The organism is Azospirillum tabaci (assembly GCF_014596085.1).
Lineage (GTDB): Bacteria > Pseudomonadota > Alphaproteobacteria > Azospirillales > Azospirillaceae > Azospirillum > Azospirillum tabaci.
On sequence record NZ_JACCJY010000002.1, the window covers coordinates 168,103 to 222,380 of the forward strand.

The window sequence follows — 54,278 nt, forward strand, 5'->3', positions numbered from 1 at the left end:
GCTCTGCCCGGCCTGGGCGGCGACGATGGGCTGGCTGTGGTTCCACCCCTCGATGCTGACCACCGTGGCGGTGGCGCCGGTCGGCGAGAAGCGCAGCGTGTCGCCGACGCGCAGGCGCCCGCTCTCGATGCGGCCCGCCAGGATGCGGCGGTCGTCGGGCTTGTAGACGTCCTGCAGCGGGAAGCGCAGCGGCAGTTCGGTCGGCGCCTGCTGCGGGCGGAAGGCGTCGAGCGCCTCCACCACGGTCGGTCCCTCGTACCAGGGCGCCTTATCGGAGCGGGTGACGATGTTGTCGCCGTGGCGGGCCGCGATCGGGATCACCGTGGAGGTGTGCAGGCCGAGTTCCGCCAGATAGGCGCGGATCTCCTGAGACACCGCCTCGAACCGGTACTGGTCGAAGTCGACGCGATCCATCTTGTTGACGGCGACGGCCACCTGGCGCACGCCCAGCAGATGCAGCAGGAAGGCGTGGCGCCGCGACTGCTCCAGCGCGCCTTCGGCGGCGTCGATCACCAGCAGGGCGGCGTCGGCCTGCGAGGCGCCGGTCACCATGTTCTTCAGGAACTCGGTGTGGCCCGGCGCGTCGATGATGACGTAGGGGCGCTGCTCCGTCTTGAAGTGGATCTGCGTGGTGTCGATGGTGATGCCCTGGTCGCGCTCGGCCTGGAGCGCGTCCATCACGAAGGCCCATTCGAAGGGCATGCCGCGCTTGCGGCTCATCTCGTGGACCTGCTCCACCTTGCCGTCGGGCAGGCTGCCGGTGTCGTTCAGCAGGCGCCCGATCAGCGTCGACTTGCCGTGGTCGACATGGCCGACGATGACGATGCGGAGCTGGCCGTTCAGTTCGTTCCGGATGTCCATGGTCCCAATCCCCGCTTCTTACATGTAGCCCGAGCTGCGCAGGCGCTCGAAGCTGTCCTCGGCCTCGTTGTCCATGGCGCGGCCGGCGCGCTCCGGAATGCGGGTCACGACCAGTTCGGCGATGATCTCGTCGATGGTGCCGGCGGTGCTGTCCACCGGGAAGGTGATGTTCTTCTCACCCAGCGAGCGGTAGCGCTTGCCGTCCTTGGCGAAGTACAGCGGGACGATGGGAATCCCCTCGCGCTTGGAATAGCGCCAGATGTCCAGCTCGGTCCAATGCAGCAGCGGGTGGATGCGGACGTGGGTGCCTTCGTCGAAGCGGGTCTTGTAATGGTCCCAGAACTCCGCCGGCTGGTCCTTCACGTCCCAGTCGCCTTCCAGCGAACGGGGGGAGAAGACGCGCTCCTTGGCGCGCGTCGCCTGCTCGTCGCGGCGGATGCCGACCATGATGCCCTGGTACTTGCCGGTGCGGAGCAGGTTCTTCAGCCCCTCCGTCTTGCGGGCGGCGGCGCGCGTCAGCGGCGGCAGGGTCTGGTCCATGTCCGCTTCCGGCGGGCACTGCTCCACCCGCAGGTCGAGGTCCCACTCCCCGGCGATGCGGTCGCGGAAGTCGTAGACCTCCTGCAATTCCATCGCGGTGTCGAGCTGGACCACCGGGAACGGAACGCGCCCGAAGAACGCCTTGCGGCAGAGCCAGAGCAGGACGTTGCTGTCCTTTCCGATCGACCACAGCAGAGCCAGCTTGTCGATGCGGTTGTAGGCCTCGCGAAGGATGTAGATGCTCTGGCTCTCAAGGTAGTCGAGATCGGCGGTCATTGTGCGGTTCCGGTTTTCTTGAAGGTGTGTATGCCGCATTCGGTCTTGGCGGTTCCGGCCCAGCGGCCCGACCGCGGGTCCGCACCGGGAGCGACACGCTCGGTGCAGGTGAAGCAGCCGATGGACAGGAAGCCGTCGGCCTCAAGCGGGTGGCGCGGCAGGTTGCGCCGGGTGAATTCCTGCTCGATCCGCTCGCGGTCCCAATGGGCGAGTGGGTTGATCTTGATGCGCCCCGTGCCCTCCTCCCCCTCGAACAGGGAAAGGGCGGCGCGCGTGGTGGCCTGGAAGCGCTTGCGTCCGGTCACCCAGGCATCGAAACCCTCCAGCGCGCGGTCCAGCGGAACCGTCTTGCGCAGATGGCAACAGGCGTCGGGCGAGCGCGTGAACAGCAGGCCGTCGGGGTCCTCCCCGGCCAGATCCGCGTCGGTCGGGCCGATCGTGCGAACGCCGGTCAGGCCGAGCGCGGCGATCAGCTTGTCGCGGTAGCGCAGAGTCTCGCCGAACAACTTTCCTGTGTTGACGAAAAGCACCGGGAAGGACGGGTCGGCCTCCGCTGCCAGGGCGAGCAGAACCGCGGATTCCGTTCCGAAGGATGAAACCACGGCGACGCGGCCGTTGAATTCATCACGCAGAAGGGCGTTCAGAAGCACCGCTCCGTCCAGCCGCCCATACCGTTCGGTCAGGTCAGCCACGCGGTCGAGTTTCACAGCATGTGCAAGTCCATCGAGCATGGCCTATTTGCCTATCCACGAAGTGGAGTATTTGTTCTGAATTGCACATTAACACCAGTTTCACGTCGTTGCAACGCATATACATTGTCTACTTGTATTATAGGTTTAAGGGAGTTTGTGAAATCTGTTGATTGCACCCTGCCATCGCGCTTAAATGCGCCCATGACGTCTATTCACGATAGCTTCGGTGTGCATTCCGGGTGGCGGCGGTGATCCCGATCACTCTCGACCCCACGCATGTGCGGATTGCGCTGGTCGGCCAGGGACCGCTGGCGAAGCGCCGTCTTGCGCAATTGCTGGACGGTGGTGCGGCACCGGCGGTCTATTCCCCGGCACCGGATGAGGAGTTGGCCACTCTTGCGGGAACCGCGCTTCGCCGTGCCCTGCCCTCCCTTGCCGAATTGGACAAAGTCCAAGTGTTGTTCGTGGTCGGGGTCGACGACCCCGCCGCGGAAACGCTGGCCCGTCAGGCGCGGTCGCGGAACATCCTAGTGAATGTCGAGGATGTGATCCCGCTGTGTGATTTCCACGCGCCGTCTGTGATACGCCGCGGCGACCTTCTGATGACCGTGTCCACCGGGGGCAGGAGCCCGGCCCTGGCGCAGGTTCTCCGCGAACGGCTGGAGACGCTGTTCCCTGCCGTCTGGGCGGACCGGCTGGCGGAACTCGCCGCGCTCCGCGACCGCCTGCGCGCCGCGGGCGCCAAGGGACCCGAGGTGCTGCGCGCCTGCCGGGATCTGATCGCCGCCAAAGGATGGCTGCCATGATCGCATCGTCTCTTCTGTCCCGCCTGCCCGCCTTCGAGCCGGGCAGCGTCTGGCTGGCCGGGGCCGGTCCCGGCGATCCGGGCCTGCTGACCCTGCTGGCCGCCAAGGCGCTGGGCGAGGCCGACGCCATCGTCCATGACGCCCTGGTCGGCGGCGGCATCCTGGAGGCCGCCAACCCCGACGCCCTGCTGGTGGACATGGGCAAGCGCGCCGGCCATCCGTCCCCCAAGCAGGAGGCGATCAACGAACGGCTGGTGGAACTGGCGCGGGAAGGCCGGCGGGTGCTGCGGCTGAAGGGCGGCGACCCCTTCGTCTTCGGGCGCGGCGGCGAGGAATGCCTAGCGCTGGCCGAGGCCGAGATCCCCTTCCGCGTGGTGCCCGGCGTGACCGCGGGGATCGGCGGGCTGGCCTACGCCGGCATCCCGGTGACCCACCGCGGCTTCGGCACCACCGCGACCTTCGTCACCGGCCACGACAAGGCCGGCGGTCTGCCCGCCGATCTGGACTGGGACGTGCTGGCGCGGATGCCCGGCGCGCTGGTCTTCTACATGGCGCTTGGGACCATCGGGACCATCGCCGAGCGCCTCGAAGCCGCCGGCAAGCCGCCGATGACCCCGGTCGCCATCGTGTCGAGCGCCAGCACCGAGGCGCAGAGCGTCATCGAGACCAATCTTGCCCATTGCGCGCGGGACGTCGTGCGGCTACAGGCCAAGCGCCCCGCGATCGTCGTGGTCGGCGAGGTCGTGCGGCTGCGCGCCCTGATCGGCGCGTGGCAGCAGACCACCGGCCAGAATCCGTTCCATAGGGGCCTGTCCCCCATCGCCGTGTCGGCGTGAGCGTACGTGTTAGGAGTTGAAGGCATGGCGTTGAACGATAAGTCCAGGAACGAGGCGGTGCTGAAGGCCATCACCGCCAACCGCCTGCGTGACGGCGAGGTGATCTTCCTCGCCCCCGGCCCCGATCTTGGCTGGGTGGAGCGTCTGGACGACGCCGCCCTGTTCGAGGACGCGACCACCGCCGAAACGGTTCTGGCCGCCGCCAAGGCCAAGGCCGAGGGCGAGCAGTTCGCCGTGGACGTCTACGCCTTCGACCTGCGCGTCACGGACGGGCAGCGGGTGCCGGTCAAGACGCGGGAGCGCATCCGGGCGCTCGGCCCCACCGTCCGCATCGATCTCGGCAAGCAGGCTGCGGCCTGAACCGGGCGGCCACTCTTTTGACAAGGGCGAGTTCCATGAACCACATCGCGCCCGGCCGCAACGCCGGGGTCTACAGCTACGACGACATCGACCGCCGCTTCGTCGCGGAGCGCGTGGAGCAATTCCGCGCCCAGGTCGAGCGCCGCCTGTCCGGCGAGCTGACGGAGGAGGAGTTCAAGCCCCTGCGGCTGATGAACGGCCTCTACCTCCAGCTCCACGCCTACATGCTGCGCATCGCCGTTCCCTACGGCGTCCTGACCTCGCGGCAGCTCCGCAAGCTGGCCGAGATCGGGCGCAAGTACGACAAGGGCTACGGCCATTTCACCACCCGCCAGAATCTCCAGTTCAACTGGATCAAGCTGGAGGACACCCCGGCGATCCTGCACGAGCTGGCCGAGGTGGACATGCACGCGCTGCAGACCAGCGGCAATTGCGTGCGCAACGTGACCACCGACCAGTTCGTCGGCGCGGCGCGGGACGAGGTGGTGGACGGGCGCGTCTACGCGGAGATCCTGCGGCAGTGGACGACCCTGCACCCCGAATTCACCTTCCTGCCGCGCAAGTTCAAGATCGCCATCATGGGGTCGGACGCCGACCGCGCGGCCATCCGCATCCATGACGTCGGTGTCTTCGCCAAGCGCAACGAGCGGGGCGAGGTCGGCTTCACCTTCTACGTCGGCGGCGGTCTGGGCCGGTCGCCCTTCGTCGGCAAGCTGGTCCGCGACTGGGTGCCGGAGGAGGACTTCGTCGCCTATCTCGAAGCCATCCTGCGCGTCTACAACCAGTATGGCCGGCGCGACAACATCTACAAGGCGCGCATCAAGATCCTCGTCCACGAACTGGGCCAGGAGAAGTTCACCCAGGAGGTGGAGGAGGAGTTCGCCCGCCTGCGCGGACCGAAATACCGCCTCGCGCCGGAAATCGTCGACGAGATCCGCCGCCGCTTCGGCGGCCCGGCCTTCGAGACGCTGACCGACGAGCCGGAGTCCTTCCAGGCCGCCAAGGCCGCGAACCCGGACTTCGCCCGCTGGGTGGCGGTCAACGTGCTGGCCCACAAGGTCCCCGGCTACGCCGCCGCCACCATCTCCCTGAAGCCCGCCGGCGGCATCCCCGGCGACGCCACGTCGGAGCAGATGGAGCTGGTCGCCGATCTGGCCGACGCGCACAGCTTCGGTGAACTCCGCGTCAGCCATGCCCAGAACCTCGTGCTGGCCCATGTCCGGCAGGACGAACTGTTCACGCTGTGGACGGCGCTGGAGGCCAACGGGCTGGGCACGCCGAACGCCGGGTTGATCGGCGACATCATCGCCTGCCCCGGCCTCGACTACTGCGCGCTGGCCAACGCCCGCTCGATCCCGCTGGCCCAGGCCATCTCAGCCCGCTTCGCCGACCCGGCGCGGCAGCAGGCCATCGGCGAGCTGGGCATCAAGATCAGCGGCTGCATCAACGCCTGCGGCCACCACCATGTCGGCGCCATCGGCATCCTGGGCGTGGATAAGAAAGGCGAGGAGTTTTACCAGATCACCGTCGGCGGCGACCCGACCCTGACCACGGCGATCGGCGACATTCTCGGCCCGGCGGTGACCGCCGACGAGACGGTGGACGCCATCGAAGCCATCGTCGAGGTCTATCTGTCCAATCGGCACGACGGGGAACGCTTCATCGACACGCTGAAGCGCGTCGGCCATGGCCCGTTCAAGGAGAGAGTCTATGCCGCTCATTAAGGACGGCCGCATCGTCGAGGACGAGTGGGTTGCGGTCGCCGACGGCGAGCCGGTTCCCGCCGACCGCCCCGCCATCATCACCTTCGAGCGCTGGCAGGCGGAGCGCGCGAGCTTCGACGGGCGCAACGCGGCGCTCGGCGTCCGGGTCAAGAGCGGGACCCTGGCCCCGGCCATCGCATCGGACCTGGACCGCTTCGCCCTGGTGGCGATCGAGTTCCCGAAGTTCCGCGACGGCCGCGGCTTCTCCACCGCCCGCGAGCTGCGGGAACGCTACGGTTACGAAGGCGAGATCCGGGCGGTCGGGCACGTCATCCCCGATCAGTACCGCTTCCTCCTGCGCACCGGCTTCACCTCCGCCGAGGCGCCGGAGAACACCAACCCGGAGAGCTGGGCACACGCCCTGACGGAGATCACCGTCGCCTTCCAGCCGTCGCTGGACGACCCGCAGCCGCTGTCGCTCCTGCGCCGCCGCCTGGGGTCCTGACGCACATCGCGCCGCGCCCGCGCCCCAACCATGGGAGCGGGCGCCGTGCGGCTCAGATCCCGTTGAACGCCCAGAACAGGCCTGCCGCCACGGCGACGGCAACCACCACGACAATCCCGGCCACGGATCGCCGCAACCGGGCCTCGCGCCGCTCGACCTCCTGGCGCTTTCTCAGCAGATACTGCTGCTCGGGTCCGAGAAAGGCTCCCGAATCGCCCTCCAGGGACAGGGCGCGCTTCGCCACGCTCCGGCCGCGCGTCACGGGGGCCGTCCGGACTGGTGGCCGCGCCGCCCGCCCTTCCAGAACCATCGATTCGCCCGCCAGAGAGCGTCCCGCCCCCGGACGGCCCCGTCCCGCCTTCCTGGATGCCTTGCGTCTTTTGCTCGCCATGCTTCTCACCTTACCGTGGCCGGCGAAGCATAGCGGCCCCGTCCCGCTTATCCACCCCTTGATGACGGCGGGCCAGCAAGGTCACACCATGCACTTCCCTGCTTCCGCCGAAACATCGAGCAATTGAGGAGAATTCGCGAGAGCCACCTTTTAGTTCCCGGAAAATCGAACGGGAAACTGGAAAAAATCCCTACAACACCGCCCACAAGCACCAGCAAAATCCGTACTATGCGGCATCGCGCCGATGCAGCCAGGATTTTCGCATGTCCCACGACGTTCCGCTCATTTCCATGATCGCCATCGCATTCGGGTTGGCCTTCATCTTCGGATACCTCGCTGATCGCATTCGCTTGCCTCCCCTCGTCGGTTATCTGGTCGCCGGTATCATCATCGGTCCCTTCACGCCGGGCTTCGTCGCCGACGGTGCCCTGGCCGCCCAGTTGGCCGAGATCGGCGTCATTCTTCTGATGTTCGGAGTCGGTCTTCATTTCTCGCCTTCGGACCTGCTGGCGGTCCGGAAAATCGCCATACCCGGCGCCGTCGGCCAGATCGGCCTCGCCACCGCGCTGGGAGTCGGGTTGGCCTGGCTGTGGGGTTGGAGTCTCGGCGCCGGCCTCGTGCTGGGCCTCAGCCTGTCGGTGGCGAGCACGGTCGTGCTGCTGAAGGCCCTGGAAGAGCGCGACATGCTGAACACCGCCGAAGGCCGCGTGGCGGTCGGCTGGCTGATCGTCGAGGACCTCGCGATGGTCCTGGCGCTCGTGCTGCTGCCGGCCCTGGCGGAGGTCCTGGGCGGCCACGCACCGGGCGCCGCCGCGGGGCACGGCGCCGGACCGGACGGGCCGATCTGGCTGACGCTGGCCCTGACGCTGGGCAAGGTGGCGGCCTTCTCCGTTCTGGCGATCGTGCTCGGCCCGCGGGTCGTCCCGGTGATCCTGACCAAAGTGGCGCGCACCGGCTCGCGCGAGCTGTTCACCCTGTCGGTTCTCGCCATCGCACTCGGCGTCGCCTACGGCTCGGCGGTGCTGTTCGGCGTGTCCTTCGCACTGGGCGCCTTCTTCGCCGGTGTGGTGCTGAACGAGTCGCGCTTCAGCCACAAGGCGGCCACCGATTCGATGCCGTTGCAGGATGCTTTCGCCGTTCTGTTCTTCGTATCGGTCGGCATGCTGTTCGACCCGTCGATCCTGCTGCGCGATCCGCTGGCGGTCATCGCCGTGGTGGCCCTGATCGTCGTGGGCAAGTCGCTGATCGCCTTCGGCATCGTGATTCTGCTGCGCTTTCCGGTGGGCATGGGATTGGCGGTGTCGGCCAGCCTCGCGCAGATCGGCGAATTCTCCTTCATCCTCGTCGGGCTGGGCCTGTCGCTCGGCCTGTTGCCGGACGAAGGGCGGGACCTCGTGCTGGCCGGCGCGCTGTTGTCGATCACATTGAACCCGGCGGTCTTCGCCGGCGTCGCTGCGCTGCGCAAGCATCTCCAGGCCAAGCGAACCGCCGGTGTGCCGCCCTATGGCTGGGAACAGTTCGAGCAGCTCCAGAGCAGCCTCGCCAATGCTCGCCACCAGGCGGAGGAGCGCGAGAAGGAGCATGATCTGCAGATCCAGGCGCTGGCCAAGACCTTCCCGGTGCTGTCGCTGCTGGACGCGCACGAGCAGGAGCGGCTGATGATGCTGTTCCGGCCCAAGTCGGCGGTTCCCGGCGAGCGGATCATCCGCAAGGGCGATCGCGCCAACGCCATGTACTTCATCTCGTCCGGCGCCGTGGAGGTGCTCATGGAAGGCCAGACCATCCGCCTGGACGCCGGCACGATGTTCGGCGAGATGGCCCTGCTGAGCGGCCAGCGGCGCAACGCCGACGTCGCCGCGGTCGACTACTGCCAGCTTCAGGTGCTGGAGCGGCGCGATTTCAACCAGTTCACCGCCCGCCATCCGGCGCTGCGCACGGCCCTGATCGACATGGCCGCGCAGCGGCGCAAGATGAACCAGCAGGACGCCGCCACCACCGACGCCATAGCGGCGTCGGAGACCGCTGCCTGAACGTCGGCAGACGCGGTCCCTTATGGAACAGCCGCCGGCCTCTCCAGCAGAGGCCCGGCGGTGTCCGCGAGCCGGCCGGACGACAAAAGCAAAAGAAAAGGCCTTGGAGCCGATCAGCTCCAAGGCCTTTTCATCTTCCGGAACATTGGTCGGAGCGACAGGATTTGAACCTGCGACCCCCAGACCCCCAGTCTGATGCGCTACCAGGCTGCGCTACGCTCCGTTCGACGGACCGCCCTTCGTTCCGGAAGGGAGCGGGACTATAGCCGGGACCTTGGTCCAACGCAAGCGCTACAGTTCACTTTTTTTCACACTTCTCGAATTTCTTTCCCCTCGCCCACAATGAGCAGAAGGCGCGCCTCCTTCAACTCGTCGAGAGCCTGGGCGATGGCCTGCCGAATGGTGTCTGACATGCTATCCAGCGCCACGATCGGCGCGGTCTCCTCCATGGCGGCCAAGGCCACAGGCGCCTCGTCCGGAGCGGTCTCAAGGACATCCGGTTCATCCGGCGCGCCCTCCTCCCTCCTCCGGGCGTCCGGATCGTCGTCCACCTTCCCGTCCTTCAGCAGGCGCTGGACACCCTTGATCGTGTAGCCCTCGCCATACAGCAGGTTCTGAATCTGCCGCAGCAGATCCACGTCTTCCGGTCGGTAGTAGCGCCGCCCTCCGCCGCGCTTGAGCGGACGGAGCTGCGGGAACTTGCCTTCCCAGAAGCGCAGCACATGCTGCGGCACGTCCAGGTCGGACGACACCTCGCTGATCGTTCGGAACGCCGTGGCGGACTTCGTGGTGCCGCGCGCCTTCATATCCGGGAGACCTTTCCGGGAAACCTACGTTGTCGGCCGGTCCGTGCGGCGGATCAGGAAACCGCCTTCACGCGCTGCGCCTCGGCTTCCTCCGCCTCCACGACCTCGTTGATGCGGTTCTTCAGGACGTGGCTCGCCCGGAAGACCAGGACGCGCCTGGGCAGGATCGGCACCTCTTCGCCGGTCTTCGGGTTGCGGCCGACCCGCTGCCCCTTCTGCCGGATCTGGAAACTGCCGAAGGACGAGATCTTGACCATCTCGCCGCGGGCCAGGGCGTCGGAGATCTCCTCCAGGACGCTTTCGACCAGATCGGCGGATTCGTTGCGCGACAGGCCGACCTCTTGGTAGACCGCTTCGCTGAGCTGCGCGCGGGTGACGGTGTTCTGTGACATGGTTCGCTTCCCCCCCGAAACCATAGGGGAAAAACCGTAATCCGGGGAAAGAACCCGGTCAATTCAAAAGCTTGGATCGCGTCGTTGTGAGCAGCGCAGCAAACGCAGCCCTCGGGGGAAGCAAAGCGGGTGCGCCGCTTACCAGCGCACCATCGCGGCGCCCCAGGTCAGGCCGCCGCCGATGGCCTCCATGAGGATCAGGTCGCCGCGCTTCACGCGGCCGTCGTGCACCGCCTCGCACAGCGCGAGCGGGATCGACGCGGCGGAGGTGTTGCCGTGGCGGTCCACCGTCAGCACGACCTTGTCGGTCGGCAGTTTCAGCTTGCGGGCGATGCCGTCGATGATCCGCTGGTTGGCCTGGTGCGGCACCAGCCAGTCCACCGCCGACGGTTCCAGACCGTTGGCGGCCAGAGCCTCCTCGACGACGGAGGACAGCTTGCTGACGGCGTGGCGGAACACGTCCTGGCCGTTCATCCGCACATGGCCCGCTGTGCCGGTGGTGGACGGGCCGCCATCGACGTAGAGCAGACCGTACTGGGCGCCGTCCGAGTGCAGGTGGGTGGACAGCACGCCGCGGTCCGCCGGGGTCCCGGCGGCGTCGTAGCCTTCCATCACCACGGCCCCGGCGCCGTCGCCGAACAGGACGCAGGTGGTGCGGTCCTTCCAGTCGAGCAGGCGGGAGAAGGTCTCCGCGCCGATGACCAGAGCGCGGTTGGCCTGCCCGATGCGGATGAAGTTGTCGGCGATCGACATCGCGTAGACGAAACCGGCGCACACCGCCTGGATGTCCAGCGCGAAGCCCTTGGTCCCCAGCGCCGCCTGCACCTTCGTCGCGGTGGCCGGGAAGGTGTTGTCCGGAGTCGTCGTCGCCAGCACGATGCAGTCGATGCTGGTGGCGTCCACCCCGGCATGCTCCAGGGCGCGGGTCGCCGCGGCGATGGCGAGGTCGGAGGTCAGTTCCCCGTCAGCGGCGATATGCCGCGACTTGATGCCGGTGCGCTGGACGATCCACTCGTCCGAGGTGTCCACACGGGCTTCGAGGTCGCGATTCGTCACGACGTTGGCCGGGAGGTAGGAACCGCAGCCGAGAATCCGGGAACGCTTGACCATGATGTTAGACCGCCGCCGCCTTCGTGTCGGGAAGAGGCTTGGCGTCGCCGAGACGCTGCATCTCTTCCTTGATTCGGTCGTTGAAACCGTTTGCCGCCAGATTGTAGGCCACACCGATGGCGTTGGCGAACCCAATGGCGTCGGTGCCCCCGTGGCTCTTCACGCAGACGCCGCGCAGGCCCAGGAACATGGCGCCGTTGTAGCGGCGCGGATCGGTGCGCTGCTTCAACCGCTTGAAAGCCCCGCGGGCCAGCAGATAACCAAGACGCGCCGTCCAGGAGGACTGGAACGTCCGGCGCAGGAACTCCGTGAAGAGCTTCGCCGTGCCTTCGGCGGTCTTCAGCGCGACGTTGCCGGTGAAGCCATCGGTGACGATCACGTCCACCGTGCCGGTGGCGATGTCGTTGCCCTCGACGAATCCGTGGAAACGCCCCGGCAGCGGCATCTCGCGCAAGCGGGTTGCGGCGGCGCGCACCACCTCGTTCCCCTTCACCTCTTCCGAACCGATGTTCAGCACGCCGATGGTCGGCTCGGACAGGTTCAGCGCGGTGCGCGCGAAGACCGCGCCCATCACGGCGAACTGCACGAGGTTCTCGGGCTGGCATTCGGTGTTGGCGCCGAGGTCGAGCATGACGCTCTCCCCCCGCAGGGTCGGGAAGAAGGAGGCGATGGCCGGGCGGTCGATCCCGGGAATCGTCTTCAACACGAACTTGGCCATGGCCATGAGCGCGCCGGTGTTGCCGGCGGACACCACGCAGGCGGCTTGCCCGCCCGCCACCGAATCGATGGCGAGACGCATGCTCGACTGGCGTCCGGCGCGCAGCGCGACCGACGGCTTGGCGTCGCCGGCCACGGCGTCCGGGGTGTGGCGCACCTCGGCCACCGCTCTCAAAGCGGGCCGCTGCGCGAGCAGCGGCTCGATGCGGGCGGTGTCCCCGAACAGCAGGTAATGCACCTGCGGGTGACGCTCGCGGGCGATATCCGCCCCGGCGATCACCATGTCGGGTCCTTTGTCACCGCCCATGGCATCAAGGGCAATGGTCAGGCGCTGGCTCACCGCGGACAGGCTCCCTGGCTAGGACGTAGGGCGGCCAACCAAACCGCCATCAGGCCGCCGGAGCGCTCTGAACCACTTCGCGCTGGTCGTAGTGACCGCAAGAGCCGCAGACATGGTGCGGGCGCTTCAGCTCGCCGCAGTTCGAGCACTCGGCGTAGGACGAGGTCGGGAGAGCGTGGTGCGAGCGACGCATGTTGCGGCGCGACTTGGAGGTCTTCTTCTTCGGAACAGCCATGGCCGTAAACTCTCTTCATTGTAAAAGGCGGCCCGAAGAGGGGCCGCCTGACGCGAGCGGCATTCAATACGGCAATTGCCCCCGAAGGGCAAGCCCGTTCCGCCCTCAATTCTGTCGTTTCAGACGTTCCAGCGCGGCGAACGGGTTCGGCTTCTCCGGATCGGCGCCGGCATCATCATCGGCGGGGGCCATGCCCTCCTCCTCCTCTTCGCCTTCGCTGTATCCGTCGAACGCCACGCCTTCTGCATGAGGATAGGGGTCGAGCGCCAGGGACAAATGCTGGGCGGTCAATTCGCCGATGTCGATGCGCCCGTTGGTCATCGCCTCCGGAATGTCCTCCTCGGCGATGTTCGGATCGATCTCGATCTCGTCGTCCTCGCCGGGGACCATCGACTCCGGCGCGAACAGCGCGCCAAATCGCTCGGAAATCTGGGCGGGCACCGGTTCCAACGTGATGACGCAGGTCTGCACCACGTCGGCCTCCAGTTCTCCTTCCACCCGCACCATCTGCCCGCCGCGCACGGAGCGCAGGCGGACCCTGGCGGTCAGCCGTCCGATTCCCTCCAGCTCGAACCGCTCGGCCAGCGCCTCGCGCTCGGCCTCCGTCGCCTCGATGGTTTCGACCAGGTCCCCGTCGCGATGGACGGCGTCGGCGCGGACAATGCGCGAGAATTCCGGCGCGGGGCCGGCGGAGAGCGGGGGCGTGTTGCGCATGTCAGGCAATTCCTTGTCACAGCACCCGTTCTGAAGCGGGCGCCTTCGTCACAATGTCAGATGAATCCGGACGCCGGGAAAGGCAAGTCCATTTGGCAAGTCCAATGGAAGAGAGACTCGATGGATGCGATCAGTCCGTCCCGGCGTCGGGCGGCGGACCGAAGCGGACCTCTCCAGCCATGAGCGACTCCAGCGGCTGCGCCTCCAGCCCGGCGGCCTCGCGCCGGACGTAGGCCGCCATGACGGCCAGCCGTTGCGGCGGCACTTCCGATACGGTGCCATAGACGTTGTTGTCCAGCGCGACCTCCAGCGCCTGCCCGCCTTCGTCGGCGAGCGCGCGGTCGTAGACCTCGATCCGGCCGGCGATGCCGCGGGCCATGGTCTTGATGCGCCGCCCGACTCCGCTGTCGCCAACCCCCTGCTCCATCAGCGACTTCTCAAAATGGTCGATCATCGCCTCGAAGAGCAGGCGCGAACGGTCCGCGGCGGCGGCCCCCTGCCCCTTCAGGCGGCGCATGACCAAGAAGACGTGAAGCACCACCATGTCGAAGCGCCCGTCCAGCGTGTCGGGAACGCCAAGGTCACGGTAGAAGGCCGGCAAGCGGGCCTGCGCCACGATCGTGAGATAGAAATCGGCGACGGCGCGGGCTTCACGCCGGCGCCGGAACAGGCGGTCAAGCACGGTTTCTCTCTCGCTCGGAGTTTCGTTGACAGGACAAACCGCGCGGTGCGATTGTCCCGGCATTGCGGGCGGAGTCCGGCCTGCCGCAAGGGTCCGGCGGTCCGCCCGCGCCATCATAGCCTGAGCACCATGACGAGATCGATTCCTTCGGCGCTGTGCGCCTTCGCCTTTCTGGGTCTCGCCGTCTCCGCGTGCTCGCCCACCGTGGCGACCCGCGGCAACATGGCGGATCCCGACCGCATCGCCGAGATCAAGGCCGGCCAGTCGCGGCGGGAGGATGTGGCGGACATCCTCGGCACGCCGACCTCCGTGGGAACCTTCGACCAGAATGTCTGGTACTACATCGGCCAGAAGACGGAGAAGGTCGCCTTCTTCCAGCCGAGCGTGATGGAGCGCCGCGTCGTCGTCGTCCATTTCGACGACGCGGGCGTGGTGACGGAGATGAAGCAGCTCGACGCCAGCGACGGCCAGCAGATCGACATCGTCGACCGCAGCACCCCGACGGCCGGCCGCGAGTTGAGCTTCCTCGAACAGATGCTCGGCAACGTCGGGCGCTTCTCCGCCAAGGACTCGCGCAACCGCGGCCCCGGCCGCTGACGCCGACAGAAACGCTGAGACACGAAAAGCCCCGCTTCTGCGGGGCTTTTCTTTTGGTGCCGATTCGGATCAGCCGATCCCCTGTCAACCAATCTGGGCGAGGATCGCCAGCAGCAGGATCGCCACGATGTTGGTGATCTTGATCATCGGGTTGACCGCCGGGCCGGCGGTGTCCTTGTACGGATCGCCGACGGTGTCGCCGGTCACCGCCGCCTTGTGCGCGTCGGAGCCCTTGCCGCCGTGGTTCCCCTCCTCGATGAACTTCTTGGCGTTGTCCCAGGCGCCGCCGCCCGAGGTCATCGAGATGGCGACGAAGATCCCCGTCACGATGGTGCCCAGCAGCATGGCGCCCAAGGCGGCGAAGGCCTGCGCCTGACCGGCGATGGCGGCGATGACGATGTAAAGGACCACCGGCGCCAACACCGGCAGCAGCGACGGAATGACCATCTCCTTGATCGCGGCGCGGGTCAGCATGTCGACGGCGCGGCCATAGTCGGGCTTCGCGGTGCCCTCCATGATGCCGCTGATTTCGCGGAACTGGCGGCGCACCTCCACCACCACCGAACCGGCGGCGCGCCCGACCGCGGTCATGCCCATCGCCCCGAACAGGTAGGGCAGCAGGCCGCCGATCAGCAACCCGACGACCACATAGGGATCGTCCAGCCGGAACTCGACCGCCACGTTCGGGAAATAGTGCTTCAGATCCTGCACATAGGCGGCGAACAGCACCAGAGCGGCGAGACCGGCGGAGCCGATGGCGTAGCCCTTGGTCACCGCCTTGGTGGTGTTGCCGACCGCGTCCAGAGCGTCGGTCGTGACGCGGATGTCCTTCGGCATGTCCGCCATTTCGGCGATGCCGCCGGCGTTGTCGGTCACCGGACCGTAGGCGTCCAGCGCCACCACCATGCCGGCCAGCGCCAGCATCGTGGTCGCGGCGATGCCGATTCCGAAGATGCCGGCCTGCCCGTAGGCGATGATGATGCCGACGCAGATGACCAGGACGGGAAGCGCCGTCGCCTCCATCGACACGGCCAGCCCCTGGATCACGTTGGTGCCGTGCCCGGTCTCCGACGAGCGGGCGACGCTGCGCACCGGGCGGAAGGCGGTGGAGGTGTAATATTCGGTGATCCACACCAGCAGGCCGGTCACGCCCAGCCCGACCAGGGACGAGACGAACAGGCTGCCGCCGGTCACATAGCCGCCGCCGTTCAGGGGGATGGGCCGGGTGAAGCCGAACATGATCGCGGTCACGATCAGAATCAGGACCAGCGAGATGCCGGCGGTCGCCGCCAATCCCTTGTAGAGGGCGGCCATGATGTTGTTGTTGCTGCCCAGCTTCACGAAGAAGGTGCCGGCGACGGAGGCGGCGATGCAGACCGCGCCGATGACCAGCGGGTAGACGAGCAGCAGGCGGATCACCTCACCCGAAAAGAAAATCGCCGCCAGCAGCATGGTGGCGACGATGGTGACGGCGTAGGTTTCGAAGAGGTCGGCGGCCATACCGGCGCAGTCGCCGACATTGTCGCCCACATTGTCGGCGATCACCGCGGGGTTGCGGGGATCGTCCTCCGGAATGCCGGCCTCGACCTTGCCCACCAGATCGGCGCCGACGTCGGCCCCCTTGGTGAAGATGCCGCCGCCCAGCCGCGCGAAGATGGAGATCAGCGAGGCGCCGAAGCTGAGGGCGACCAGGGCCTCAAGCACCGCGCGGACCTCGATCGGGTCGGTCACGCGGTAGATCATCGTCAGGATGCCGTAATAGACTCCCACCCCCAGCAGACCCAGCCCGACCACCAGCATGCCGGTGATCGCCCCCGCCTTGAAGGCGATGTCCAGCGCCGGGGCCAAGCCCTGGGTCGCCGCCTGGGCCGTGCGCACGTTGGCCCGCACCGACACGTTCATCCCGACATAGCCGGCGGCCCCCGACAGGACCGATCCGATCAGGAAGCCGATGGCCACATGCAGGCCGAGGAACGCGCCGAGGATGATGAGAAGCACCACGCCGGCGATGGCGATGGTGGTGTACTGGCGATTCAGATAGGCTCGGGCGCCCTCCTGCACGGCCGCAGCGATTTCCTGCATGCGGTCGGAACCGGCGGAGGCCGCCATGACTTGTCTGCCCGCGTAGTACCCATACGCCAGCGCCAACAGGCCGCTGGCGATGATGATGACGAACGCTGCTGCCATCGGTTCCCCCAAATTCTTATGGTTTCGGGCCCGATTACCGCCTTGTCGTGAAAACGACCCGTACAAACGAAGGTGGATGACGGGCGAGTTGTTCACGAAAAGGATGCCGAAGAGAATGGCACAATGCAACAGCCGCCACGTCCGAATAGGCGCGGCGATTTGGCCGAGGCGCTCCTGACTTTCGGATAGGCTTTTTTAAGAACGGTTACAAATTGCGCTGTGTAACCACCTGAACAAGAACATTTTGCACCACACCCTCCCCCACCACTTTCGCGGCGGCGGCGGCGAGTTTTTCTTTTACGGCAATGATGTTGACCAAGTTGCCCGTCATCACCGACCGGTCGTCCACGGCGGCGTAGAGGGCCGACAGGCAGCGGTCATAGACGAGCGGCTGGCGGGCTTGGACATAGGGAACCTTGTCGAGAATCACCTCCAGCGTGACGACCACGGTCACGAACTGCTCGACCTTCTGCGTGCCGATGGCCGGAACGACAAAGGGAGCCATGCGGACGAAACCGGTGGGCGGCTTGGGCGGCGGCTCCTCCTTCTTGGGGGCCGACTCCTCATGCTCGACGAAATACTTGTTGTAGATCATCCAGCCGCCGAAGCCCGCACCGCCCAGCAGCAGCAGGCCCAAAACCAGCACTATGACGGCCTTGATCACGCCCATCCTTTCCCGGAAACGGAATGGATCGAGCCTAGCGCCGCCCTGCTTTCGATTGCGTTAAGCGGAGTCGCGCTTCGGGGATGCTCTCAGAAATGGTCCCAGCCGCGAGTCGGCAGGTCGAGAACCCGCCCCTGCGGATCGGTCGCCGTGACGTCTCCCGCCAGCCCGTCCACGAGACGGCCGATGGCGGTCACCGGCACCCCCGTCTCCGCCGACAGGGCGGCGAGAGCCGGCGCGGCGTCCTCCGCCGCGGTGAAAAGCAACTCGTAATCGTCGCCACCGGTCAGAGCCACGGCGAAGCGCACCGGATCGTCCCCGATCACCAACCTTGCGGCGGCTGAGAGAGGCACTTGCCCCGACTCCAGAATCGCGGCGCAGCCCGACTCCTCGCACAGATGGCCAAGGTCCGCGACCAAACCGTCCGACACGTCCAGGCAGCCGGTCGCCAGCCCGACCAGACGCGGCCCCAGTGTAGTCCGCGGATCGGGCCTCCGCAGCCGCCGCAGCAGCACGGCGCGCGCCGAGTCGTCGGCCACCTCCAGCGTTCCGTAGGCGATCCGCAGGCCGAGCGCCGCGTCGCCGATGGTGCCCGTGACGTACACGCGGTCGCCGGGCCGCCCGCCCCAGCGCGGCACCGCTCCGCCCTTCGGCACCAGACCGAAGGCCGTCACCGACAGGGTGATGGGGCCGGAGGTCGAAACCGAGTCGCCGCCGGCCAGGGCGATTCCGAAACGGGCCTGATCCTCGCCCAGACCAGCGGCGAAACCGGCCAGCCAGTCCTCACCCACCGTCTTCGGCAGGGCGGTGACCAGCGTGTAGGCGTAGGGGGCCGCCCCCATGGCGGCGAGGTCCGACAGGTTGGTGCGCAGCAGCTTCGCGGCGATGTCGCCGGGCGCGTCCTCGGGAAAGAAGTGGACGCCCGCCACCATGGCGTCCGTGGTGACGACCAGTTCCTGGTCCGGTGGAACGCCGAACACGGCGGCGTCGTCGGCAAGCCCGCGGGCGCCCGGAAAACCGGACGCCAACGGCCTGAAATAACGGTCGATCCGCCCGAACTCGCCGAGCGGCTTACCGGTCTTTGCCCTAGCGGTCTTTGGGTTGGTCACGGCTGGGGTCCGGCTGGGCCAGTTCGTCCGGCCGCAGCGCGCGGGCCACATGGTCGAGCACGCCGTTCACCATGCCCGGCTCCCGCGCCGCGAAGAAGGCGTGCGCCACATCCACATACTCGCTGATGAGGATGCGCGGGTGCGTGTCGTTGTGGACGAACAGCTCATAGGCGCCGGCCCGCAGGATGGCGCGCATCAGCAGTTCCAGGCGGTCCAGCGCGTAGCGGGGCTCGAGCGCCGAGGCCAGCATGCCGTCGACCTCCGCCCGGCGGTGCGCGGCACCGCGGACGATGTCGGCGAACAGCTGCGGGTCGGCGGCGACGAACTTCGCCCCATCGATCTCCTCACCCAGCCGGTGATTGACGAACTCGCCGATCACGGATTCCACGGCGATGCCGGTCGGTTCGATCTGGTTCAGGTCGATCTGGTACAGGGCCTGAACGGCGGCAAGGCGCGCGGCCTTGCGCCGGGCCTTGGCCGATCCGCCACCCGTCCGGTTCCGGGAGCCGCGCTTCTGTTTCGCGCGGCCAGCCGCGTCGTCGTTGCTCATGATGCTCAGTCTGTCAGGAATTGCACCGCGGGGTCACCGCGGATAGAGGCGGAATTGGCGCTTGAGTTCGATCATGTCAAGGCAGGCGCGCGCCGCGAAACCGCCCTTGTTCTTGGCCGTGACGGAGGCCCGCGCCCAGGCCTGCTCGCGGTTCTCCACCGTCAACACGCCGTTGCCGATGGCCAGCGCGTAGCGCAGCGCGAGGTCCTGGAGACCGCGGGCGCTCTCGTTGCAGACGATGTCGTAATGGGTGGTCTCGCCGCGGATCACGCAGCCCAGCCCGACATAGCCGTCGAAGCGCTTGCGCGCCGTGAAGAAGTCCATGGAGCGCAGGGCGTACAGGATCGCCGCCGGAATCTCCAGGCACCCCGGGACCGAGACGCGCTGGTAGGTGGCGCCTTCCTTCTCGATCTCGGCAATGGCGCCTTTCACCAGTTCGTCGGCGATGTCCTCGTAGAAGCGGGCTTCCACGATCATCAGATGGGGCTTTTCGGTCATCTCGGGTCGCTCGGCTGACGGTTACTGGTCATGCAGGGGAATCGGGCGGTGGCCGAGCACGGTCAGGCCGTACCCCTCCAGCCCGATGATGGACTTCTTGCGGTTCGACAGCAGAACCATGTCGCGCACGCCCAGGTCCAGCAGGATCTGCGCGCCCACGCCATAATCCCGCAGAGCGGGGGTCGGGTTCTCGTGACCTTCCAGCCGCGCTTTGACCGATTCCGTGAGGCTGTTCGCCATCGGCTCGCGCAGCAGGACGATCACGCCGCGGCCCTCGCGCGCGATCATTTCCATGGAGGCCTGAAGCTCACCGTCGCGGGCGGCGCTCCTGTCGCCCAGCACGTCGTCCAGCACCGACAGGGCGTGCATGCGCACCAGCACCGGCTCGTCGCCGGAGATGTCGCCGCGCACCAGCGCGATGTGCTCCGCGTAGGCCACCTTGTTGACGTAGACGTACATCTGGAAGCGCCCGCCGAAGCGGCTGTCCAGCGTCGCCGCCAGCTTCTGCTCGACGATCGTCTCGGTGCGGCGGCGGTAGGCGATCAGGTCGGCGATGGTGCCCACCTTCAGCCCGTGGAACTGCGCGAACTTCACCAGATCCGGCAGGCGGGCCATGGTGCCGTCGTCGTTCATGATCTCGCAGATCACGCCCGCCGCGGTCATGCCGGCCATGCGGGCGATGTCCACCGAGGCTTCCGTGTGGCCGGCGCGGACCAGCACGCCGCCGTCACGGGCGAGCAGCGGGAAAACGTGGCCCGGCGTCACGATGGCGTCCGGCCCGGCGGTCGGGTCGATGGCGACCTGGATGGTGCGGGCGCGGTCGGCGGCGGAGATGCCGGTGGTTACGCCCTCGCGCGCCTCTATGGAGACGGTGAAGGCGGTCTGGTGGCGGGTGCCGTTCTGCTGCGCCATCAGCGGCAGGCGCAGCCGCTCGATGTGGTTCTGGTCCATGGCGAGGCAGATCAGGCCGCGCCCGTACTTGGCCATGAAGTTCACGGCCTCGGGAGTCGCGCACTGGGCCGGGATGACCAGATCGCCTTCGTTCTCGCGGTCCTCGTCATCGACGAGGATGAACATCTTGCCCTGGCGCGCCTCCTCGATGATCTCCTCGGGGCGCGACAGATACTCGTGAAACTCGGACGTCATTCCTGCCCTGCCAGACGCGCCACATACCGCGCGAGCATATCGATTTCCAGGTTCACCCGGTCCCCGGCCTTCAGCGCGCCGAAGGTGGTCGCATCCTGGGTGTGCGGGATGATGTTCACGCCGAAGCGCGCGCCATCGACCTCGTTCACCGTCAGCGACACGCCGTCCAGCGCCACCGACCCCTTGGAGGCGATGTATTTCGCCAGGGAGGCCGGCGCCTCGAAGGTGAAGCGCTTCGACTCGCCGTCGGCGCGGACCTCCACCACGGAGGCGACGCCGTCGACATGGCCGGACACGATGTGCCCGCCCAACTCGTCACCGACCTTGAGCGCGCGCTCAAGGTTGATGCGGGTGCCTTCGGCCCAGCCGCCCAGCGTCGTCTTCGACAAAGTCTCGGCGGAGGCCTGGACGGCGAACCAGCCCGGCCCCTTTTCGACGACCGTCAGGCAGACGCCGTTGTTGGCGATGGACGCGCCGATGGGAACCGTCTCCATAGCGAAGGCGGTCTCGACGGTGAACCGGGTGTCGCCCTGCCGTTCCACGGCCCGAACGCGCCCAACATCGGTGATGATTCCGGTGAACATGGGCCGGCAATTTAGCAGGTTTTCAATCGTGTGAAAGATTCATCCGCACGGCGCGGCACGCAACGGACTGTTGCGCCCAGCACGGTGCCGAACGCCGTGCAGTCACGCACCGTTCAACCGCGGCGGACGTAGCTCTCCACGAGGTCGTCCCCGGCCTGCCGCAGGTCGGTCCGGCGGAACAGGGCCATACGCCCCAACCCATCCACCCCGAAGGCATGGACCGCCGGCAGCCCATCGCCACCCATGATCGAGGCGGCGCGGAACCACTCCAGCCGGTCCACCAGATTGGCGCGCAGCAGCGAGGCCGCCAGCGTGGCCCCGCCCTCCACCAGCACGCGGGTCAGGCCGCGGCGGGCCAGGGCGGCGCTCGCCTCGACCAGATCCGGCAGACCGGCGGAATCGGCGGGCACGCGGATCACCTCCAGTCCGCAGTTCTGGAAGACGGCCAGACGGCTGGGGTCGGCGTCCTCCCGTGTGACGACCCAGGTCGGCACGGACCGCGCGCCCGAGGCCAGTTTCCCGGTCAGCGGCAGGCGCAGCCGGCTGTCGACGACGATGCGCACGGGCGAACGATGAGCCAGCCCCGGCAGGCGGCAGGTGAGTTCCGGATCGTCGGCCAGGGCGGTGCGGATGCCGACCATGATCGCGTCGTGGCTGGCGCGCAGACGGTGTCCCCAGGCTCGCGCCGTCGGCCCGGTGATCCATTGCGACTGGCCGGTATGGGTGGCGATGCGCCCATCCAGCGTCGTGGCCGCCTTCACTGTATAGAGTGGACGGTTGTCCTGGATGCGTCGGAAGAAGCCCTCGTTGAGCGTCCAGGCCTCGTCCTCGCAGACGCCGGTTTCCACCGCGACCCCGGCGGCGCGCAACCGCTCCAGACCGCCCCCAGCCACCCGCGGGTCGGGATCGCCACAAGCCACCACCACCCGCGCCACTCCGGCCTCCACCAGCGCCAGAGCGCAGGGTGGCGTTTTCCCGTAATGATTGCAGGGCTCCAGGGTCACATAGGCGGTCGCGCCGTGCGCAGCACCACCGGCACGGGCCAAGGCTTCCGTCTCGGCGTGGGGCCGTCCGCCCGGCTGGGTCCAACCGCGCCCGACCACCACACCGTCGCGCACGATGACGCAGCCCACCGCCGGGTTCGGCCATGTGTTGCCGAGCCCGCGCGCCGCCAGGGCCAGAGCGGCCCGCATGTGGCGGAGGTCGTCGGGATGGATGGCTTGCTTCGCCATGGGCGCCACCCGCCCCCTCAGCCGTTCTGGGCTTCGGGGGCGAGTTGCTCGACGAACTCGTTGAAGTCCGACGCCTCGCGGAAGTCCTTGTAGACCGAGGCGTAGCGGATGTAGGCGACCTGATCGAGAGTCTGGAGCGCCACCATGATCATCTCGCCGATCTGCTTCGACGGGATCTCGCTCTCGCCGGAGGATTCGAGCTGGCGCACCAAGCTGTTCACCACCCGGTCGATGCGGTCGGCGTCGATCGGGCGCTTGCGCAGGGCGATGCGCATGGAGCGCAGGAGCTTTTCGCGGTCGAAAGGCTCCCGCTGGCCGGTGCTCTTCACCACCGTCAGCTCACGGAGCTGAACGCGCTCGAAGGTGGTGAAGCGCGCGCTGCAACTGGGGCAGAACCGCCGTCTGCGGATCGCCGAGTTGTCCTCGGTCGGTCGCGAGTCCTTGACCTGGGTGTCCTCGTGTCCGCAGAACGGGCAGCGCATGTCCGGCCTTTCCCCTTTAGTCGGTCTTGATGATTACAGGGTCGGGTAGATGGGGAAGCGGCGGCACAGCTCGCGCACCTCTTCCCGCACCTTAGCCTCGACCGCCGCATTGTCGCCGGAGTTGCTGGCGGCCAGACCGTCCAGCGTCTCAACGATCAGGCGGCCGACCTGCTCGAACTCGGCCACGCCGAAGCCGCGGGTGGTCGCCGCAGGGCTGCCCAGACGGACGCCGGAGGTGACCATCGGCTTCTGCGGGTCGAACGGCACCCCGTTCTTGTTGCAGGTCATGCCGGCGTGCTCCAGGCTCGCCTCGGCGGCCTTGCCGGTCAGGTTCTTCGGACGCAGGTCGACCAGCACGATGTGGCTGTCGGTGCCGCCGGACACGATGTCCAGGCCGCCCTCGATCAGCACCTTCGACAGGGCGCGGGCGTTGTCCAGGACGCTCTTGGCGTAGGTCTTGAACTCCGGACGCAGCGCTTCGGCGAAGGCCACCGCCTTGGCGGCGATGACGTGCATCAGCGGGCCGCCCTGCAGGCCGGGGAAGACCGCCGAGTTGATCTTCTTGGCGATTTCCTCGCTGTTGGTCAGCACCATGCCGCCGCGCGGGCCGCGCAGCGTCTTGTGGGTGGTGGTGGTGACCACGTCGGCGTAGGGGAACGGGTTCGGGTAGACGCCGCCGGCGATCAGGCCGGCATAGTGGGCGATGTCCACCATGAAGTACGCGCCGACCTCGTCCGCGATGGCGCGGAAGCGCTGGTAGTCGATGACGCGCGGATAGGCGGAACCGCCGGCGATGATCAGCTTCGGCTTGTGCTCGCGGGCCAGACGCTCGACCTCGTCGAAGTCGATCAGGTGGTCGTCGCGACGCACGCCGTACTGCACGGCCTTGAACCACTTGCCCGACAGGTTCGGGGCGGCGCCATGGGTCAGGTGGCCGCCGGCCGCCAGCGACATGCCGAGGATGGTGTCGCCCGGCTGGAGCAGGGCGAGATTGACCGCCTGGTTGGCCTGCGAACCGGAGTTCGGCTGGACGTTGGCGAAATTGCAGCCGAACAGCTTGCAGGCGCGCTCGATCGCCAGCGTCTCGGCCACGTCCACATACTCGCAACCGCCGTAGTAACGCTTACCCGGATAGCCCTCGGCGTACTTGTTGGTCATGACCGAACCCTGGGCCTCCAGCACCGCCTGGGAGACGATGTTCTCGGACGCGATCAGCTCGATCTGCTCCTGCTGGCGGACCAGCTCGTCGCGCACCGCGCGGGCCAGTTCGGGATCGGTCTCGGCGAGCGAGGCGGCGAAGAAGCGGCCGATCTCGGCGCGGGGGTCGGCGTTGGTCACGGTCATGGCAGGGCAGGTCCTTGGTTCAGAAAGCAGTCACGGGCCGGGTGAAGGGCCGTCTCATCCCATTTTGGCGATTCGCCGGCTGTGCCGTTCACCGCCTTCGAAATCGGTCTTCAGGAAGGCGTCCACGCAATCCTTGGCGATCTCAGCGCCGATGATGCGGGCGCCCAGCGCCACCACGTTCGCGTCGTTGTGCTGGCGCGCGAGACGGGCGGTCGTCACGTCGTGCACCAGGGCAGCACGGATGCCCGGATGCCGGTTCGCCGCGATGCTGATACCGATGCCGCTGCCGCAGATCAAAACACCGCGCGCCGCCCGCTTGTCGTTGATGGCACCCGCCAGCGCCGTGGCGAAATCCGGATAGTCCACCGACTCCGGACCGTTGCAGCCGAGGTCCAGCACCTCGTAGCCGGCGCCGGCCAGCCAGGAGGCGATCTGGGCCTTCATCTCGTACCCCGCGTGATCGGACGCGATCGCGATGGTGGTCATGAAAGAAAAACTCCGTGCACGAATACGAATGGCGCCGGCCCGGTGGGAACACCCGGCGGAGACGGCGGCACGGCGCGCAAGCTACCAGATATCGCCCCGAACCGCCAGAAGGACACAACGCACGGGGGCTTTGCACCGGACACAGAACCGCAAAGGAGGGAATGCCGGGCACGGGCGCGGTTCGGGGAGCATGGCCTGCAATGCATGCCGAGAACAAATGTTTCTCTATTTCCCGCACCCGTTGACGTTAACGGCCAGTAAGCAGGACGACCGATTCGGTCTCACACCACGAATCGGTCAGTTGCGGTGCCCGATTCCCATGGTCTTGCCTAGCTTCCCCTCACTAGACAATGCCTAAACGCGGGGCAGTGCAGCCGCAGGCCGGCCCTTTCCTGGGACATCTGATTTGCCGCGCCTTGTAACTTCATGCAGATCGCAAATAACTTAATTCGCTCCTCTCGAAATTATATTGACACCCAAATCACGCTGTGCAACTTGGTTGCTAGGGACAAAATGAAAAATCAGGACTAATGGCAATGAGTGACCAGCTTCGCGCCGATGTGCCCGATAACGAGCTTCTGCGGATGACCGCGGACATCGTCTCCGCATATGTCAGCAAGAACGTTCTGCCGGCGCAGCAGATTCCCGAGGTGATCAACACGGTCTACTCGTCGCTGACCGGGCTGAACACGCAGCCCAGAGAGATTCCTTCGGAGCCCCTGAAGCCCGCCGTGCCGATCCGCAAGTCGGTGACGCCCGAATACATCGTGTGCCTGGAAGACGGCAAAAAGCTGAAGATGCTGAAGCGCCATCTGCGCTCCACCTACAACATGTCGCCGGACGAATACCGGGCGCGCTGGAGCCTGCCACCCGATTATCCGATGGTCGCGCCGAACTACGCGGCGCAGCGCTCCGAGTTCGCGAAGCGGATCGGCCTCGGCCGCAGTTCCGGCCGCCAGACCCGCCGCAAGGCCGGCTGAACGCCAGCACCGTCCTGAACGAACAGGGCCGGCCTCCCGCAAGGGAAGCCGGCCCTGTGTCGTTTCGCCCTTATGTCGTCGTGGTCCCGGGTCGTTCCGACCGCCGCGCGAACGGGCTTTGCCGAACCCGCCCGCGCCGCTTATCACCCACAGTTGCGGCCAGACAGACGGCAGTTGAATCGTTCGACATTGCGGGTCAATTCCTGGCCTGTGCTGGCGTTTTCCTCGTTCAGGCAGCGCAGATAGTCCATGGTCTTGTCCACGTACTCCTTCACCTCGAACTGGCAACTGGCCATCTTGTCCGCGCTGACGAAGGTGGTGGTGTCGCTCATGCAGAGCGGAACGCCGGGCTTGGTGCAGATGATGGTGGTTTCCGCCCGCACAGCCGGGCTTTGCAGCACCACGGCCAGCGCCAGCAGCGTGGCTGCCGGCCTCAGGATCTCTCTCGACAGCGCGGGCATTCTCCGCAAGACCGTCACGCAACGCATTGCGATCGTCTCCCTCCGCATTCGGTCAGGACCGCCGCGCCCGGAAACCAGGAAGCACGATGGTCCGTTCGTTCGTGGAACGCTTTCTACCGGCGTTACATCCGATGCACCAGTGCTCACGGCGCGGCATAGGTCTAGAGTCGGGTTTGAGCAGTTCACCCCCGGACCGGTTCCGCAGGTCCGGCTCCGGGATGTCAGTGCTCACCATCAGCAGAAGCCAAGACTAGCCGCGCCCCCCGCCCCGCCGGGAGGGCGCGCTTCTTGGCGTCTGTATTCGGGGAAGGCTCAGCGTTTGGCCGCGTCGCGCTTCAGAACGAACTGGAGCTTGCTGATCGCGGTCCGTTTCAGCAGTTCCAGGCTGCCGGTGGCCGGGCCGACGACCGATACCTCCGTCGCGGTGACGGGGTCGATGGCCATCACCTTCAAATAGCTGCCGACCCGCTGGAACTCGAACAGCACCTCGCCAAGACCGCCTCCTGTGCCATTTCCAGCGGTCTGGCCTTTTCCAGGCGCCCGATTGCCCACCATCGCTTCTTCTCCATCGCCGGCCTTCGCCGGTCCCGTTACCACCTTAGCACAGCGCAACCGTCCCGGAACCCCGTCTGCCACGTCCTGTTGTTGGCGGACGACGCACTCAGCAAGGGAGTACCGGCACCATGGCTGCCAAGACCATGCAGGATCTGCTGATCGAAGAACTCCGCGACATCTACCACGCCGAAAAGCAGCTCACCAAGGCCCTGCCGAAACTGGCCAAGGCGGCGCATTCCGAACAGCTCCGCGCAGCCTTCGAATCCCATCTGGAAGAAACCCGTGGCCAGATCGAACGGCTGGAGCAGGTGTTCGATGAGTTGGACACCCGCACCCGCGGCAAGCACTGCGACGCGATGGAGGGGCTGATCAGCGAGGCCCGCGAGATCATGGAAATGGGTCTTGCCCCGGAAGTCCAGGACGCGGCCCTGATCGCCGCCGCCCAGAAGGTGGAGCATTACGAGATCGCCAGCTACGGCACCGTCCACGCCTACGCCACCGCCTGCGGCCTCACCAGGGTGGCGGAGTTGCTGGAGCAGACCCTCAACGAAGAGAAGGAAACCGACAAGAAGCTGAACATGCTGGCGATCAACGACGTGAACAAGAAGGCGATCCAAGCCAGCGGGCAAAAGGCGGCCTGAGAACGGCACGCCGCGTCATAGGCCGAGTCTCTTGTTACAGCGGGCGCCATTGAAGACGGAGGGGTGAACCCCTACTATCGGGGCCATCCAATCGATTTTTCCGGTGCCCGCCAATGCGCAGGGTCGCATCCATCCTCGGTTCCCTCCTGATCGCCGCCACCGTCGCCGGTTCGGTCACGGTCGTCCAGGCGGCGGAGGGGCCAGCGGCCCTGCCGCCCTCCGTCCGCATCAAGCCGGTGATGGTCCCCATCGTCACCCGCGGGCAGGTGGAGCGCTACACCCAGATCGAGGTGATGCTGGAGGTGGCGAACGCCACCCGGTTGGGTGAAGTCCAGGTTGCCATCCCGAGGCTGCACGATGCGGCCCTGCGTGCGGTCTACCTGGGCATCGAAGAGGGGTGGATCGTCCGCGGCAACATCGCCAACATGCCCGCCCTGCGCCGCAAGATCGACGAGGAGAGCGTCAAGCTGTTCGGCAAGGATGTGGTCAGCCGCATTCTCATCACCCCGCTGTCACGGCAATCCTCCTTCCCCTGATACCAGCCCCCTCCTTCCGACGGTTGCCTCATCGGCCGCTTCGCGGCAGCATGGCCGCGTGACCGGTGAGGACATGCGAAAATGGCCGTGGTTTATGTGGCGCGCAGCGCCGCGCTGACGAAATGGGCGTCCGACGTCGGACAGGGAAAGCACATCTTCAAGCTGGGCGTGGCCGCCGACAAGGACGCCGCCAAGGCCGCGATCGACGCCGGTTGGGCGGGCGAAGGCGACTGGCGCCTGATCCACAGCCAGGAGGTGCCGGACCTGGAGGAGGAGCCGGTGATCGAGCGCTTGATGCGCAAGGAAAAGGTCATCGATCCGACCTATTACCCGAAGCTGAAGGGCGCCTCCGGCGTCTTCCGCGTCACCCTGACCAACGTGCAGAACAGCCTTCTGGTCGCCAAGGCCATGTCCGCCGACGAGCCGCTGACCGACATCAAGGTGAAGCCGAAGGACATCGGCGAATACATGATCCGCAACGCCCTCCCCTCCCCGTCATGAGCAGCCTGCCTCCGCTCTACACCATAGGTTATGAAGGCGCTTCCTTCGACTCCGTTCTGCGCGCATTGAAGGCGCGGGGCGTCGGAGTCCTGCTGGACGTGCGCGAGTTGCCGCTGTCCCGCCGCGCCGGCTTCTCCAAGAGGCCGCTGTCCGCCGGGCTGGAGGAGGCCGGAATCGCCTACGTCCATCTGAAGGGGCTGGGCACGCCCAAGGAGGGGCGCGTCGCCGCCCACCAGGGCGACCTGGATCACTTCTGGTCGATCGTCGAAGAGAAGATGCAGACTCCGGAAGCGGAGCACGACCTCAGCCGCGCCGCAGCCCTGGCGCGGGAAAAGCCGGCCTGCCTGCTCTGCTTCGAGGCCTCGCCGCATCTCTGCCACCGGCTTCGCGTCGGCGAAGCCCTTCACAGCCGTTTCGGCTTCACGGTGGAGCATCTGGCTCCCACCGACATCGCCTTCTAGGGGCTGACATGCACTCCCGCTGGTACCGCTTCGCCGACCTGTCCGCCGGCGCCTTCCACGACATGCTGCACCTCCGCCAGGGCGTTCTGGTGGTGGAGCAGGCCTCGCCCTTCCCCGACCTCGACGGCCTCGACCCGGTGGCGCAGCATCTGGCGCTTTACGACGGCGACGCGGCGACACCGGTCGGCTACGCCCGCATTTTCGGCCCCGATGCGGAGACCGGCGCCACCTCCTTCGGGCGACTGGCGGTCGCTCCGGCGTGGCGCGGCAAGGCGCTGGGTCGCCGGCTGGTCGCCGAATGCCTGGAGCGGCTGGCCCGGGAATGGCCGGAGCACGATGTGCAGATCAGCGCGCAGCTTTACTTGGAGAGCTTTTACGGCAGCTTCGGCTTCCGGCGCGTCAGCGAGATTTACGACGATGTCGGCATCGACCACATCGACATGCGGCTGAGCCGATAGGGAGGAGATTCATGTCTACTTCCTCGCTTCGGTCAGGATGTCGCCGGCCTCCTTGCGGATGACGTTCAGGTTCTTCAGCAGGATCGCCAGCGCCTGATCGTAGTTGAATGCCTCGTCCGACTCGTCCGGAATGTCGGTGTCGTCGGCGGCGACGGAGACCTTGGCCTTCTTCTTCACGGTCGCGAAATATTCGCTGCCCGTCTTCTCGAATCCCTTGATGGCCTTCTGCAGAGCGTCGACGTCGTTGGCCCGCGTGGCGGCGTCGAGCGCCTTCGTCGCCTTCTCCAGGCCGCTCGACGCCCGGAAGGCGAGCAGGAAGCCCTCGACGGGCTTCTTCTTGCCGGTCAGCGCCTCGAACATCTTCTTGGCGGCGGTCCAGTCGGCGAAGAAGGTGGTGGCGGGCATCTCCTTGCCGCTGCCCGTCTTCTCCAGCTTCTTCAGGGCGGACTGGCTTTCCAACTGGGCCATCTGCTCGACGTTCATGGTGCCGCCCAGCATGTCGGCCGCCACCTCGACGGCGCCCTCGTTCTTCGCCTTCTGAGCCTTCACGATGACCGCGCTGAGCTTCGCCCGGAAGATCTTGGTCGCCTGGAGCAGATCGGCCAGCGCCTCGCGCAGCGCCTTGGCGTCACCGGCCTTGTAGGCCTTGTCCCAGGCTGCGGCGGCCTTTTCCACGTCGCCGGACTTCTTGACCACCGCCAAGGCGTCGCCCGAGTTGGGGATCTTCTTCGCCTCGGCCTCGCACTTCGCCTTGTGCTTCTTGAATTCGGGAGCGGCGGTGAACGGCATGGTGAGGTCTCCGGCTTGATGTCTTCCACCCCGCTCGACCGCAGCGAACGGTTGCAGAAGACTAGACGCCGTCCCGCCGGCGTCAACGCCGACCCGGTTCAAAATGGAAGAAGCGGCTCACTCTAGCCGACGACCATCGCCTGGAGCGTTTCCAGCCGGTCGGCGTCCGCCGCGGGCTTGTCCCAGCGGATTCGGTGGACGCGCGGGAAGCGCATCGCCAGACCGCTCTTGTGGCGGTTCGACGGGTGCACGCTGTCGAAGGCGACCTCCAGCACCAACCCCGGCTCGACCTCGCGCACCGGGCCGTAGCGGCGGGTGGTGCGGTTGCGCACCCAGCGGTCGAGCTCCACCAGCTCCGCGTCGGTGAAGCCGAAATAGGCCTTGCCGACCGGCACCAGCTCCTCGCCGCGCCAGACGCCGAAGGTGAAGTCCGAGTAATAGCTGGACCGCTTGCCGTGCCCGCGCTGGGCGTACATCAGCACGGTGTCGAGCGTCAGCGCCCCGCGCTTCCACTTGAACCAGGGCCCCTTGGGACGCCCGGCGACGTAGACGCTGTCCTTGCGCTTCAGCATCAGCCCTTCGATGCTGTTCTCCCGGCTGCCCTCGCGCAGCCCCTTCAGCGCCTCCCAGCCCTCGAACGGCACCAGGGGCGACAGGTCCATCCGCCGGGGCCGCACCGCATCGTGCCAGCGTTCCAGCCGGGCGCGCCGCTCGGTGAAGGGCAGACTCCGCAGATCCTCCTCGCCGTCGAACAGGATGTCGTAGAGCCGCACCCAGGCGGGAAATTCCTTCAGCATGGCCGCGGTGACCGTCTTGCGGTTCAGCCGCTGCTGAAGGTCGTTGAAGGGCGCGATCTCGCCCTCGTCGCGGGCGACCAGCAGTTCGCCGTCCAGCACAGCGTCGAAGGTCATGTGATCCGCGATGTCCGGAAAAGCGCCGGACACGTCATCGCCGGTGCGGCTGTAGATGCGCCGCTCGCCGCCGCGGGCCGCCAACTGCACGCGGATGCCGTCCCATTTCCATTCCGCGGCGTAATCGGCCGGATCGAGCCCGGCCATGTCCTCCTCTTCCAACGGGTGGGAGAGCATCAGCGGGCGGAAGCCGGCGCCCTTCCCCGCCGCCGGCCGGTCGGACTTCCCTTCCAGCCAGGCGAACAGGTCCGCATAGGGCGGGGTCAGCCCATGCCAGCACTCCTCGAGGTCGCCGAGATCGACCTTTCCCCACTCCGCCAGCGCCGTCTTGGCCAGCCGCGCCGACACACCCACCCGCAGGCTGCCGGTGATGAGCTTCAGCAGAGCGAAGCGGCCCGAGGAATCGAGCGTGTCGAGCCACCCCTCCACCAGCCCCATCACCTGCCCGCGCTTGGCCGCGCGCAGCGTCTCCACGACCTCGGTCAGGGAGGGCGGGAGGCTGTTCGCCCGCTCCGGGCGCTCCGGCCAGATCAGGGCCACGGTCTCGGCGAGGTCACCCACATAGTCGTAGGACAGGGCGAACAGCTCCGGATCGACACGGGCGGCGACCAGTTGCCGGATGGCCGCCGGCTTGGCCTCGTGGAAGACCAGCGATTCCGTCAGGGCCGCCAGAGCCCAGCCGCGGTCAGGGTCCGGCGTGGTGGCGAAGAAGTCGGCCAGCAGGCGGATCTTCCCGTTGCGCGCCGGCATGAACACCAGCCCGTCGATCAGCGAGGAAAAGTTCTTCACGCCCCTTCTTCCTCCTCGAAGCCGACCAGGGCCAGCGCGCGGGCGCGGATGCCGCGCTGGGTGGCGTGGTGGACCAGCGCCTCCTCCCGGCCATGGGTCACCCAGACCTCGGGCGCCGCGACCTCGTCGAGCGTCTGGGTCAGTTCGTCCCAATCGGCGTGGTCGGAGATGACCAGCGGCAGTTCGACGCCGCGCTGGCGCGCCCGCTGCCGCACCCGCATCCAGCCGGAGGCCATCGCCACCACCGGATCGGTCAGCCGCCGCGCCCAACGGTCGGCCACCGCGCCGGGCGGGGCCAGCACCAGGGCGCCCTTCAGCTCCTCCTTCGCCGCGACGGTGGCCGGGCGAAGCTCGCCCAGAGGCACGCCGAAGCCCTCGTAGAGTTTGCAGATCGGCTCCAGCGCGCCGTGCAGATAGATCGGCCGGTCGTAACCGGCGGCGCGCAGCAGGGAGATCACCCGCTGGCATTTGCCCAGCGCGTAGGCCCCGACGACATGGCTGCGCTCCGGAAAAATCGACAGCGAGTGCAGAAGCTTGTCGATCTCCCCCAGGTCCGGCGGGTGGCGGAAGACCGGCAGGCCGAAAGTCGCCTCGGTGATGAAGACGTCGCAGGGCACCGGCTCGAACGGGGCGCAGGTTCGGTCGAAGCGCCGCTTGTAGTCGCCGGACACCACCACCCGCGTGCCCTCATGCTCCAGCACCACCTGCGCGCTGCCCAGCACATGGCCGGCGGGGACCAACCGCACCGTCACGTCGCCGATGCGGATCGCCTCGCCGTAGTCGAGCGTCTGCGTCGCGGCCCCCGCCCCCTCGCCCAGCCGTTGCCGCATGATGGCGAGCGTCCCGGCGGTGGCGAGCACATGGGCGTGGCCGGGCCGGGCGTGGTCGGAATGGCCGTGGGTGACGACCGCCCGCTCCACCGGGCGCAGCGGGTCCACGTAGAAGCCGCCGGGCTCGACATAGAGGCCTTCAGGGCAGACCTTCATCCAACGTTCGGCGGGGGGACGGGCGGGGCTTTGTGCAGGCATGTCCTGCAATATAGGCCGTCCTCGCGAAAGGACAAAATTCCGATTCCTCCGGTTGCACCGGCTCGAACCACGGCGCAGGATGCGGGAGAACGAGGGAGACTCCGACCATGCACGACCGCCTGTCCCCAACGCCCGAGGTCGCCGCCGCCCTGGCCGAGGGCCGGCCCGTGGTGGCGCTGGAATCCACCGTCATTTCCCACGGCATGCCCTACCCGAAGAATCTGGAAACGGCGATGGCGCTGGAGGACGCGGTGCGGGCCGAGGGGGCAATTCCCGCGACCATCGCCGTGCTCGATGGGCGCATCCGTGTCGGACTGGACGGCGACGCGCTCGAACGGCTCGCCAGGGGCGGCACCAGCGTCATGAAGCTGAGCCGCCGCGACCTGCCCGTCGCTCTGGCGACCGGAGCGCTGGGCGCCACCACCGTGGCCGCCACCATGATCGCCGCGCGATTGGCGGGGATCGCCGTTTTTGCCACCGGGGGCTTGGGCGGGGTGCACCGCGGCGCCGAAACCAGTTTCGACGTGTCGGCGGATCTCGACGAGCTGGCCCGCACCAGCGTCTGCGTCGTCTGCGCGGGTGCCAAGTCGATTCTCGACCTGCCGAAGACGCTGGAGGTGCTGGAGACCCGCGGGGTCCCCGTCCTGGGGCTGGGCACGGACGAGTTTCCGGCCTTCTACAGCCGCAACTCTGGTCTGCCCGTCTCTCATCGCTGTGACAACGTGCACGAAGTCGCCGCCATCCTGAAAGCCAAATGGGAGCTTGGGCTGGAGGGTGGCGTGGTCGTCGCCAACCCCATCCCGAAGGCCGATGCGCTGGACGGCGCCGCTATGGAGCAGGCCATCGCACAGGCGCTAAGGGATGCGGAACATCATGGAATCACGGGAAAATCCGTCACGCCCTATCTCCTTGCGGCTCTGGAGCGGATCACCGGCGGGCGCAGCCTGACCGCGAACATGGCGCTGATCCGACACAACGCCGTCACCGCGGCGCGGCTGGCGTCGGCTTACGCGGCGACGGCGGCGTGAATCGTCATAGACCATTACGCATAAGAGGTAAGCCATCCGTGACTCAGGGATTTAAGGCCCCGTTAACCGAAGCCGGGTGAATCTGCGCTCGTTCTTCACGGAGGTCTCTATGCGTGCGCCCAGCCCGTCGAACCTGGTTTCCCGGATGATCGCCATGGCCGCTCAGCCCGACGAGGGCATCGGCGAGCCCGACAACCGCCCGGCCGCGCGGGTCAAGAAGATCGTCTGGGCCTCCCAGGCGGCAAAATTGCGGGGCTCCCTCTCGTCCCGCCTCGTCCACGAGATCGAATGCGCGGTGTCAGCCGATCTCGACAGCATGGAATTGCCGGAGGTGTTCTTCACCTCTGTCGAGTTCGCCGGCCGCGTCATCACCTGCGACCTGGACGCCTCGGGCACCGCTTCCATCTTCGGCCTGATCGACATCAGCGACTATGACGAGCTGGTGGAAGAGGCCGGCGACGACGCGCTGTTCGGCGTCGATTGGGACGGCGTCTACGTCACCCCGGCGCGCACCCGCCACTGAGGCTTTCCGCCCGACCAAAAGAAAAAGCCGCGGGACCCGGACGCACGCCGGGTCCCGCGGCTTTTTCCATTGGCGTCCTCAGCCCAGCGCGCGGGCGAGGATGATGTCGAGATTCTTCAGCATCTCCGGGTCGCGCTTGTCCGGCGCGGTCATGATCGCGTGGTCGAGCGCGGTGTGGCAGCCCTGTGCGCACAGCCCGTCGCGCACCTGGAGCTTCGGCGCGAGCGTCTTGACCAGCGACCGCGCCTTGCCGGCGTTGGCGACCACCACCCTGATGACGGCGTCCACGGTGACGTGGTCATGCTCCGGATGCCAGCAGTCGAAGTCGGTGACCATGGCGACGGTCGCGTAGCACATCTCCGCCTCGCGGGCGAGCTTGGCCTCCGGCATGTTGGTCATGCCGATCACGTCGCAGCCCCAGCTCCGGTACAGCTCGGATTCGGCCTTGGTCGAGAATTGCGGGCCTTCCATGACCATGTAGGTGCCGCGGCGCTGGTGCGGCACCTTCAGCTCCACCAGCGCCTCCTCAATCAGGTCACCCAGCCGCCCGCAGACCGGATGGCCCAGCGCCACATGCGCCACCAGACCGGTGCCGAAGAAGCTCTTGTTGCGGGCGAAGGTGCGGTCGATGAACTGGTCGATCACCACGAAGGTGCCCGGCGGCAGATGTTCCTTCAGCGAGCCGACGGCGGAGACCGACAGGATCTCGGTCACGCCCAACGCCTTCAACGCGTAGATGTTGGCGCGGAAGTTCAGTTCGGACGGCGGGATGCGGTGGCCGCGGCCATGGCGCGGGAGGAAGACCAGCCTCTGCCCGTTCAGCTCGCCCGTCAGCAGCTCGTCCGACGGGTCGCCGAAGGGCGTTTCCACCTTCACCCAGCGCTGGTTTTCCAGCCCGTCGATGTCGTAGACGCCGCTGCCGCCGATCACGCCGAGCACCGGCGCGAACCCGGTTTCCGCCATAGTCACATGCCTCCGTCAATGGAAGGGCGCAGTATTCCGCCCCGGCCCGGCAAAGGCAACGATCACGGCGGAGACGGTCACAGCGTGCGCAGCAGCACCACGACCAGCGTCAGATAGACGGCGGCCTTCGCCGCAGTGCTGAGACGGGCGACGCTCCACAGCGCCACGCCGGGACGGCGGAACAAAGCGACCAGCGCCACCCCCGCGCCGAACCCGCCGAGATGGGCGGCCCAGGCCACGTCGCCCAGACCGGAATCCGGAGCCGGCGGCATCAACGTCATCGCCACGTTGATCGCCAGGAAGCTGCCCACCACGATGGAGGCGGGAACGCGCGGCCCCGGCGTCACGCCGAGCGTCGCCTGCGGATGCAGCAGCAGAAAGGCCCCCATCACACCACAGATCGCCCCGCTCGCTCCGACCAGCGGCGCCATGGGATCGACGGCCAACGCCCCCTCCACGACGGCTCCCGCCACCGCGCACAGCAGGAAGAACAGCAAGTAGCGCAGGCTTCCCATCGCCAGTTCGACGGCGCCGCCGAAGGCCCAGAGCACCAGCATGTTGCTGACCAGATGCACGATGTCGCTGTGAATCAGGACATGGCCGAACAGCCCGCGCCACACCGCCCAGATCGGCAACGGCCCCGCCGTCTCCACCGTTCCGAAGAAGTAGGCGGGGACGAAGGCGAGGGACTCCGGCGGCAGGCCCAGCACGAAGACCAGCGTGCAGGCCATGACGATGCCCTGGTTGACGTAGGGAATCCTTCTGGCAGCGCGCACCGCTCCCCCTTCGTCGATGACCGGAGCCTTGGCGGCCCGGCCTTCATCCTTGCTCGATATGGGGGGCTCTTCCGTCGATGACCAGCGCCCGAAAGCAGCGTCCGGCCAGGAGCAAGGCTGGGACCGGTCAGTAATTCCACTCCCACTTGACGCCGACGCGGGTGTCGGCGTCGGCGCCGACATCCGCCTGGGCCTTGATGTTCTTGGTGATGTCGACCTCCACGGTGGCGCGGCTCTGGTTCGCGCCGATGCCTTGCTCAACCCCGACATAGACACGGTCGCTGACGTAGCGCCCGGCCTCCACCGCCCCGCCCTTGCCGTCCGCCCCGCCGGTGAATTCCAGCCGGTCGATGCCGAGGCCGCGGCGCAGATTGCCGATCAGACCGGGTCCGCCGCCGCCGAAGCCGGCCAGCGTCGCGGCGGACTGGGCAAGCTGGACCGCTTCCACCGCATTCAGGCTGCCGACCGACTTCCCGAACAGCACGGCGGACAGGACCTCGTCCTGCGGCAACCCCTGCGGAGAGGTCAACTCCAGCTTCGGCTGCCCGGCGGTGCCGGTGACCAGAACCTGGGCGGTCACGTCGTTGGCGGTGGCCTCGGCCAGGAAGTCCAGCCGCGGGTCGATGGTCGGACCACCGTCGAACTCGATGATGCCGCGCTTGAAGACGAAGGTCTTGGCGAGAAGGTCCAACTCGCCCTTCAGCATGTTCAGCCGCCCGCTGACCAGCGGCTGGCTGGAGGTGCCGGTGACGGCGAGCTGTCCGGCGAACTCGGCCTCCAGCCCGCGCCCCCGGACGAAGATCTGGTTCTGCGCGCTGATCGTCAGATCGAGGATCATCGCAAAGGCCGGCTCCGGCGCCGCCGGTTGCCCGTTGCCCGCCTGGCCATTCTTCAGGCTGACCGGCTGCGCCTTGCGACCCTTCCCGACTTCGACGACCTTCAGGTCGACCACGTTGGGCGGCGTCTGGTTGGGGATCTGGATTTCCGCCCGCTCGATCCGCACAGGGCCGGCCAGCCGCGGGTTCAGGAAGCTGCCGGTCAGCGTCAGGTTGGTGCCGATGGTGACCGCCGCCAGTTCGTTCTGCACCAGACGCGCCCGGCTGGCCTGGATGACGAGGTCGAGTTGCTGCTGCGGGTCGGTGGCGGCAGGACGGATCACGCCGCGGGCGCTGATCTCACCGCCGTTGGTGGTCCGCCCGCGGAAGGCCTGGATGGTGAAGACGTCGCCGTCGCCGACGATGCGGGCGTCGATGTTGCTGATGATGGCGCCGCTCGCCCGGTTCTCGTAGCGCCCGTTGACCAACGTCACCGTGCCACCCAGCTTGGGCGCCGCCACGGTGCCGTCGACGCTGACGTCCAGCCGGAGGGTGCCGCGCGCCCGGTCGCCGCTGGCCGCCAGCAGGTCGTTGGCGAGGGAGGCGTCGATGGCGCCGCGCAGCGCCGCCTCCAGCCGGCCGCGCTCCGGCACCGAGAAGGCCAGCGTGTCCGGGTTCATTGCCAGCGGTGCGGCGGCGGTCAGGGTCACCCGGCCGGCGTTGTTGCTGGTGGCGACGTCGCCGTCCACCGACAGGCGGGCCTCCCTCCAGCGCGCGTTGACGGTGGCGTTCAGGCCCGGCACGCCGGCCTGGGTGGTCTGCTGCGCCTTCAGGTTGGCGACGCGCACGGTGGCGTCGGCTTGCGGGCGGCGGACGGTGCCGCCGAGAGTCGCCTGCGCGTTCAGCGTGCCGTCCAGCCGGAGGGTCGGGTTCGCCAGCCGGGCCAGCGCCATCGGCACGCGGTCCAGCCGCAGCTCGCCCGACAGCCGCTCCCCGTTCAGGCCGAGATCGGCGGCGAGCTGGGCGTTGCCGCTGACCAGCCGCAGGCCGGACACCTCGTAGCGCCGCTCGCCCAGGGCGATGGCGGCGGGCTGGGTCAGCCGGAAGGACTCGCCGCTGTAGCGGCCCTGGAGGCGATCCAGCCGGATGCGGTTCAGCGCAGCGTTCTGGGTGAATTCCCCGGCCAGCTCGAGCCCCAGCGGGTCGCGCCCGGCCCCCACCGCCTCCGCCCGGAAGGCCGCCTTGGCGAGCGAGCCGTCCACGCTGGCCATCACGCGGGACAGGTCGTTGCCGGCGGCGGCCCCATCTTGAAGCTCCACGCGCGCCTTGCCGCTGGCGCTGCCCAGCGCGTCGGCAACGTCGGCGTTGGCGGTCAGGCGACGCGCGGCGAACAGCGGCCCGCCCTCGCCTTCCACGCGGAGGTTGGTGGCGTTGGCGGTCAGGTTGGCCGCCTGCTTGCCGTTCGGCGCGTCGAGCGCGACGGTGAAGCCCGCCGTTCCGGTCAGCGGCACGCCGGCCAGCTCCGACAGCGCCTGAAGCTGCGGCAGGGTGCCGTCGAGCTTGCCGGTCGCCGTCATGGCGTCGAGCGCCACGCGCACCGCCCCGGTGATCCGGTTCGGTCCATTCGCCAGCGCGAGGTCGCTGATCTGCAACGCCTGCCCTTCCAGCGCATAGGCGGCGTCCACCGTCAGACCGGCTCCGGCCAGTTCGGTGCGGGCCGACACATGTCCCTGCGGGGCGTTTGGCAAATTCCGCGCTGTGGCGTTCAGCCGCGTGTCGCCGAAGCGGCGGCCCTGCACGGCGAGGTTCCGGGCGTGCAGCGCCGCCTCCGCCACCAGCGCGTCCAGCGGGCCATTCGCCGTCGCGTCGATCGTCAGGCCGCCGGCCATCTCCGTCCCGGCGGCGGTGCCCACCGGTGCGAGGTCGGCGATCTCCAGGCGGGTCTTCGCGTCCACGGCCCCATCCACCAGGGCCGCCGCACCGGTCAGCCGCCCGTTGCGGCCATCCACCGTCAGATCGGTGAGGCGCATCGCGCCGCCCGGTTCCATGACCGCCTGCGCGCCAAGGCTGACGTCGCGACCGAGCACGCCGTCGGCGGGTGTTCCGGTCTCCAGACCGCGCAACGCACCGCTGAGTCCCGCCGTCAGCGTGCCGTCCTCCTGCCGGCGCACCGGCCCGGCCAGCGCCAGCGACCCGGCCAGCGGTTGACCGGCGAGGGCGGAGAGGCGCGACAGGTCGTCGGCGTTCAGCGACACCGTCACGTCGGCGGTCTGGCCCCAGCCGGTCACGCTGCCCTGCGCCCCGGCGCTGGCCGCCGCGGTGGTCAGGGTCACCCCGTCGATTCCCACCGCTCCGGTGTCGGCGTTGATCAGCGCCCGCCCATCCAGACGCACCTCCGGCCCGGCGACCGAGGCCAGGGCGGGATCGTCGGCGGCGAGGTCATGGATCAGCCCCTCCACCACCACGGCCAGCGCGTCCAGCCTGCCCTGGGCGGTGCCCGACACGGTGCCCTCCCGCCAAGCGATGCCCGGGGCGAAGCCGTGCAGGGTGGAGTCCGGCCCGGCCTGAACCTCGTAGCGCAGGTCCAGGCTGCGGCGGTCGGCACCGACACGCCCTGAGAGAGTGGCCTTGGCGGCGGCGGTCTCGACGGCCACCGGCTGCAGGGTCAGGGCGCCGTCTGGCGCGACCACCACGGTGCCCCTCAGCACCGGCTGCGGCCCGGCCAGCGGCGCGATGTCGGGGCCGAGCAGGGTCGCCAACTCGCCGGTCGCCGCGAGGGTGACGGCGTGCCCTTCCGGCACCGCCTTGACCGTCGCGTCGGCGGCCAGCCGGGCGGCGTTCTCCGCCGCCGCGGTGAAGGTGCCTTTCCAGTCGTCCAGAGAGCCCTGCCCGTCCAGAGACGCGCTGACCGGCGGCGCACCGGGGATGTTCAGCGCGGTGGCGATCAGCCCGCCCGCCGGCTCCGACGCCTTCAGGTTGAGGTCGAGCCGCTTGTCATCGGGGTTGAAGGCGACGTCGAGTGCCACCGTGCCCGGCTGTTCGCCCAGACGGTCCACGTTCAAATGCGCCTCGAGCGACGACCCGCCCGACGCGAGGTCCAGCGACCCGTCGATCTTCAGCCGCGCCTCCTGCCCCAGCAGCGGCTCCGCCAGAAGCAGTTCGGCAATGGCCAGCTTGTCCACGGCGACGCCCACCGGCAGGCTGGGCAGCAGGGAGGTCGGTCCCTGGTCGGGCGGCGGCTCCGGCCCCTCGGCGGGCAGCGGCGCGCGCTCCACGACGACGCGCTGCGCCTCGATGGCGTCGGCCTTGGCCCGTCCGGTCAGCAGCGCGGTCGGGGCGAGGTTGACGCGCAGATCCTCCAGCCGCAGCCACACGCCCTCGCGGTCGGCGACGGTGACGTCCGAGATCGTGAAGTTCACGGGAACCGCGCCGCCGATGGTGCCGATCCGGACCTGGAGGTCGGGGCCGTTCACCGCCTTCTCGATGGTCTGGGCGATCCAGCGCCGGACCGCGTTGGCCGGCCCCCAGCCGCCCCCTTCGCTGTCGGCCGCGCGCGCGGCCTCCGTCAGGACCGCCCCGGTCAGGACGGCGATGGCCAGAAGTAGGACGATCAGACGACGCAGACCCGACACCACGCACCCCGTTGCGGCATTCCCCGAATGGTATAACGGGAAAGAGCAAGGGCGATCCCGATCCAAGTGGCAAAAATGCGACCCGTCCCGGCATCACCGGTTGAAACAGTGAATCAGAAAGCCTGACCCAGACTGAGATAGAGCTGCCACTTCGCGTCCCCGGAATCCGCGTTCAGCGGAAAGGCGATATCGGCCCGCAACGGACCGAAATCGGTGTAGTAGCGGGCACCGATGCCCGCGCCGACCTTCAACGGTTCCTTGAAGTCGGGGAAGGCGCTGTCGAAGACGGTGCCGGCGTCGACGAAGGGCACGATCCCGACGGTCTCCGTCACCTTGACGCGCAGTTCCAGCCCGGCTTCGAACAGCGACCGCCCGCCGGTCGGGTCGCCGTAGATGTCGCGCGGTCCGGCCTTCTGGAAGCCGTAGCCGCGCACCGATCCGCCGCCGCCCGCATAGAAGCGGTGGTCCGGCGGAACCTCGTCCAGAGAGGCTCCCACCGTGCTGCCGACGCCGATGCGCGCCGCAGCGACGTATCGCCCGTCGTCGGACAGATCGCGGTAGGCCGACGCGTTGATCTGGAAGCTGGTGAAGATCGAGTCCGTATCCCCGGCGTAGGGAAACCAGGGGGTGGCGAGCAGCGAGGCGCGGTAGCCCTTGGACGGGTTCAGCAGATTGTCCGAACCGTCCCAGGCGATGCCCAGCGGCACGCCGATGAAGCCGGTCTGATACTCCCGCAAATTGGAGCGCACCCGCCCGCGCTCCCCCGACACGCCGTAGGAGACCTTGAGCTGGTCGGTCACCTGCCGCTCCAGCGAGGCCGAGCCGATGGTGGCGACGCGGTCGTAGGCCGGCGGCTGCTCCGACGCGACCTGGAAATCCAGGATCAACGACTGGCGCGGCGCCAGGAAGTCGGGCTTGCGGAAGTTGGCGGACAGCCGGATGTCCGGCAGGTCCAGGCTGCCGCGCGGCCCCTGCGCGGCGCCGTTGTCGCCGCCGATCCGCCCGACCTCCACGCCGAGCCTCAATCGCTCCGCCCCGCCGAACAGGTTGCGGTGGCCCCAATAGGCCGAACCGCCCACCCCGTCCTCCGACGAATAGAAGGCGCTGGCACCGATGAAGCGGTGCAACTTCTCGGCCAGGGTCACGTCCACCGGCGTGACGCCGCCCGGCCCCGGCTCCTCGGCCAGCCGCACCCGCACGGTGTCGAACACGTCGAGCTGGGCGATCTGCTGGCGCGCCCGGTCGACCTTGGCCGGGCTGTAGATGTCGCCCTGCTTCCAGGGCAGGCGCCCGCGAATCAACCCCTCGTCCACGCTCGCCAGCCCGTCGATCTTCGTGTCGCCGAACATCACCAGCGGGCCGGGATCGACCGAATAGGTGACGTCCATGCTGTGGTCGTCGTGGTCGACCACCACCCGACGCTCGGCAACGGTGGCGAAGGGGTGGCCGCGCTCGGTCATCCGGCGCAGCAGGGCGGACTGGGCGTCCACCACCTGCGGTGCGCGCGCCCGCTCCCCCACCGGCAGGCCGATGTCGCCGGGGGTCACGTCGCCGCCCGGCAACGGCGCGCCATCGGTGGAAGCGATCGTGACGGTCTTGAAACGGTAGGGTGCACCGGGCGTCACCGCGACGGTGACCTTGGCCGGCGTCTGGTTCACGTCCACCCGGATGTCCAGCACGGCGTCGTAGAAGCCGGCGGAGCGCAGCGCCGTCTGCAGACGATCCCGATCGTTGTCGGCCCGCCGCTCCAGCCCCAGCACCGACGGCGGCGGGTCGTCCTTCAGGCTGACCAGCGATGAGCTGTCGCGCAGCAGGTCGCGCAGCTCGTCGTCCTCCAGCCCGGTGAACTCCACCTCGTAGGGAATCTGCGGGCCGGGAGCGTCGGGGGTCGGATCGCCCTGCCCCGGGTCCTCCGCGGCGGCCGGCGGCGCGGCCTCCCGAGCGGATTCAGGCGCGGAATCCTGCGCGCGCAGCGGGTCGCCCGGCACGGCGGCGAGCGCGCTGGACAGGAGAATGACGGCGAGGCGGGAAGCGGAAACGCGGCTGGTCATCACCGGACCATGTGGGATTCCGAGACGCAGACGCCAATGATTCGGTCGCCGCGGCGCAAGGAAATTCCGCATAGGCGCTTTGGGCGAGTTTCCCCCACCACGCCGCTTGCGTTATGAAGCCGGATCATTATATTGCGTCGCAACAGTTTCCCCGGCAGAGCCCCCCGATTGATCTCGGAGGGTTTTTTTGTTGTGCGCGGCCGACGTGCCGCGGTGTCGGGGCGGCATTGCGCAACGGAAGCCCCAGAGCGGATTTAAGAGTCCCCGACACATGAATCTTCGTAACGTCGCCATCATCGCGCACGTCGACCACGGCAAGACGACCCTGGTCGATCAGCTCCTCAAGCAGGCCGGTTCGTTCCGCGAGAACCAGCAGGTCGCCGAACGCGCCATGGACTCCAACGACCTGGAGCGCGAGCGCGGCATCACCATCCTGGCCAAGTGCACGTCGGTCCTGTGGAACGACCTGCGCATCAACATCGTGGACACCCCCGGCCACGCCGATTTCGGCGGCGAGGTCGAGCGCATCCTCTCCATGGTGGACGGCGTGGTCCTGCTCTGCGACGCCGCCGAAGGGCCGCTGCCGCAGACCAAGTTCGTGCTGGGCAAGGCGCTGAAGCTGGGCCTGCGCCCAATCGTCGTCATCAACAAGGTGGACCGTCCCGACGGCCGTCCGCACGAGGTGCATGACGAGGTGTTCGACCTCTTCGCCTCGCTCGACGCCTCGAACGAGCAGCTCGATTTCCCGACCCTGTTCGCCTCGGGCCGCAACGGCTGGGCGACCACGGACCTGGAGAACGGCGCCCGCGAGACGCTGACCCCGCTGTTCGAGCTGATCCGCGACCACGTTCCGGCGCCGAAGGTGGAGGAGGATCTGCCCTTCACCATGCTGGCGACCACGCTGGAGGCGAACCCCTATTTGGGCCGCATCCTGACCGGCCGCATCCAGACCGGCAGCGTCAAGGTCAACATGGCCATCAAGTCGCTGAGCCGCGACGGCAAGCTGATTGAGAACGCCCGCGTCAGCAAGGTGCTGGCCTTCCGCGGCCTGGAGCGCGTTCCGGTCGAAGAGGCGCACGCCGGCGACATCGTCGCCCTAGCCGGCCTCACCACCACCACCGTCGCCGACACCATCTGCGCGCCGGAAGTGGCCGAGCCGCTGGCCGCCCAGCCGATCGACCCGCCCACCCTGGCGATGACCTTCTCGGTCAACGACAGCCCGCTGGCCGGCCGTGAGGGCGACAAGGTCACCAGCCGCATGATCCGCGACCGCCTGATGCGCGAGGCCGAAGGCAACGTGGCTCTGCGCGTCACCGACACCGAGGGCGGCGACGCCTTCGAGGTGGCCGGCCGCGGCGAACTGCAACTCGGCATCCTGATCGAGACGATGCGCCGCGAGGGCTACGAGCTGGCCATCAGCCGTCCGCGCGTGCTGTTCAAGACCGACCCGCTGAACGGCCAGCGTCTGGAGCCGATCGAGGAAGTCGTCGTCGACGTGGACGAGGAGTTCTCCGGCACCGTCGTGCAGAAGATGGCGGAGCGCAAGGCCGACCTCATCGAGATGCGTCCGTCGGGCGGCAACAAGACCCGCATCGTCTTCCACGCTCCGTCGCGTGGCCTGATCGGCTACCAGAGCGAGTTCCTGACGGACACCCGCGGCACCGGCATCATGAACCGGCTGTTCCACGGCTACGCCCCCTACAAGGGCACGATCGCCGGCCGGCGCACCGGCGTGCTGATCTCCAACGCCGACGGCACCGCGGTGGCCTATGCGCTGTGGAACCTGGAGGATCGCGGCCCGATGCTGATCGATCCGGGCGTTCCGGTCTATCAGGGCATGATCATTGGCGAGCACACCCGCGGCAACGACCTCGAGGTCAACGTCATCAAGGGCAAGCAGCTCACCAACATCCGCACCACCAGCAAGGACGAGGCGGTCCGCCTGACTCCGCCGATCCAGATGACGCTGGAGCGCGCCCTGTCCTACATCGGCGACGACGAGCTGGTGGAGGTGACGCCGAAGTCCATCCGCCTGCGCAAGCGCTACCTCGACCCGAACGAGCGCAAGCGCCACGCCCGCGCGGCGGAAGCCAGCTGAGGCTGACGGGCAAGGCAGCGTTGAGATCGCGGGAGGGCTTCGGCTCTCCCGTTTTCTTTTCTACGGCGATGGCCGCGGTTACCCTGGCGGAAACACATCCGGAGGGACCAATGTCAGGGCGCGAACACCGGTACGAAACGACGGTCACGTGGACCGGCAACCAGGGAAGTGGAACCGCGGGCTACAAGGCCTACAGCCGCGACCTTGAGATCGTGGCTCCCGGCAAGCCGCCGATCCCCGGATCGTCCGACCCGGCTTTCCGCGGCGATCCCGCCCGCTACAATCCCGAAGACATGCTCGTGGCCTCGCTCTCGGCCTGCCACATGCTGTGGTACCTGCATCTGTGCGCCGTGAACGGCGTCACGGTGACCGCCTACACGGACGAGGCCGCCGGTACGATGGCCGAGGAAGCCAATGGCGGGGGCCGCTTCACCGACGTCGTCCTGCGCCCCCAGGTCACCCTCGCCCCGGGAAGCGATTCCGCCAAGGCCGTGGCCCTGCACCACGAAGCCCATGAAAAATGCTTCATCGCCAATTCCGTGAACTTCGCGGTGCGGGTCGAGGCGCGGATCGCCGGTGAATGACAAAGGAACCCCCCTTCCAAACGGAAGGGGGCGATTCCTAGTCCCGCAAACTCTTCTTCTTGATGTCGGGCTTCTCGCCCAACTCGTCGAACTTCTCCTGAACGGGCTTGTCAGGATCGCCCGAGGCCTGCCCGGTTTCCTTGATAAGCTTGTCCTCGATCCGCTGAGCGGCGTCGGACGGAGCATCGTCCTTGCGATGCCCCCGCTCCTCCGCGCCCATCACTTGTCGCCTCTGAGGATGTCCTTCACCTTGCCGACGACTTTGTCCAGCTTGCCCTCGGCCTTGTCGGCGCGGCCCTCGTCCTTCAGATCCCGGTTGCCGGTCAGGTCGCCGGCCTGCTTCTTGACTTCGCCCTTCAGCTCCTTGCCGGCACCGGTGATGCGATCGCTGTTCATGGTGCCTTCTCCTTTGATCGGTGAGTGTTTCAGCGACCGTAAACAGGGCCGCATGGGAAACGTCACGCCTTCGCTTGGTCGAAAAGGAAGAAGGTCCGTCGCGTTCGGCGTCGCCGGGCCTTACTTTTGGCGCAACCCCTCTCCGATCTTTCGGATCAGGCTGTCCCGCTCCTCCGGGCTGTAGCGCTCCGCGAAGCCCGACCCCCACACCGGCCCCGGCCACGCCGGGTCCGTCTTGGAGCGGGCGATGACGTGGATATGAAGCTGCGGAACCAGATTGCCCAAGGCCCCGACGTTGATCTTGTCCGGGGTGAACAGGGTCTCCAACGTGCGCGAGGCCAGGGCGATCTCATCCGCCAGACGGTGCTGGTCCTCTCGGGACAGGTGATGGATCTCCGTCAAGCCATGCCGGGCGGGAACCAGGATCAGCCACGGCCACACCCGGTTGTCCATCAGCAGGACGCGGCACAGCGGCCATTCGGCGACCAGGGCGGTATCGGACTGCAAACGGTCGTGCAGATGGAACATCGTCATGGGGTCCTGTGTCTTCCCTTCGGCCCGCAAGGTTGTCCTTGCGGCGTTCGCGGAAGAAAACGCCCATCCGATGCGTTCGTCCAGTGGGATTGCCGCCGTTGCAGGTCTGGTCACCTGCGCGTCGGAGCGGGATTGGTTGCGGGACACTGGTTGCGGGACTAGGAAAAATGTATAAACTGCCGCACGATCTTTATTCGGTCCGATGATGTTCCGGTCGGTGGCGTTCGGTCTTCCGGCTTATGCGGATCGCGCGGCGGAATTTAGACGACTCCTGCAACCAGGGTGGTGGGTACGGGTGTTCGGTCCGAAGGCGGTGTCGGGGCGGCGAGTCCCCCTGTGTGCCGATCCGGTTGAACCCCTTCGCTGAATTGAAAGATGCCCGGCCGGGGCGGACAAAGTCAGGACGGCCGGCAGACGTTTGGGACAAAGAAAGACGGTCATGCGCAAGTCGGCGATCGCGGCTCTCCTTCTCGTGATCCTGGGCAACATCGGAGTCTGGGCGCTGTGGAACCGCCCGGTCGCCGAACGCTCCTGGGGCGGCGCCATCAGCGGCGTCGGCTACACGCCCTTCCACCCGGACAAGAGCCCATCCAAGGGCGACAAGGCCTCGGCGGAGGACATCGAGAAGGACATGAAGGCCCTGGAGGGGTCGGTCAAGGGCGTGCGCATCTACTCCACCACCGACGGGTCGGAGCAGACGGCGCCCATCGCCCGCAAGTACGGGATTCCGATCACCGCGGGCGCCTGGATCGCCGGCAAGCCGGAGATCGACGAGCCGGAGATCAACGGCCTGATCAAGCTGGCGCGCGACAACAACAACGTCCGCCGCGTCCTGGTCGGCAACGAGGCGATCCTGCGCGCCGACGTCACCGTCCCGCAGGCCATCGAATACATCAAGCGCGTGAAGAAGAAGGTCAATGTGCCGGTCTCCACCGCGGAACCGTGGCACGTCTGGCTTGAGCATCCGGAACTGGCCGACGCCGTGGACTTCCTGGCCGTCCACCTGTTGCCCTACTGGGAAGGCGTGCCCGCCGACCAGTCGGTCGATTACGCCATGTTCCGTTACAACGAGCTGAAGACCAAGTTCCCGAACAAGCACATCCTCATCTCGGAAATCGGCTGGCCGGCCGACGGCCCGTGGCGCCGTGGCGCCGAGGCGAGCCAGGTCAACCAGGCCAAGTTCATCCGCACCTTCCTGAACGTCGCGGCGCAGAACAAGCTCGACTACTTCATCATGGAGGCCTTCGACCAACCCTGGAAACGGGAGATCGAAGGCACCGCGGGCACCAGCTGGGGCCTGTGGGACGCGTGGCGCAAGCCGAAGTTCCCGATGATCGGCGAGGTGACGGAACTGCGGAACTGGCCGCTGCTCTGCGGCATCTCCATCGCGGTGGGCTTCCTGCCGCTCGTCTTCTTCCTGTGGCGCCGCGGCGGCGACCTGAAGTTCGGCGGGCAGGTCTTCTACGGCGCGATGATCCAGGGCGTATCGTCGGTGCTGGTCTTCACCTTCACCGCGGCCAGCGTCGCCGGCCTCGCCACCACCACCGAAATTGCCTGGGGCATCCTGGTCTTCTGCCAACTCGTCCTGCTCGCCGTCATGCTGATCGATGGGCTCGAGCTGACCGAGGTCGTCTGGCAGGACCGCTTCAAGCGCAAGTTCCAGCCCTGCTCGGCGGCGCCCCTGCCGAACGCGCCGAAGGTGTCCATCCATGTGCCCTGCTACAACGAGCCGCCGCACATGGTCATGGAGACGCTGGACGCGCTGGCGCGGCTCGACTACCCGAACTACGAGGTCCTTCTGCTCGACAACAACACCAAGGATCCGGCGGTGTGGCGCCCGGTCGAGGAGTACTGTCGCAAGCTGGGGCCGAAGTTCCGCTTCTTCCATCTGGACAACTGGCCGGGCTTCAAGGCCGGCGCGCTGAACTTCGGCCTCGCCCAGACGGCGCCGGACGCCCAGCACATCGCCGTCATCGACAGCGACTATCAGGTCCATCCCGACTGGCTGAAGGCGACCATTCCCCACTTCAACCGGCCGGAGGTCGGCTTCGTGCAGTCCCCGCAGGACTACCGGGACTGGAGCCACGATCTGTTCCAGCGGATGATCAATTGGGAATACGCCGGCTTCTTCCACATCGGCATGATCCAGCGCAACGAGCGCAACGCGATCATCCAGCACGGCACCATGACCATCATCCGCAAGTCGGCCCTGGAAGAGGTCGGCCGCTGGGGCGAGTGGTGCATCACCGAGGACGCCGACCTCGGCTTGCGCCTGTTCGAGCACAAGTACGAGGCCGTCTACATGCCGGAGAGCTACGGCAAGGGCCTCGTCCCCGACAGCTTCTCCGCCTACAAGACGCAGCGTTTCCGCTGGGCCTACGGCGCCGTTCAGATCCTCAAGCACCACTGGCACGACCTGCTGCCGGGCGGCCCGCGCCTGACCGCCGGGCAGAAGTATCACTTCATCACCGGTTGGCTGCCCTGGTTCGCCGACGCCGCCCACATGATCTTCGGCATCGCCGGCATCATCTGGTCGCTCGGCCTGCTCGCCTTCCCGAAGTATTTCGAGTTCCCGCCCAGCGTCTTCATGATCCCGACGCTCAGCGTCTTCGCCTTCAAGGTCGGCGCCTCGCTCTGGCTGTACGAGGCGCGCGTGAAGTGCGGCTTCTGGGACAAGGTTGGGGCGGCCATCGCCGGCATGGCGCTGACCCACACGGTGGGCCGCGCCATGTGGCTGGGCATGTTCACATCGGGACGCCCCTTCGTCCGCACGCCGAAGTGCGAGAACCAGCCGGCGCTGATGCAGGCCTTCCTGATGGCGCGGGAGGAGATCGCGCTTTTGCTGGGCCTGTGGGGCGCGGCGCTGGCCATCGTGCTGGTGTTCGGCCACGAGAACCGCGACGCCTTCATGTGGTCGGGCCTGCTGGTGGTGCAGTCGCTGCCCTACCTGTCGGCCTTCATCACGGCGCTGATCAACGCCTTCCCGAACATCGGGCTGGGCAAGCAGCGCCCGCAACCCACCGAAACCGCCGGGGCCGGGGCGGACTGACCGCTCCCACCCGCCCAGATGGCCGACATGAACAGAGCCCCGCCGGAATGGCGGGGCTCTCGTCGTTTCGCCCGGTCGGCGTCTCGTCAGTCCCTTACTCCTGGGAACCGCCGTCCGCCATCTGTCCGATCCCGGCATGCGCCGACGCGGGATGGGCGGCGTTCACCTGGATCATCAGTCGCTCGACCATCTGCAGCGCCAAACGATGCAGATTGGGGTCCTCTCCCTTCGGATCGCGATTTTGATGGGCGGCAGCGGCGTCCTCGAGCGCGGCATGCGCTTCCTCGAGCCGCAAGACGCCGCGTTCCACCAATGCGAGCATAAGGGATTCACAAATCGAGAGGGCAGCCAGTCCCGCCGCATCCCGCTCCGCCGCCATGCCGCCCCCCACACTAATCCGTTACCACCGCCAGCCGTTCAAAACCCCATACGGCCAATGCCACCAACAGTTTTGTATATGATCCCTCACCTGTCCGGTCGAGAAAATCTGACCCCCATTAACCTATGTTATAGATGGTTTTATCGTTTGGCTTAATCGTTCGAGGCCGCCCGGAATTGGGCTGGCAGTGGCACTCGCTTCGGGGCCATAACAATTGGACGATCAAAGGCTGGAACAGAAATGACCCGCGCCCAGGCCAACATACCGTCATCTCCACTGGGGCGCAAGATCACCAGTTACATGAGCCTCACAGACGAGGAGAAGAATTTCCTCAACGATTTGGAGCGCAATGTTACCCGTCACGGCTCGCGATCCGATCTTCTCCAGCAGGGCGAACGCTACGGTTGTGTGCGCGTGATGCGCAAGGGCTGGGCGATTCGTCACAAAGCGCTTCCCGACGGGCGGCGGCAGGTCGTCAATTTTGTCCTGCCTGGGGACATCATCGGCTTTTACTGCAACCTGTTCGAGACGGCGGACCATGGCGTCACCACCCTGACCCCCGCCGAGGTCGCCAATTTCCAGCCGGAACGCATCATTGAACTGTTCAAGCTCTTCCCCCGTCTGGCCGCTGCCCTCGCCTGGTCGGGCGCCAAGGAGGAAGCGATCATCGCCGAACGCCTGCTCAGCGTCGGGCGCCGCACCGCGCTGGAGCGCACCGCCCATCTGATCGTGGAACTGCTGCGGCGGTTGAGCATCGTCGGGTTGGTCGAGGAGGGACGCTTCACCCTGCCGGTCACCCAGGAGATCCTGGCCGACGCGCTGGGGCTCAGCATCGTTCACATCAACCGGACGCTTCGCCGCCTGCGCGACATCGGGCTGATCGATCTGGCGGGCCAGCAGATCACCGTCCACGACGTCAAGCAGCTTGCCTCCGTCGGCCAGTTTGACGAGTTGTACCTGCACCTGATCCAGGCGCCCAAACAGTTGGAACACGCGCTGGACACCAAGTCGGACCGCAAGCGCGCGGGCGATTGACCGTATTCTCGGTCCCCTTCGATATCCCTTCCTCCGATTAACCTATGACAATGCGCTGGCGAGGGGGATCGATATAGAATCTAAATTACCTCCTCGGATAACTGAGGGGGCAGACCATCGAGCGGACAGCGGTCACCCCGGGACGGCCTCTCCGAACAGGCCGAACGGAGGGCATCGGGCAGCCGGCATCGCCGTCCTGTTGTTCATTGGTCCACCGCTGCTCATTGGAAAGTCCATGACCGACGCCCCCCTCGCCGGCCGATCCGCAAGCTCCGGCATATTGACCGTCGCCCTTCTCGAGGACGACATGGTGCTGTGCCTGTGCATGGAAACCCTGTTCGAGGATTGGGGAATGCTGCTGGTCAGCGCCCCGAACCCCGCCGCTCTTCTGGACGCACTGAACGGTGGGGCGCTCCCCGACATCCTGGTGGCCGACTATCATCTGGGACGTCACGGCAAGGCGCCCGAATCGGTGAAGGCGGTGCTGGCGGAAATCGGCTCCGCCCTCCCCGTCATCATCACCACCGGCGATGAGTCCGCAGCCACCCAGGCGGACATCCGCGCCGCGGGATGGCATTTCCTCCCCAAGCCCTACGATCCCGAATCGCTTCGTGCCTTGATCCTGACCGTTCTGGGGCACACGGACTGACAGGCCGTTTCCGGGTCCGTTCCATCAAACGCCGGCCCGGACATCCTCCACCAGCGTCTCCAACCGGTGCAGGTCGCGGACGACCAGCGCGTCGGCCCGCCGCTCCACCAGCCCGTCTCGGGCGAGGTCGTTCAACACGCGGGCGACCGTCTCGCGGGCGGTGCTGACCCGGCTGGCGATGTCGGCATGGACGGGGATCGGAGCGATCACCGCCGACCGCCCTTCCACCCGCCCGCGCTTGGCGAGGCGCAGCAGTTCGGCGTGGACGCGGTTGTTGGCGCCCAGCGTTGACAATTCCATCACCCGATCGGTGGCGATTCGGACCACCCGGCACAGCCGTTTCATCACCGCCATGGCCAACTCCGGGTGGCCGGACACAAGATCCTGAAAGGGCCGGGGCGCCAGGAAGGCGATCAGCGTCCCCTCCTCCAACGCCACCGCCGACGCCGAACGGGGAAGCCCGTCGATGGCCGCCATCTCGCCCAGGAAACCGCCGGCCTCGATGTCGTCGAAGCTGATCTCGCGGCCCGTCGGGGAATGGCTCAACACCCGCACGCGCCCTTCGACCACCAGCACGACGTCCCGCGAGCCCCCCTGATGGTCGATGATCTGCTCGCCCGCGTGGAAGCGACGCCAGCGGCACTGGCGCGCCACGGCGGCGCGCTCCTCCGCGGACAGCGGGCTCAGCAGCGTGATTCCATCCAGCCGGGAAGGTCCAGCGTCGGCAGGCACGGGGTCGCATCCTTTTCTGACAACCGCCCTCAAGCGCAACGCGGAGCATAGCCGCGCCTGCGCAAAGGTGGAACCTCCTCCCTCCAACGGGTGTCGCTAACGTCCCGTTAACCCTGAAAGCGGCAGAACGGACGGGACGCGCCCACCGGATTTGAGAGAGCCATGTCGTTCCAACTGCCCTCCGGCCCCGTTCCCCGCAGCCTGATCCCCTACGCCGGCCGCGTGGATTCGCAGCGCCTGCTGTCGGTCGTCGCCATCCCCTTCGCCGCGGCCATCGCCATGGCGACCGCCGTGGCGGCGATGGGCGGCGTGACCGACCCCATCGCCGCGGCCGGCGGGCCGATGTACTTCGTCCTGAACTTCGTGAAGTTCTGCTATCTGGCGGTCTCGATGGCCCATCTGTCCGGCGCCCTGGCGGAGCGCGCCAACGGCGGCTTGCCCGCCGGTCTGTGGCTGGACGAGATGGACCGCTCAGAACCGGAATCCCGCGAGTCCTTCTGGCACGCCTTCCCGAACCACCTCGACGGAGCGGCCATCGCCGGCTGCGTCACGATGCTGTGCTTCCTGCTGACCTGAGAGCGCGCCGTCCGGACAGCGCGCCATCCTCGACACGGATGCGGTGCAGGGTCAGCGGCACGTTCAGCAGCGTGGCCAGCACCGCGACCCACCACGCCTCGAAGACCAGGGGCAGCACGGCCAGTTCCCCCGCCACGACCAGATAGTTGGGGTGGCGGACCCAGCGGAACGGTCCGCGCCGCACCAGCGGCGCGCCGGGCAAGGTGACGATGCGGGTGGTCCAGAACCGCCCCAGCGTGGCGATCACCCAGACCCGCCCGGCCTGCAGCAGGACGAACAGAGCGAGCAGCCAGCCGTTGATCGGCGCGTCCGCCGGCACGACGGCGAACAGCAGGGCCAGCCAGCCGGCGTGCAGCCCGACGAACAGCGGGTAATGGGCGGCCCCGACCTCCCGCGCGCCCTCTTCCAGCAGGAGGCGCGTGTTGCGCCGGGCGACGACGAGTTCGCCCAGACGCTGGGCCGCGACCAGCAGCAGAATGACGTGGGGCCAGCCCAGCGGCAGCGTTTCCATTCCAAGCGCTCCTAGAGTTCGACCTGGGCCATCGCGGCGGTGAAGCCCGGGCCGAGCGCGGTCATCAGGTGCGGGCCGCGGGCGCCGGAGGCGATGCGCCGCTCCAGCACGAACAGCACGCTGGCCGCCGACATGTTGCCGCAGCGGCGCAGCACCGCCCAGGCGTCGTCCAGCCCGGCGGACACCGGGGCGCAGACCTCCTCCAACGCGTGCAGGACCTTGGCGCCGCCGGGGTGGACGATCAGTCCGGCGAGATCGCCGCGGGCCAGCCGCCGCCGCTCCAGGAAACCGTTGAGCACCGGCACCAGCCGGTTGCGGATCAGGGTCGGGATGCTCTGGCTGAAAATCACGCCGAGCCCGTCGTCCTCGACCCGCCAGCCCATCACGTCCTGCGTTCCCGGCCAGGTGTGCTCCACCCCGTCCACGAGGCGCGGCCCCTCTCCGTCCTCATTGGCCCCCTCCCCATCGGCGCGTAACACCGCCGCCGCGGCGCCGTCCGCGAACAGGGCGCTGGCGACGACATTGGTCGGGGTCGCCTCCGCGGAGCGGAAGGCCAGCGTGCAAAGTTCCACCACCAGGAACAGCACCGTCCGCCCCGCCATCGCCTGGGCGATCTGCCCGGCGCGGGTCAGCCCCAGCACGCCGCCGGCGCAGCCCAACCCGAACAGCGGCAGTCGCACCGTATCGGGCCGGAAGCCCATGCGCTCCAGCAGCAGCGCCTCCAGGCTGGGCGTGGCGATGCCGGTGGTCGAGGCGCAGACGATGGCGTCCACGTCCCGCGGCGCCAGACCGGCGCGGGCCAGCGCCTGCCCCGCCGCCTCTTCCAGCAGGGACAGGGCGCCATCGCGGAAAGCGGCGGTGCGCTCCGGCCAGCCGCGCGGCTCCATGTACCAGTCGATGGGCATGACGGCGTGGCGTGTCTCGATGCCGGTGTTTGCGAAGACCGGCACCAGCCGATCGAA

General features: G+C 67.6%; 59 protein-coding genes and 1 tRNA gene (2 of these 60 only partly in view). 21 read left to right on the plus strand and 39 right to left on the minus strand.

Translation table 11 applies throughout. The annotated features are described in order from the left end of the window. The 3 genes in view from cysC to H0B54_RS03950 are tightly spaced (at most 18 nt apart) and all read right to left on the minus strand, a layout consistent with a single transcriptional unit that may run on beyond the window. On the minus strand, positions 1-861 hold the beginning of the coding sequence (gene cysC, locus H0B54_RS03940) for an adenylyl-sulfate kinase (RefSeq protein ID WP_188259317.1). 1,014 nt of this gene lie to the left of the window's left edge; only the first 861 of its 1,875 coding nucleotides appear in the window; the start codon lies at positions 859-861; the stop codon falls past the left edge of the window. Between the two features lie 18 nt (positions 862-879). Further along, complete coding sequence (gene cysD, locus H0B54_RS03945) at positions 880-1,677, minus strand: sulfate adenylyltransferase subunit CysD (RefSeq protein WP_014240756.1); 798 nt, start codon at positions 1,675-1,677, stop codon at positions 880-882. After that, positions 1,674-2,384, minus strand: a complete 711-nt coding sequence (locus tag H0B54_RS03950) for a phosphoadenylyl-sulfate reductase (RefSeq protein ID WP_425490003.1) — start codon at positions 2,382-2,384, stop codon at positions 1,674-1,676. The genes cysD and H0B54_RS03950 overlap by 4 nt, the downstream gene beginning before the upstream one ends. 233 nt (positions 2,385-2,617) lie before the next feature. On the opposite strand from H0B54_RS03950, the gene H0B54_RS03955 reads away from it, so the two are divergent. From H0B54_RS03955 to H0B54_RS03975, 5 genes are read left to right on the plus strand one after another with little or no spacing between them, the layout of a single operon-like run. Next, positions 2,618-3,175, plus strand: coding sequence for an NAD(P)-dependent oxidoreductase (locus tag H0B54_RS03955; protein WP_188259319.1), 558 nt, complete (start codon positions 2,618-2,620; stop codon positions 3,173-3,175). Beyond that, on the plus strand, positions 3,172-4,011 hold the full coding sequence (gene cobA, locus H0B54_RS03960; protein ID WP_188259320.1) for a uroporphyrinogen-III C-methyltransferase: 840 nt from the start codon (positions 3,172-3,174) through the stop codon (positions 4,009-4,011). Before H0B54_RS03955 ends, cobA begins: the two co-directional genes overlap by 4 nt. Before the next feature lie 24 nt (positions 4,012-4,035). After that, entirely contained in the window at positions 4,036-4,371 is a 336-nt protein-coding gene (locus tag H0B54_RS03965) for a DUF2849 domain-containing protein (RefSeq protein WP_188259321.1), read from the plus strand. Positions 4,372-4,406: 35 nt separating this feature from the next. After that, the gene (locus H0B54_RS03970; protein ID WP_188259322.1) at positions 4,407-6,095 is read left to right on the plus strand and encodes a nitrite/sulfite reductase; all 1,689 of its coding nucleotides are present in this window, start codon (positions 4,407-4,409) and stop codon (positions 6,093-6,095) included. Further along, positions 6,082-6,579, plus strand: a complete 498-nt coding sequence (locus H0B54_RS03975; protein WP_188259323.1) for a DUF934 domain-containing protein — start codon at positions 6,082-6,084, stop codon at positions 6,577-6,579. Before H0B54_RS03970 ends, H0B54_RS03975 begins: the two co-directional genes overlap by 14 nt. A 52-nt stretch (positions 6,580-6,631) precedes the next feature. Here H0B54_RS03975 and H0B54_RS29450 read toward each other — a convergent pair whose 3' ends face one another. After that, positions 6,632-6,970 carry a hypothetical protein gene (locus H0B54_RS29450; RefSeq protein ID WP_211109169.1) on the minus strand — a complete coding sequence of 113 codons (339 nt, stop codon included), beginning with the start codon at positions 6,968-6,970 and terminating at the stop codon, positions 6,632-6,634. Between the two features lie 263 nt (positions 6,971-7,233). Between H0B54_RS29450 and H0B54_RS03985 the strand changes: the two genes are divergently transcribed. Next, positions 7,234-9,000 (plus strand): cation:proton antiporter domain-containing protein, encoded by a 1,767-nt coding sequence (locus H0B54_RS03985; protein WP_188259325.1) that lies wholly within the window; start codon positions 7,234-7,236, stop codon positions 8,998-9,000. Positions 9,001-9,146: 146 nt separating this feature from the next. Here the strand turns inward: H0B54_RS03985 and H0B54_RS03990 are convergent. The 8 genes from H0B54_RS03990 to H0B54_RS04025 form a co-directional block, all read right to left on the minus strand. Further along, positions 9,147-9,223 (minus strand) — tRNA-Pro (locus H0B54_RS03990). An 85-nt stretch (positions 9,224-9,308) separates the two neighbouring features. Continuing rightward, positions 9,309-9,806, minus strand: a complete 498-nt coding sequence (locus H0B54_RS03995) for a MerR family transcriptional regulator (RefSeq protein ID WP_188259326.1) — start codon at positions 9,804-9,806, stop codon at positions 9,309-9,311. A gap of 53 nt (positions 9,807-9,859) precedes the next feature. Next, positions 9,860-10,198 carry an integration host factor subunit alpha gene (locus H0B54_RS04000; protein ID WP_014240747.1) on the minus strand — a complete coding sequence of 113 codons (339 nt, stop codon included), beginning with the start codon at positions 10,196-10,198 and terminating at the stop codon, positions 9,860-9,862. Positions 10,199-10,336: 138 nt separating this feature from the next. Then, a complete protein-coding gene (locus H0B54_RS04005; protein ID WP_188259327.1) occupies positions 10,337-11,308 on the minus strand; it encodes a beta-ketoacyl-ACP synthase III in 972 nt (323 codons plus the stop codon). Positions 11,309-11,312: 4 nt separating this feature from the next. Further along, on the minus strand, positions 11,313-12,365 hold the full coding sequence (plsX, locus tag H0B54_RS04010) for a phosphate acyltransferase PlsX (RefSeq protein ID WP_094302201.1): 1,053 nt from the start codon (positions 12,363-12,365) through the stop codon (positions 11,313-11,315). 49 nt (positions 12,366-12,414) lie between these two features. Then, positions 12,415-12,600, minus strand: coding sequence for a 50S ribosomal protein L32 (gene rpmF / locus H0B54_RS04015; protein WP_014240744.1), 186 nt, complete (start codon positions 12,598-12,600; stop codon positions 12,415-12,417). A gap of 105 nt (positions 12,601-12,705) precedes the next feature. Next, a complete protein-coding gene (locus tag H0B54_RS04020; protein ID WP_188259328.1) occupies positions 12,706-13,314 on the minus strand; it encodes a YceD family protein in 609 nt (202 codons plus the stop codon). A gap of 130 nt (positions 13,315-13,444) precedes the next feature. Continuing rightward, positions 13,445-13,996 carry a ubiquinol-cytochrome C chaperone family protein gene (locus H0B54_RS04025; protein ID WP_188259329.1) on the minus strand — a complete coding sequence of 184 codons (552 nt, stop codon included), beginning with the start codon at positions 13,994-13,996 and terminating at the stop codon, positions 13,445-13,447. A gap of 129 nt (positions 13,997-14,125) precedes the next feature. Here H0B54_RS04025 and H0B54_RS04030 point away from each other — a divergent pair, with 129 nt between their 5' ends. Further along, positions 14,126-14,593: an outer membrane protein assembly factor BamE gene (locus H0B54_RS04030; RefSeq protein WP_188259330.1), complete on the plus strand. Its 468-nt coding sequence runs from the start codon at positions 14,126-14,128 to the stop codon at positions 14,591-14,593. 84 nt (positions 14,594-14,677) lie between these two features. Here H0B54_RS04030 and H0B54_RS04035 read toward each other — a convergent pair whose 3' ends face one another. The 11 genes from H0B54_RS04035 to rpiB all read right to left on the minus strand — a co-directional run bounded on the left by H0B54_RS04035 (position 14,678) and on the right by rpiB (position 24,875). After that, a complete protein-coding gene (locus H0B54_RS04035) occupies positions 14,678-16,780 on the minus strand; it encodes a sodium-translocating pyrophosphatase (RefSeq protein WP_094302205.1) in 2,103 nt (700 codons plus the stop codon). A gap of 205 nt (positions 16,781-16,985) precedes the next feature. Then, the gene (locus H0B54_RS04040; RefSeq protein ID WP_188259331.1) at positions 16,986-17,450 is read right to left on the minus strand and encodes a hypothetical protein; all 465 of its coding nucleotides are present in this window, start codon (positions 17,448-17,450) and stop codon (positions 16,986-16,988) included. A gap of 83 nt (positions 17,451-17,533) precedes the next feature. Further along, entirely contained in the window at positions 17,534-18,553 is a 1,020-nt protein-coding gene (gene thiL / locus H0B54_RS04045) for a thiamine-phosphate kinase (RefSeq protein WP_188259332.1), read from the minus strand. Then, entirely contained in the window at positions 18,531-19,103 is a 573-nt protein-coding gene (gene nusB, locus H0B54_RS04050) for a transcription antitermination factor NusB (RefSeq protein WP_137114577.1), read from the minus strand. Before nusB ends, thiL begins: the two co-directional genes overlap by 23 nt. Before the next feature lie 33 nt (positions 19,104-19,136). Beyond that, positions 19,137-19,601, minus strand: coding sequence for a 6,7-dimethyl-8-ribityllumazine synthase (locus H0B54_RS04055; protein WP_014240735.1), 465 nt, complete (start codon positions 19,599-19,601; stop codon positions 19,137-19,139). Between the two features lie 21 nt (positions 19,602-19,622). Beyond that, the gene (gene ribB, locus H0B54_RS04060) at positions 19,623-20,747 is read right to left on the minus strand and encodes a 3,4-dihydroxy-2-butanone-4-phosphate synthase (RefSeq protein ID WP_188259333.1); all 1,125 of its coding nucleotides are present in this window, start codon (positions 20,745-20,747) and stop codon (positions 19,623-19,625) included. Beyond that, positions 20,744-21,331, minus strand: a complete 588-nt coding sequence (locus H0B54_RS04065; RefSeq protein WP_094302210.1) for a riboflavin synthase — start codon at positions 21,329-21,331, stop codon at positions 20,744-20,746. Before H0B54_RS04065 ends, ribB begins: the two co-directional genes overlap by 4 nt. A 113-nt stretch (positions 21,332-21,444) precedes the next feature. Then, on the minus strand, positions 21,445-22,563 hold the full coding sequence (ribD, locus tag H0B54_RS04070) for a bifunctional diaminohydroxyphosphoribosylaminopyrimidine deaminase/5-amino-6-(5-phosphoribosylamino)uracil reductase RibD (protein ID WP_188259334.1): 1,119 nt from the start codon (positions 22,561-22,563) through the stop codon (positions 21,445-21,447). Positions 22,564-22,580: 17 nt separating this feature from the next. Next, on the minus strand, positions 22,581-23,045 hold the full coding sequence (gene nrdR, locus H0B54_RS04075; RefSeq protein WP_014240731.1) for a transcriptional regulator NrdR: 465 nt from the start codon (positions 23,043-23,045) through the stop codon (positions 22,581-22,583). 33 nt (positions 23,046-23,078) lie between these two features. Further along, positions 23,079-24,389, minus strand: a complete 1,311-nt coding sequence (glyA, locus tag H0B54_RS04080) for a serine hydroxymethyltransferase (protein ID WP_188259335.1) — start codon at positions 24,387-24,389, stop codon at positions 23,079-23,081. Between the two features lie 54 nt (positions 24,390-24,443). Next, positions 24,444-24,875, minus strand: coding sequence for a ribose 5-phosphate isomerase B (gene rpiB, locus H0B54_RS04085; RefSeq protein WP_094302213.1), 432 nt, complete (start codon positions 24,873-24,875; stop codon positions 24,444-24,446). A gap of 536 nt (positions 24,876-25,411) precedes the next feature. Between rpiB and H0B54_RS04090 the strand changes: the two genes are divergently transcribed. Continuing rightward, positions 25,412-25,855 (plus strand): Ros/MucR family transcriptional regulator, encoded by a 444-nt coding sequence (locus tag H0B54_RS04090; protein ID WP_014240726.1) that lies wholly within the window; start codon positions 25,412-25,414, stop codon positions 25,853-25,855. A 143-nt stretch (positions 25,856-25,998) separates the two neighbouring features. On the opposite strand, the gene H0B54_RS04095 is transcribed toward H0B54_RS04090, so the two are convergent. After that, positions 25,999-26,316 (minus strand): hypothetical protein, encoded by a 318-nt coding sequence (locus H0B54_RS04095; RefSeq protein ID WP_246472314.1) that lies wholly within the window; start codon positions 26,314-26,316, stop codon positions 25,999-26,001. Positions 26,317-26,628: 312 nt separating this feature from the next. After that, complete coding sequence (locus H0B54_RS04100; RefSeq protein WP_094302214.1) at positions 26,629-26,871, minus strand: DUF6898 family protein; 243 nt, start codon at positions 26,869-26,871, stop codon at positions 26,629-26,631. Between the two features lie 128 nt (positions 26,872-26,999). Here H0B54_RS04100 and H0B54_RS04105 point away from each other — a divergent pair, with 128 nt between their 5' ends. The 5 genes from H0B54_RS04105 to H0B54_RS04125 all read left to right on the plus strand — a co-directional run bounded on the left by H0B54_RS04105 (position 27,000) and on the right by H0B54_RS04125 (position 29,468). Next, a complete protein-coding gene (locus H0B54_RS04105; protein ID WP_188259336.1) occupies positions 27,000-27,512 on the plus strand; it encodes a YciE/YciF ferroxidase family protein in 513 nt (170 codons plus the stop codon). A gap of 113 nt (positions 27,513-27,625) precedes the next feature. Then, the gene (locus tag H0B54_RS04110) at positions 27,626-28,048 is read left to right on the plus strand and encodes a hypothetical protein (RefSeq protein WP_094302216.1); all 423 of its coding nucleotides are present in this window, start codon (positions 27,626-27,628) and stop codon (positions 28,046-28,048) included. Positions 28,049-28,129: 81 nt separating this feature from the next. After that, a complete protein-coding gene (locus H0B54_RS04115) occupies positions 28,130-28,549 on the plus strand; it encodes a hypothetical protein (RefSeq protein WP_188259337.1) in 420 nt (139 codons plus the stop codon). Beyond that, positions 28,546-29,010 carry a DUF488 domain-containing protein gene (locus H0B54_RS04120; protein ID WP_188259338.1) on the plus strand — a complete coding sequence of 155 codons (465 nt, stop codon included), beginning with the start codon at positions 28,546-28,548 and terminating at the stop codon, positions 29,008-29,010. Before H0B54_RS04115 ends, H0B54_RS04120 begins: the two co-directional genes overlap by 4 nt. Positions 29,011-29,018: 8 nt before the next feature. Beyond that, on the plus strand, positions 29,019-29,468 hold the full coding sequence (locus tag H0B54_RS04125; RefSeq protein WP_188259339.1) for a GNAT family N-acetyltransferase: 450 nt from the start codon (positions 29,019-29,021) through the stop codon (positions 29,466-29,468). A 15-nt stretch (positions 29,469-29,483) separates the two neighbouring features. Here the strand turns inward: H0B54_RS04125 and H0B54_RS04130 are convergent, their stop codons facing one another. From H0B54_RS04130 to H0B54_RS04140, 3 genes are all read right to left on the minus strand, one after another. Beyond that, positions 29,484-30,257, minus strand: a complete 774-nt coding sequence (locus H0B54_RS04130; protein ID WP_188259340.1) for a hypothetical protein — start codon at positions 30,255-30,257, stop codon at positions 29,484-29,486. A gap of 122 nt (positions 30,258-30,379) precedes the next feature. Beyond that, a complete protein-coding gene (locus tag H0B54_RS04135; protein ID WP_188259341.1) occupies positions 30,380-31,957 on the minus strand; it encodes a cisplatin damage response ATP-dependent DNA ligase in 1,578 nt (525 codons plus the stop codon). Next, positions 31,954-32,943 (minus strand): ligase-associated DNA damage response exonuclease, encoded by a 990-nt coding sequence (locus tag H0B54_RS04140; protein WP_188259342.1) that lies wholly within the window; start codon positions 32,941-32,943, stop codon positions 31,954-31,956. The genes H0B54_RS04135 and H0B54_RS04140 overlap by 4 nt, the downstream gene beginning before the upstream one ends. A gap of 149 nt (positions 32,944-33,092) precedes the next feature. On the opposite strand from H0B54_RS04140, the gene H0B54_RS04145 reads away from it, so the two are divergent. Continuing rightward, the gene (locus H0B54_RS04145) at positions 33,093-34,013 is read left to right on the plus strand and encodes a pseudouridine-5'-phosphate glycosidase (protein WP_188259343.1); all 921 of its coding nucleotides are present in this window, start codon (positions 33,093-33,095) and stop codon (positions 34,011-34,013) included. A gap of 109 nt (positions 34,014-34,122) precedes the next feature. Continuing rightward, positions 34,123-34,536, plus strand: a complete 414-nt coding sequence (locus H0B54_RS04150; protein ID WP_041811100.1) for a hypothetical protein — start codon at positions 34,123-34,125, stop codon at positions 34,534-34,536. A 78-nt stretch (positions 34,537-34,614) separates the two neighbouring features. Here H0B54_RS04150 and H0B54_RS04155 read toward each other — a convergent pair whose 3' ends face one another. The 4 genes from H0B54_RS04155 to H0B54_RS04170 form a co-directional block, all read right to left on the minus strand. Next, complete coding sequence (locus H0B54_RS04155; RefSeq protein WP_188259344.1) at positions 34,615-35,499, minus strand: S-methyl-5'-thioadenosine phosphorylase; 885 nt, start codon at positions 35,497-35,499, stop codon at positions 34,615-34,617. A 77-nt stretch (positions 35,500-35,576) separates the two neighbouring features. Then, on the minus strand, positions 35,577-36,275 hold the full coding sequence (locus H0B54_RS04160) for a rhomboid family intramembrane serine protease (protein ID WP_094302225.1): 699 nt from the start codon (positions 36,273-36,275) through the stop codon (positions 35,577-35,579). Positions 36,276-36,402: 127 nt separating this feature from the next. Then, on the minus strand, positions 36,403-40,722 hold the full coding sequence (locus H0B54_RS04165; RefSeq protein WP_188259345.1) for a translocation/assembly module TamB domain-containing protein: 4,320 nt from the start codon (positions 40,720-40,722) through the stop codon (positions 36,403-36,405). A 113-nt stretch (positions 40,723-40,835) separates the two neighbouring features. Continuing rightward, positions 40,836-42,773 carry an autotransporter assembly complex protein TamA gene (locus H0B54_RS04170; protein WP_246472315.1) on the minus strand — a complete coding sequence of 646 codons (1,938 nt, stop codon included), beginning with the start codon at positions 42,771-42,773 and terminating at the stop codon, positions 40,836-40,838. A gap of 271 nt (positions 42,774-43,044) precedes the next feature. Between H0B54_RS04170 and typA the strand changes: the two genes are divergently transcribed. Together typA and H0B54_RS04180 are read left to right on the plus strand one after the other, a co-directional pair. Next, on the plus strand, positions 43,045-44,871 hold the full coding sequence (gene typA, locus H0B54_RS04175) for a translational GTPase TypA (RefSeq protein WP_188259346.1): 1,827 nt from the start codon (positions 43,045-43,047) through the stop codon (positions 44,869-44,871). A 110-nt stretch (positions 44,872-44,981) separates the two neighbouring features. Then, positions 44,982-45,455 carry an OsmC family protein gene (locus H0B54_RS04180; RefSeq protein WP_188259347.1) on the plus strand — a complete coding sequence of 158 codons (474 nt, stop codon included), beginning with the start codon at positions 44,982-44,984 and terminating at the stop codon, positions 45,453-45,455. A 37-nt stretch (positions 45,456-45,492) separates the two neighbouring features. Here the strand turns inward: H0B54_RS04180 and H0B54_RS04185 are convergent, their stop codons facing one another. From H0B54_RS04185 to H0B54_RS04195, 3 genes are all read right to left on the minus strand, one after another. Then, positions 45,493-45,675 carry a hypothetical protein gene (locus H0B54_RS04185; RefSeq protein WP_188259348.1) on the minus strand — a complete coding sequence of 61 codons (183 nt, stop codon included), beginning with the start codon at positions 45,673-45,675 and terminating at the stop codon, positions 45,493-45,495. Next, positions 45,675-45,851 (minus strand): CsbD family protein, encoded by a 177-nt coding sequence (locus tag H0B54_RS04190; RefSeq protein ID WP_094302228.1) that lies wholly within the window; start codon positions 45,849-45,851, stop codon positions 45,675-45,677. Before H0B54_RS04190 ends, H0B54_RS04185 begins: the two co-directional genes overlap by 1 nt. A 120-nt stretch (positions 45,852-45,971) precedes the next feature. Beyond that, the gene (locus H0B54_RS04195) at positions 45,972-46,385 is read right to left on the minus strand and encodes an HIT family protein (RefSeq protein WP_188259349.1); all 414 of its coding nucleotides are present in this window, start codon (positions 46,383-46,385) and stop codon (positions 45,972-45,974) included. Between the two features lie 439 nt (positions 46,386-46,824). On the opposite strand from H0B54_RS04195, the gene H0B54_RS04200 reads away from it, so the two are divergent. Then, positions 46,825-49,434, plus strand: a complete 2,610-nt coding sequence (locus H0B54_RS04200) for a glycosyltransferase (protein WP_188259350.1) — start codon at positions 46,825-46,827, stop codon at positions 49,432-49,434. A gap of 94 nt (positions 49,435-49,528) precedes the next feature. Here H0B54_RS04200 and H0B54_RS04205 read toward each other — a convergent pair whose 3' ends face one another. Next, positions 49,529-49,813 (minus strand): hypothetical protein, encoded by a 285-nt coding sequence (locus tag H0B54_RS04205; protein ID WP_188259351.1) that lies wholly within the window; start codon positions 49,811-49,813, stop codon positions 49,529-49,531. Between the two features lie 300 nt (positions 49,814-50,113). Here H0B54_RS04205 and H0B54_RS04210 point away from each other — a divergent pair, with 300 nt between their 5' ends. Both H0B54_RS04210 and H0B54_RS04215 read left to right on the plus strand, forming a co-directional pair. Beyond that, complete coding sequence (locus H0B54_RS04210) at positions 50,114-50,848, plus strand: Crp/Fnr family transcriptional regulator (RefSeq protein WP_246472316.1); 735 nt, start codon at positions 50,114-50,116, stop codon at positions 50,846-50,848. Between the two features lie 235 nt (positions 50,849-51,083). Then, a complete protein-coding gene (locus H0B54_RS04215) occupies positions 51,084-51,497 on the plus strand; it encodes a response regulator (protein WP_188259352.1) in 414 nt (137 codons plus the stop codon). A 24-nt stretch (positions 51,498-51,521) separates the two neighbouring features. On the opposite strand, the gene H0B54_RS04220 is transcribed toward H0B54_RS04215, so the two are convergent. Then, positions 51,522-52,229 (minus strand): cyclic nucleotide-binding domain-containing protein, encoded by a 708-nt coding sequence (locus tag H0B54_RS04220; RefSeq protein WP_188259353.1) that lies wholly within the window; start codon positions 52,227-52,229, stop codon positions 51,522-51,524. Between the two features lie 162 nt (positions 52,230-52,391). On the opposite strand from H0B54_RS04220, the gene H0B54_RS04225 reads away from it, so the two are divergent. Then, positions 52,392-52,805 (plus strand): hypothetical protein, encoded by a 414-nt coding sequence (locus H0B54_RS04225; protein ID WP_188259354.1) that lies wholly within the window; start codon positions 52,392-52,394, stop codon positions 52,803-52,805. Here the strand turns inward: H0B54_RS04225 and H0B54_RS04230 are convergent. Both H0B54_RS04230 and H0B54_RS04235 read right to left on the minus strand, forming a co-directional pair. Continuing rightward, positions 52,777-53,316, minus strand: a complete 540-nt coding sequence (locus H0B54_RS04230) for an isoprenylcysteine carboxyl methyltransferase family protein (protein WP_188259355.1) — start codon at positions 53,314-53,316, stop codon at positions 52,777-52,779. The two genes, H0B54_RS04225 and H0B54_RS04230, sit on opposite strands and share 29 nt — an antisense overlap. 11 nt (positions 53,317-53,327) lie before the next feature. Next, positions 53,328-54,278, minus strand: partial view of a type III polyketide synthase gene (locus H0B54_RS04235; RefSeq protein WP_188259356.1) — the 3' portion only. 114 nt of this gene lie beyond the right edge of the window; 951 of the gene's 1,065 nt are visible here — the last part of the coding sequence; its start codon lies off the right edge, out of view; its stop codon occupies positions 53,328-53,330.

Excerpts from the sequence above, each read along its gene's own strand:
- cysD (WP_014240756.1), bottom strand. The coding sequence starts at position 1,677 with ATGACCGCCGATCTCGACTACCTTGAGAGCCAGAGCATCTACATCCTT.
- cobA (WP_188259320.1), top strand. The coding sequence starts at position 3,172 with ATGATCGCATCGTCTCTTCTGTCCCGCCTGCCCGCCTTCGAGCCGGGC.
- H0B54_RS03965 (WP_188259321.1), top strand. The coding sequence starts at position 4,036 with ATGGCGTTGAACGATAAGTCCAGGAACGAGGCGGTGCTGAAGGCCATC.
- H0B54_RS03970 (WP_188259322.1), top strand. The coding sequence starts at position 4,407 with ATGAACCACATCGCGCCCGGCCGCAACGCCGGGGTCTACAGCTACGAC.
- H0B54_RS03975 (WP_188259323.1), top strand. The coding sequence starts at position 6,082 with ATGCCGCTCATTAAGGACGGCCGCATCGTCGAGGACGAGTGGGTTGCG.
- H0B54_RS29450 (WP_211109169.1), bottom strand. The coding sequence starts at position 6,970 with ATGGCGAGCAAAAGACGCAAGGCATCCAGGAAGGCGGGACGGGGCCGT.
- H0B54_RS03985 (WP_188259325.1), top strand. The coding sequence starts at position 7,234 with ATGTCCCACGACGTTCCGCTCATTTCCATGATCGCCATCGCATTCGGG.
- H0B54_RS03995 (WP_188259326.1), bottom strand. The coding sequence starts at position 9,806 with ATGAAGGCGCGCGGCACCACGAAGTCCGCCACGGCGTTCCGAACGATC.
- H0B54_RS04000 (WP_014240747.1), bottom strand. The coding sequence starts at position 10,198 with ATGTCACAGAACACCGTCACCCGCGCGCAGCTCAGCGAAGCGGTCTAC.
- H0B54_RS04005 (WP_188259327.1), bottom strand. The coding sequence starts at position 11,308 with ATGGTCAAGCGTTCCCGGATTCTCGGCTGCGGTTCCTACCTCCCGGCC.
- rpmF (WP_014240744.1), bottom strand. The coding sequence starts at position 12,600 with ATGGCTGTTCCGAAGAAGAAGACCTCCAAGTCGCGCCGCAACATGCGT.
- H0B54_RS04020 (WP_188259328.1), bottom strand. The coding sequence starts at position 13,314 with ATGCGCAACACGCCCCCGCTCTCCGCCGGCCCCGCGCCGGAATTCTCG.
- H0B54_RS04030 (WP_188259330.1), top strand. The coding sequence starts at position 14,126 with ATGACGAGATCGATTCCTTCGGCGCTGTGCGCCTTCGCCTTTCTGGGT.
- H0B54_RS04035 (WP_094302205.1), bottom strand. The coding sequence starts at position 16,780 with ATGGCAGCAGCGTTCGTCATCATCATCGCCAGCGGCCTGTTGGCGCTG.
- H0B54_RS04040 (WP_188259331.1), bottom strand. The coding sequence starts at position 17,450 with ATGGGCGTGATCAAGGCCGTCATAGTGCTGGTTTTGGGCCTGCTGCTG.
- nusB (WP_137114577.1), bottom strand. The coding sequence starts at position 19,103 with ATGAGCAACGACGACGCGGCTGGCCGCGCGAAACAGAAGCGCGGCTCC.
- H0B54_RS04055 (WP_014240735.1), bottom strand. The coding sequence starts at position 19,601 with ATGACCGAAAAGCCCCATCTGATGATCGTGGAAGCCCGCTTCTACGAG.
- ribB (WP_188259333.1), bottom strand. The coding sequence starts at position 20,747 with ATGACGTCCGAGTTTCACGAGTATCTGTCGCGCCCCGAGGAGATCATC.
- H0B54_RS04065 (WP_094302210.1), bottom strand. The coding sequence starts at position 21,331 with ATGTTCACCGGAATCATCACCGATGTTGGGCGCGTTCGGGCCGTGGAA.
- ribD (WP_188259334.1), bottom strand. The coding sequence starts at position 22,563 with ATGGCGAAGCAAGCCATCCATCCCGACGACCTCCGCCACATGCGGGCC.
- nrdR (WP_014240731.1), bottom strand. The coding sequence starts at position 23,045 with ATGCGCTGCCCGTTCTGCGGACACGAGGACACCCAGGTCAAGGACTCG.
- glyA (WP_188259335.1), bottom strand. The coding sequence starts at position 24,389 with ATGACCGTGACCAACGCCGACCCCCGCGCCGAGATCGGCCGCTTCTTC.
- rpiB (WP_094302213.1), bottom strand. The coding sequence starts at position 24,875 with ATGACCACCATCGCGATCGCGTCCGATCACGCGGGGTACGAGATGAAG.
- H0B54_RS04090 (WP_014240726.1), top strand. The coding sequence starts at position 25,412 with ATGAGTGACCAGCTTCGCGCCGATGTGCCCGATAACGAGCTTCTGCGG.
- H0B54_RS04095 (WP_246472314.1), bottom strand. The coding sequence starts at position 26,316 with ATGCCCGCGCTGTCGAGAGAGATCCTGAGGCCGGCAGCCACGCTGCTG.
- H0B54_RS04100 (WP_094302214.1), bottom strand. The coding sequence starts at position 26,871 with ATGGTGGGCAATCGGGCGCCTGGAAAAGGCCAGACCGCTGGAAATGGC.
- H0B54_RS04105 (WP_188259336.1), top strand. The coding sequence starts at position 27,000 with ATGGCTGCCAAGACCATGCAGGATCTGCTGATCGAAGAACTCCGCGAC.
- H0B54_RS04110 (WP_094302216.1), top strand. The coding sequence starts at position 27,626 with ATGCGCAGGGTCGCATCCATCCTCGGTTCCCTCCTGATCGCCGCCACC.
- H0B54_RS04115 (WP_188259337.1), top strand. The coding sequence starts at position 28,130 with ATGGCCGTGGTTTATGTGGCGCGCAGCGCCGCGCTGACGAAATGGGCG.
- H0B54_RS04120 (WP_188259338.1), top strand. The coding sequence starts at position 28,546 with ATGAGCAGCCTGCCTCCGCTCTACACCATAGGTTATGAAGGCGCTTCC.
- H0B54_RS04125 (WP_188259339.1), top strand. The coding sequence starts at position 29,019 with ATGCACTCCCGCTGGTACCGCTTCGCCGACCTGTCCGCCGGCGCCTTC.
- H0B54_RS04130 (WP_188259340.1), bottom strand. The coding sequence starts at position 30,257 with ATGCCGTTCACCGCCGCTCCCGAATTCAAGAAGCACAAGGCGAAGTGC.
- H0B54_RS04140 (WP_188259342.1), bottom strand. The coding sequence starts at position 32,943 with ATGAAGGTCTGCCCTGAAGGCCTCTATGTCGAGCCCGGCGGCTTCTAC.
- H0B54_RS04145 (WP_188259343.1), top strand. The coding sequence starts at position 33,093 with ATGCACGACCGCCTGTCCCCAACGCCCGAGGTCGCCGCCGCCCTGGCC.
- H0B54_RS04150 (WP_041811100.1), top strand. The coding sequence starts at position 34,123 with ATGCGTGCGCCCAGCCCGTCGAACCTGGTTTCCCGGATGATCGCCATG.
- H0B54_RS04155 (WP_188259344.1), bottom strand. The coding sequence starts at position 35,499 with ATGGCGGAAACCGGGTTCGCGCCGGTGCTCGGCGTGATCGGCGGCAGC.
- H0B54_RS04170 (WP_246472315.1), bottom strand. The coding sequence starts at position 42,773 with ATGACCAGCCGCGTTTCCGCTTCCCGCCTCGCCGTCATTCTCCTGTCC.
- typA (WP_188259346.1), top strand. The coding sequence starts at position 43,045 with ATGAATCTTCGTAACGTCGCCATCATCGCGCACGTCGACCACGGCAAG.
- H0B54_RS04180 (WP_188259347.1), top strand. The coding sequence starts at position 44,982 with ATGTCAGGGCGCGAACACCGGTACGAAACGACGGTCACGTGGACCGGC.
- H0B54_RS04185 (WP_188259348.1), bottom strand. The coding sequence starts at position 45,675 with ATGGGCGCGGAGGAGCGGGGGCATCGCAAGGACGATGCTCCGTCCGAC.
- H0B54_RS04190 (WP_094302228.1), bottom strand. The coding sequence starts at position 45,851 with ATGAACAGCGATCGCATCACCGGTGCCGGCAAGGAGCTGAAGGGCGAA.
- H0B54_RS04195 (WP_188259349.1), bottom strand. The coding sequence starts at position 46,385 with ATGACGATGTTCCATCTGCACGACCGTTTGCAGTCCGATACCGCCCTG.
- H0B54_RS04200 (WP_188259350.1), top strand. The coding sequence starts at position 46,825 with ATGCGCAAGTCGGCGATCGCGGCTCTCCTTCTCGTGATCCTGGGCAAC.
- H0B54_RS04205 (WP_188259351.1), bottom strand. The coding sequence starts at position 49,813 with ATGGCGGCGGAGCGGGATGCGGCGGGACTGGCTGCCCTCTCGATTTGT.
- H0B54_RS04210 (WP_246472316.1), top strand. The coding sequence starts at position 50,114 with ATGAGCCTCACAGACGAGGAGAAGAATTTCCTCAACGATTTGGAGCGC.
- H0B54_RS04215 (WP_188259352.1), top strand. The coding sequence starts at position 51,084 with ATGACCGACGCCCCCCTCGCCGGCCGATCCGCAAGCTCCGGCATATTG.
- H0B54_RS04225 (WP_188259354.1), top strand. The coding sequence starts at position 52,392 with ATGTCGTTCCAACTGCCCTCCGGCCCCGTTCCCCGCAGCCTGATCCCC.
- H0B54_RS04230 (WP_188259355.1), bottom strand. The coding sequence starts at position 53,316 with ATGGAAACGCTGCCGCTGGGCTGGCCCCACGTCATTCTGCTGCTGGTC.